At 75.3% G+C, this 55,976-nt stretch carries 53 protein-coding genes (1 of these 53 running past the window's edge); 27 read left to right on the plus strand and 26 right to left on the minus strand.

Annotation, left to right across the window (positions count from 1 at the left end):
• Positions 1-81 precede the first annotated feature (81 nt).
• Together ACRAKJ_RS30255 and ACRAKJ_RS30260 are read left to right on the plus strand one after the other, a co-directional pair.
• Positions 82-1,185, plus strand: a complete 1,104-nt coding sequence (locus ACRAKJ_RS30255) for a sigma-70 family RNA polymerase sigma factor (RefSeq protein ID WP_438926442.1) — start codon at positions 82-84, stop codon at positions 1,183-1,185.
• On the plus strand, positions 1,175-1,933 hold the full coding sequence (locus ACRAKJ_RS30260) for an isocitrate lyase/phosphoenolpyruvate mutase family protein (RefSeq protein WP_438926443.1): 759 nt from the start codon (positions 1,175-1,177) through the stop codon (positions 1,931-1,933). The genes ACRAKJ_RS30255 and ACRAKJ_RS30260 overlap by 11 nt, the downstream gene beginning before the upstream one ends.
• A gap of 78 nt (positions 1,934-2,011) precedes the next feature.
• Here ACRAKJ_RS30260 and ACRAKJ_RS30265 read toward each other — a convergent pair whose 3' ends face one another.
• Positions 2,012-2,299 carry a hypothetical protein gene (locus ACRAKJ_RS30265; protein WP_438926444.1) on the minus strand — a complete coding sequence of 96 codons (288 nt, stop codon included), beginning with the start codon at positions 2,297-2,299 and terminating at the stop codon, positions 2,012-2,014.
• A 331-nt stretch (positions 2,300-2,630) separates the two neighbouring features.
• On the opposite strand from ACRAKJ_RS30265, the gene ACRAKJ_RS30270 reads away from it, so the two are divergent.
• The 4 genes from ACRAKJ_RS30270 to ACRAKJ_RS30285 all read left to right on the plus strand — a co-directional run bounded on the left by ACRAKJ_RS30270 (position 2,631) and on the right by ACRAKJ_RS30285 (position 7,312).
• Complete coding sequence (locus ACRAKJ_RS30270) at positions 2,631-3,794, plus strand: alpha/beta fold hydrolase (RefSeq protein ID WP_438926445.1); 1,164 nt, start codon at positions 2,631-2,633, stop codon at positions 3,792-3,794.
• 85 nt (positions 3,795-3,879) lie between these two features.
• Complete coding sequence (locus ACRAKJ_RS30275; RefSeq protein ID WP_438926446.1) at positions 3,880-4,656, plus strand: DeoR family transcriptional regulator; 777 nt, start codon at positions 3,880-3,882, stop codon at positions 4,654-4,656.
• Positions 4,653-5,828, plus strand: coding sequence for an MFS transporter (locus tag ACRAKJ_RS30280; protein WP_447008755.1), 1,176 nt, complete (start codon positions 4,653-4,655; stop codon positions 5,826-5,828). The genes ACRAKJ_RS30275 and ACRAKJ_RS30280 overlap by 4 nt, the downstream gene beginning before the upstream one ends.
• A 323-nt stretch (positions 5,829-6,151) precedes the next feature.
• On the plus strand, positions 6,152-7,312 hold the full coding sequence (locus ACRAKJ_RS30285) for a hypothetical protein (protein ID WP_438926333.1): 1,161 nt from the start codon (positions 6,152-6,154) through the stop codon (positions 7,310-7,312).
• Between the two features lie 240 nt (positions 7,313-7,552).
• Here the strand turns inward: ACRAKJ_RS30285 and ACRAKJ_RS30290 are convergent, their stop codons facing one another.
• From ACRAKJ_RS30290 to ACRAKJ_RS30300, 3 genes are all read right to left on the minus strand, one after another.
• The gene (locus ACRAKJ_RS30290; RefSeq protein WP_438926332.1) at positions 7,553-10,972 is read right to left on the minus strand and encodes a BTAD domain-containing putative transcriptional regulator; all 3,420 of its coding nucleotides are present in this window, start codon (positions 10,970-10,972) and stop codon (positions 7,553-7,555) included.
• 71 nt (positions 10,973-11,043) lie between these two features.
• Positions 11,044-11,931 (minus strand): hypothetical protein, encoded by an 888-nt coding sequence (locus tag ACRAKJ_RS30295; protein ID WP_438926331.1) that lies wholly within the window; start codon positions 11,929-11,931, stop codon positions 11,044-11,046.
• A gap of 136 nt (positions 11,932-12,067) precedes the next feature.
• On the minus strand, positions 12,068-12,994 hold the full coding sequence (locus ACRAKJ_RS30300; protein ID WP_438926330.1) for a zinc-binding dehydrogenase: 927 nt from the start codon (positions 12,992-12,994) through the stop codon (positions 12,068-12,070).
• A gap of 93 nt (positions 12,995-13,087) precedes the next feature.
• On the opposite strand from ACRAKJ_RS30300, the gene ACRAKJ_RS30305 reads away from it, so the two are divergent.
• Positions 13,088-13,705 carry a TetR family transcriptional regulator gene (locus ACRAKJ_RS30305; protein ID WP_438926329.1) on the plus strand — a complete coding sequence of 206 codons (618 nt, stop codon included), beginning with the start codon at positions 13,088-13,090 and terminating at the stop codon, positions 13,703-13,705.
• Positions 13,706-13,717: 12 nt separating this feature from the next.
• Here the strand turns inward: ACRAKJ_RS30305 and ACRAKJ_RS30310 are convergent, their stop codons facing one another.
• Positions 13,718-14,521, minus strand: coding sequence for an SIP domain-containing protein (locus ACRAKJ_RS30310; RefSeq protein WP_438926328.1), 804 nt, complete (start codon positions 14,519-14,521; stop codon positions 13,718-13,720).
• A gap of 66 nt (positions 14,522-14,587) precedes the next feature.
• On the opposite strand from ACRAKJ_RS30310, the gene ACRAKJ_RS30315 reads away from it, so the two are divergent.
• Positions 14,588-14,935, plus strand: coding sequence for a BTAD domain-containing putative transcriptional regulator (locus ACRAKJ_RS30315; RefSeq protein WP_438926327.1), 348 nt, complete (start codon positions 14,588-14,590; stop codon positions 14,933-14,935).
• A 90-nt stretch (positions 14,936-15,025) separates the two neighbouring features.
• Here ACRAKJ_RS30315 and ACRAKJ_RS30320 read toward each other — a convergent pair whose 3' ends face one another.
• On the minus strand, positions 15,026-15,964 hold the full coding sequence (locus ACRAKJ_RS30320; protein WP_438926326.1) for a YVTN family beta-propeller repeat protein: 939 nt from the start codon (positions 15,962-15,964) through the stop codon (positions 15,026-15,028).
• 387 nt (positions 15,965-16,351) lie between these two features.
• On the opposite strand from ACRAKJ_RS30320, the gene ACRAKJ_RS30325 reads away from it, so the two are divergent.
• From ACRAKJ_RS30325 to ACRAKJ_RS30335, 3 genes are all read left to right on the plus strand, one after another.
• Positions 16,352-16,975: an L-threonylcarbamoyladenylate synthase gene (locus ACRAKJ_RS30325; RefSeq protein ID WP_438926325.1), complete on the plus strand. Its 624-nt coding sequence runs from the start codon at positions 16,352-16,354 to the stop codon at positions 16,973-16,975.
• A gap of 56 nt (positions 16,976-17,031) precedes the next feature.
• Complete coding sequence (locus ACRAKJ_RS30330) at positions 17,032-18,045, plus strand: anti-sigma factor RsbA family regulatory protein (protein WP_438926324.1); 1,014 nt, start codon at positions 17,032-17,034, stop codon at positions 18,043-18,045.
• 185 nt (positions 18,046-18,230) lie between these two features.
• A complete protein-coding gene (locus ACRAKJ_RS30335; RefSeq protein WP_438926323.1) occupies positions 18,231-19,001 on the plus strand; it encodes a hypothetical protein in 771 nt (256 codons plus the stop codon).
• A 69-nt stretch (positions 19,002-19,070) separates the two neighbouring features.
• Here the strand turns inward: ACRAKJ_RS30335 and ACRAKJ_RS30340 are convergent, their stop codons facing one another.
• From ACRAKJ_RS30340 to ACRAKJ_RS30355, 4 genes are all read right to left on the minus strand, one after another.
• Positions 19,071-19,862 carry a peptidoglycan DD-metalloendopeptidase family protein gene (locus ACRAKJ_RS30340; protein WP_447008756.1) on the minus strand — a complete coding sequence of 264 codons (792 nt, stop codon included), beginning with the start codon at positions 19,860-19,862 and terminating at the stop codon, positions 19,071-19,073.
• 118 nt (positions 19,863-19,980) lie between these two features.
• Positions 19,981-20,625, minus strand: coding sequence for a 3-oxoacid CoA-transferase subunit B (locus tag ACRAKJ_RS30345; protein ID WP_438924632.1), 645 nt, complete (start codon positions 20,623-20,625; stop codon positions 19,981-19,983).
• Position 20,626: 1 nt separating this feature from the next.
• Positions 20,627-21,415, minus strand: a complete 789-nt coding sequence (locus ACRAKJ_RS30350) for a 3-oxoacid CoA-transferase subunit A (protein WP_438924633.1) — start codon at positions 21,413-21,415, stop codon at positions 20,627-20,629.
• Complete coding sequence (locus ACRAKJ_RS30355; RefSeq protein WP_438924634.1) at positions 21,412-22,629, minus strand: acetyl-CoA C-acetyltransferase; 1,218 nt, start codon at positions 22,627-22,629, stop codon at positions 21,412-21,414. The genes ACRAKJ_RS30350 and ACRAKJ_RS30355 overlap by 4 nt, the downstream gene beginning before the upstream one ends.
• Positions 22,630-22,699: 70 nt before the next feature.
• On the opposite strand from ACRAKJ_RS30355, the gene ACRAKJ_RS30360 reads away from it, so the two are divergent.
• The 3 genes from ACRAKJ_RS30360 to lnt all read left to right on the plus strand — a co-directional run bounded on the left by ACRAKJ_RS30360 (position 22,700) and on the right by lnt (position 26,799).
• The gene (locus tag ACRAKJ_RS30360; protein ID WP_438924635.1) at positions 22,700-23,596 is read left to right on the plus strand and encodes a LysR substrate-binding domain-containing protein; all 897 of its coding nucleotides are present in this window, start codon (positions 22,700-22,702) and stop codon (positions 23,594-23,596) included.
• A gap of 211 nt (positions 23,597-23,807) precedes the next feature.
• Entirely contained in the window at positions 23,808-25,232 is a 1,425-nt protein-coding gene (mptB, locus tag ACRAKJ_RS30365; protein WP_438924636.1) for a polyprenol phosphomannose-dependent alpha 1,6 mannosyltransferase MptB, read from the plus strand.
• Entirely contained in the window at positions 25,225-26,799 is a 1,575-nt protein-coding gene (gene lnt / locus ACRAKJ_RS30370) for an apolipoprotein N-acyltransferase (RefSeq protein WP_438924637.1), read from the plus strand. The genes mptB and lnt overlap by 8 nt, the downstream gene beginning before the upstream one ends.
• A 60-nt stretch (positions 26,800-26,859) precedes the next feature.
• On the opposite strand, the gene ACRAKJ_RS30375 is transcribed toward lnt, so the two are convergent.
• Together ACRAKJ_RS30375 and ACRAKJ_RS30380 are read right to left on the minus strand one after the other, a co-directional pair.
• On the minus strand, positions 26,860-27,681 hold the full coding sequence (locus ACRAKJ_RS30375; RefSeq protein ID WP_438924638.1) for a hypothetical protein: 822 nt from the start codon (positions 27,679-27,681) through the stop codon (positions 26,860-26,862).
• 117 nt (positions 27,682-27,798) lie between these two features.
• Positions 27,799-29,316, minus strand: coding sequence for a cellulose binding domain-containing protein (locus tag ACRAKJ_RS30380; protein ID WP_438924639.1), 1,518 nt, complete (start codon positions 29,314-29,316; stop codon positions 27,799-27,801).
• Positions 29,317-29,459: 143 nt separating this feature from the next.
• Here ACRAKJ_RS30380 and ACRAKJ_RS30385 point away from each other — a divergent pair, with 143 nt between their 5' ends.
• Positions 29,460-29,648, plus strand: a complete 189-nt coding sequence (locus ACRAKJ_RS30385; RefSeq protein WP_438924640.1) for a DUF3072 domain-containing protein — start codon at positions 29,460-29,462, stop codon at positions 29,646-29,648.
• A gap of 43 nt (positions 29,649-29,691) precedes the next feature.
• Here the strand turns inward: ACRAKJ_RS30385 and ACRAKJ_RS30390 are convergent, their stop codons facing one another.
• On the minus strand, positions 29,692-30,405 hold the full coding sequence (locus ACRAKJ_RS30390) for a spermidine synthase (RefSeq protein WP_438924641.1): 714 nt from the start codon (positions 30,403-30,405) through the stop codon (positions 29,692-29,694).
• Between the two features lie 172 nt (positions 30,406-30,577).
• Complete coding sequence (locus ACRAKJ_RS30395; protein WP_438924642.1) at positions 30,578-32,131, minus strand: S8 family serine peptidase; 1,554 nt, start codon at positions 32,129-32,131, stop codon at positions 30,578-30,580.
• A 178-nt stretch (positions 32,132-32,309) separates the two neighbouring features.
• Between ACRAKJ_RS30395 and dacB the strand changes: the two genes are divergently transcribed.
• Complete coding sequence (gene dacB / locus ACRAKJ_RS30400) at positions 32,310-33,854, plus strand: D-alanyl-D-alanine carboxypeptidase/D-alanyl-D-alanine endopeptidase (RefSeq protein WP_438924643.1); 1,545 nt, start codon at positions 32,310-32,312, stop codon at positions 33,852-33,854.
• Between the two features lie 3 nt (positions 33,855-33,857).
• On the opposite strand, the gene ACRAKJ_RS30405 is transcribed toward dacB, so the two are convergent.
• The gene (locus ACRAKJ_RS30405) at positions 33,858-34,043 is read right to left on the minus strand and encodes a hypothetical protein (RefSeq protein WP_438924644.1); all 186 of its coding nucleotides are present in this window, start codon (positions 34,041-34,043) and stop codon (positions 33,858-33,860) included.
• A gap of 166 nt (positions 34,044-34,209) precedes the next feature.
• Between ACRAKJ_RS30405 and ACRAKJ_RS30410 the strand changes: the two genes are divergently transcribed.
• From ACRAKJ_RS30410 to ACRAKJ_RS30425, 4 genes are read left to right on the plus strand one after another with little or no spacing between them, the layout of a single operon-like run.
• Complete coding sequence (locus ACRAKJ_RS30410) at positions 34,210-36,663, plus strand: ABC transporter permease (protein ID WP_438924645.1); 2,454 nt, start codon at positions 34,210-34,212, stop codon at positions 36,661-36,663.
• Between the two features lie 58 nt (positions 36,664-36,721).
• Positions 36,722-37,375 carry an ATP-binding cassette domain-containing protein gene (locus ACRAKJ_RS30415; RefSeq protein WP_438924646.1) on the plus strand — a complete coding sequence of 218 codons (654 nt, stop codon included), beginning with the start codon at positions 36,722-36,724 and terminating at the stop codon, positions 37,373-37,375.
• Positions 37,372-38,016, plus strand: coding sequence for an ATP-binding cassette domain-containing protein (locus tag ACRAKJ_RS30420; protein WP_438924647.1), 645 nt, complete (start codon positions 37,372-37,374; stop codon positions 38,014-38,016). Before ACRAKJ_RS30415 ends, ACRAKJ_RS30420 begins: the two co-directional genes overlap by 4 nt.
• Positions 38,017-38,022: 6 nt before the next feature.
• On the plus strand, positions 38,023-39,072 hold the full coding sequence (locus tag ACRAKJ_RS30425; RefSeq protein ID WP_438924648.1) for a GDSL-type esterase/lipase family protein: 1,050 nt from the start codon (positions 38,023-38,025) through the stop codon (positions 39,070-39,072).
• A gap of 154 nt (positions 39,073-39,226) precedes the next feature.
• On the opposite strand, the gene ACRAKJ_RS30430 is transcribed toward ACRAKJ_RS30425, so the two are convergent.
• Genes ACRAKJ_RS30430 through ACRAKJ_RS30440 form a run of 3 tightly spaced genes read right to left on the minus strand, consistent with a single transcriptional unit; the run spans position 39,227 to position 40,698 of the window.
• Positions 39,227-39,847, minus strand: a complete 621-nt coding sequence (locus tag ACRAKJ_RS30430) for a histone deacetylase (RefSeq protein ID WP_438924649.1) — start codon at positions 39,845-39,847, stop codon at positions 39,227-39,229.
• A gap of 10 nt (positions 39,848-39,857) precedes the next feature.
• Positions 39,858-40,109 (minus strand): hypothetical protein, encoded by a 252-nt coding sequence (locus ACRAKJ_RS30435; protein ID WP_438924650.1) that lies wholly within the window; start codon positions 40,107-40,109, stop codon positions 39,858-39,860.
• 7 nt (positions 40,110-40,116) lie between these two features.
• On the minus strand, positions 40,117-40,698 hold the full coding sequence (locus ACRAKJ_RS30440; RefSeq protein WP_438924651.1) for a GNAT family N-acetyltransferase: 582 nt from the start codon (positions 40,696-40,698) through the stop codon (positions 40,117-40,119).
• 145 nt (positions 40,699-40,843) lie between these two features.
• Here ACRAKJ_RS30440 and ACRAKJ_RS30445 point away from each other — a divergent pair, with 145 nt between their 5' ends.
• A complete protein-coding gene (locus ACRAKJ_RS30445) occupies positions 40,844-41,338 on the plus strand; it encodes a pyridoxamine 5'-phosphate oxidase family protein (protein WP_438924652.1) in 495 nt (164 codons plus the stop codon).
• Positions 41,339-41,340: 2 nt separating this feature from the next.
• On the opposite strand, the gene ACRAKJ_RS30450 is transcribed toward ACRAKJ_RS30445, so the two are convergent.
• The 4 genes from ACRAKJ_RS30450 to ACRAKJ_RS30465 form a co-directional block, all read right to left on the minus strand.
• Positions 41,341-42,597: a cyclase family protein gene (locus ACRAKJ_RS30450; protein ID WP_438924653.1), complete on the minus strand. Its 1,257-nt coding sequence runs from the start codon at positions 42,595-42,597 to the stop codon at positions 41,341-41,343.
• Between the two features lie 107 nt (positions 42,598-42,704).
• Complete coding sequence (locus ACRAKJ_RS30455; protein WP_438924654.1) at positions 42,705-43,931, minus strand: 2-oxo acid dehydrogenase subunit E2; 1,227 nt, start codon at positions 43,929-43,931, stop codon at positions 42,705-42,707.
• On the minus strand, positions 43,924-44,919 hold the full coding sequence (locus tag ACRAKJ_RS30460; RefSeq protein ID WP_438924655.1) for a transketolase C-terminal domain-containing protein: 996 nt from the start codon (positions 44,917-44,919) through the stop codon (positions 43,924-43,926). The genes ACRAKJ_RS30455 and ACRAKJ_RS30460 overlap by 8 nt, the downstream gene beginning before the upstream one ends.
• On the minus strand, positions 44,916-45,989 hold the full coding sequence (locus tag ACRAKJ_RS30465; protein ID WP_438924656.1) for a thiamine pyrophosphate-dependent dehydrogenase E1 component subunit alpha: 1,074 nt from the start codon (positions 45,987-45,989) through the stop codon (positions 44,916-44,918). The genes ACRAKJ_RS30460 and ACRAKJ_RS30465 overlap by 4 nt, the downstream gene beginning before the upstream one ends.
• Positions 45,990-46,121: 132 nt before the next feature.
• Between ACRAKJ_RS30465 and ACRAKJ_RS30470 the strand changes: the two genes are divergently transcribed.
• Positions 46,122-46,613, plus strand: a complete 492-nt coding sequence (locus ACRAKJ_RS30470) for an Lrp/AsnC ligand binding domain-containing protein (RefSeq protein WP_438924657.1) — start codon at positions 46,122-46,124, stop codon at positions 46,611-46,613.
• Here ACRAKJ_RS30470 and ACRAKJ_RS30475 read toward each other — a convergent pair.
• From ACRAKJ_RS30475 to ACRAKJ_RS30490, 4 genes are all read right to left on the minus strand, one after another.
• Positions 46,586-47,314 carry a CAP domain-containing protein gene (locus ACRAKJ_RS30475; protein ID WP_438924658.1) on the minus strand — a complete coding sequence of 243 codons (729 nt, stop codon included), beginning with the start codon at positions 47,312-47,314 and terminating at the stop codon, positions 46,586-46,588. The two genes, ACRAKJ_RS30470 and ACRAKJ_RS30475, sit on opposite strands and share 28 nt — an antisense overlap.
• 277 nt (positions 47,315-47,591) lie before the next feature.
• Positions 47,592-48,875 (minus strand): sensor histidine kinase, encoded by a 1,284-nt coding sequence (locus tag ACRAKJ_RS30480; protein ID WP_447008757.1) that lies wholly within the window; start codon positions 48,873-48,875, stop codon positions 47,592-47,594.
• Positions 48,872-49,570 carry a response regulator gene (locus tag ACRAKJ_RS30485; RefSeq protein WP_438926571.1) on the minus strand — a complete coding sequence of 233 codons (699 nt, stop codon included), beginning with the start codon at positions 49,568-49,570 and terminating at the stop codon, positions 48,872-48,874. The genes ACRAKJ_RS30480 and ACRAKJ_RS30485 overlap by 4 nt, the downstream gene beginning before the upstream one ends.
• Before the next feature lie 158 nt (positions 49,571-49,728).
• Positions 49,729-50,460, minus strand: a complete 732-nt coding sequence (locus ACRAKJ_RS30490) for an SDR family oxidoreductase (RefSeq protein ID WP_438926572.1) — start codon at positions 50,458-50,460, stop codon at positions 49,729-49,731.
• 97 nt (positions 50,461-50,557) lie between these two features.
• Between ACRAKJ_RS30490 and ACRAKJ_RS30495 the strand changes: the two genes are divergently transcribed.
• The 5 genes from ACRAKJ_RS30495 to gltB all read left to right on the plus strand — a co-directional run.
• Entirely contained in the window at positions 50,558-50,968 is a 411-nt protein-coding gene (locus ACRAKJ_RS30495) for an ArsR family transcriptional regulator (protein WP_438926573.1), read from the plus strand.
• A 2-nt stretch (positions 50,969-50,970) separates the two neighbouring features.
• On the plus strand, positions 50,971-51,525 hold the full coding sequence (locus ACRAKJ_RS30500) for a hypothetical protein (RefSeq protein ID WP_438926574.1): 555 nt from the start codon (positions 50,971-50,973) through the stop codon (positions 51,523-51,525).
• Between the two features lie 135 nt (positions 51,526-51,660).
• Positions 51,661-52,365, plus strand: coding sequence for a VIT1/CCC1 transporter family protein (locus ACRAKJ_RS30505; protein WP_438926575.1), 705 nt, complete (start codon positions 51,661-51,663; stop codon positions 52,363-52,365).
• A 138-nt stretch (positions 52,366-52,503) separates the two neighbouring features.
• On the plus strand, positions 52,504-52,716 hold the full coding sequence (locus ACRAKJ_RS30510; RefSeq protein WP_438926576.1) for a hypothetical protein: 213 nt from the start codon (positions 52,504-52,506) through the stop codon (positions 52,714-52,716).
• Between the two features lie 402 nt (positions 52,717-53,118).
• On the plus strand, positions 53,119-55,976 hold the 5' portion of the coding sequence (gene gltB / locus ACRAKJ_RS30515; protein WP_438926577.1) for a glutamate synthase large subunit. Its footprint extends 1,645 nt past the window's final position; 2,858 of the gene's 4,503 nt are visible here — the first part of the coding sequence; it begins with the start codon at positions 53,119-53,121; its stop codon lies off the right edge, out of view.

A 55,976-nucleotide genomic window follows, 5' to 3' on the forward strand; every position in this document is an offset into this window, starting at 1 on the left:
AGACGGGCGGGGAGCGACCACTTCCCGGCGTCGGCGGTGTCCACCCCTCCGAGGGGACCACCGGAGAGGGGGAGGACCACCATGCGAGGAGTCCCGCAGGTCGACGACCTGCTGGTACGGGCGCGGCAGGGGGACGGCGAGGCGTTCCGCGACCTCGTCGAGCCGTACCGGCACGAGCTCCAGGTGCACTGCTACCGCGTCCTCGGTTCAGCGCAGGACGCCGAGGACCTGCTCCAGGAGACGCTGCTGGCGGCGTGGCGCGGCATCGGCGGGTTCGAGGGCCGCGCGTCGGTGCGGACCTGGCTCTACCGGATCGCGACCAACCGCTGCCTCAACGCCCTGCGCGACGCCTCCCGCCGCCCGTCCGCGGACGCGGCACCCGTGCCGGAGGTGCCGTTGCCGGAGCCGTCGCGCCGCCGGGCCGAACCGAGCTGGCTCACGCCCTACCCCGACGCGCTGCTCGACGAGGTCGCCGACCGGGCGCCCGGCCCGGAGGCGCGGTACGAGGCCCGGGAGTCGGTGTCGCTGGCGTTCCTGGCGGCGTTGCAGCAGCTGCCGCCGAGGCAGCGGGTCGTGCTGGTGCTGCGGGACGTGCTCGGGTTCCGGGCCGCCGAGGTGGCGGACCTGCTCGACGCGACCGAGGACGCGGTGAACGGCGCGCTGAAGCGGGCCCGGGGCACGCTGGCGCGGGAGCTGCCCGCCGACCGGGAGAGCGCGCCGCTGCCGGGCTCGCCCCGGGAACGCCGGCTCGTGGCCGACTTCGCGCGCGCGTTCGAGGCCGGCGACGTGGACGCGGTCGTGGCCCTGCTGACGGACGACGCGTCGCTGACCATGCCACCGCTGCCGCTGGAGTACCTCGGCCGGGAGGCCGTCCGGCGGTTCCTGACCGAGGCCGCGCTGAGGGGTTGCCGCGGCCACGTGCTGATCCCGACCCGGGCGAACGGCCGGCCCGCGTTCGGCTGCTACCTGCGCGACCCGAGGACGCCGTTCCTGCACGCGCACGGCCTGCTGGTGCTGGACCTGGCCGGGGACCGGGTGTCCGGGATGACCCGCTTCCTGGACAACTCGCTGATGGCGTCGTTCGGTCTCCCGCGCTCGCTGCGCGTCCGGGACCGCGCGTGGAGTCCCCACGGGCGGCGAACGCCGCACCACGAAGAGAAGAAGGAGGACGTCGATGTCCGCTGACCTGGCGGAACTGAAGGCCCGCGCCGAACGGCTCCGCGAGCTGCACCGCGGCGAGCTGCTCGTGCTGCCCAACGCCTGGGACGCGGCCAGCGCGGCGATCGTCGCCGGGGCGGGGTTCCCCGCCGTCGCCACCGCCAGCGCCGCCGTCTCCGCGGTGCTCGGTCACCCCGACGGCGAGGGCGCGCCGTGGCAGGAGATGTTCGCCGCGGCCGGCCGGGTCGTCCGGGCGGTGGACGTCCCGGTCACGGTGGACGCCGAGGCCGGGTACGGCATGGCGCCGCGCGAGCTGGTGGACCGGCTGCTGGAGATCGGCGCGGTCGGCTGCAACCTGGAGGACACCGACCACCGGGCGGGTGGCCTGGTCGAGGCCGGCGCGCACGCCCGGTGGCTGGCGGACGTCCGCGCGGCGGCGGACGACGCCGGGGTCCCGATCGTCGTCAACGCCCGCGTGGACGCGTTCCTGCCCGGCGCCGGGGTGCCCGGACCGGACCGGCTCGCGGAAGCCGTGCGGCGGGGGCGGCTCTACCTGGAGGCCGGGGCCGACTGCGTCTACCCGATCGGCGTGCGCCGCCGCGAGGACGTCGTCGCCCTCGTCGCCGGGCTGCCCGGCCCGGTCAACGGCAACACCGGCGACGAGCTGGACCTGGCCGCGCTGCGGGAGATCGGCGTGGCGCGGGTGTCCTACGGCCCCCGCTTCCACCGCGCCGCCATGGCCGACCTGAAGGCCGCGGTGGAGAAGCTGCGCTGACCTCCGGGACGGCGCGGTCCCGGTCCCCGGGCGGGGGTCGGGCGTCACCGGGCGGGGGTCAGGCGTCACCGGGGGGAGTCAGGCCGGGACGAGCCGCAGGCGGAACCGGGTGCGGGTCTCCTCGGCCCGGTGCCCCTCGCCGCACGCCAGCGGCGCGTCCGCGGGGGCGTCCGCGAAGCGGTAGACCGACCTCGGGCAGGCGGGGTCGGGGCAGCGCCCGAGGTACGTGCTGTGGCCCACCGCGGCCTTCGCGTTCCCCGGCGCCCCCGCGCCCCAGTCCGCCACGCCGGCCGCCGTGCCCAACGGCACGGGACTGACCACCGGCGGGCGCTGCGCGCCGAGGTCGGTTGCCGGTTCAGCCGTCATGCGATCGCCCTCCGAACGATTCAACTGAATGCGCGCATCTTAAGTGGATTACGCGCGGCAAAGGCAACCGAACGCCATCGATGCAGGTAGAAGGCGGGATTTTTCGCGACACAGGATGACCGGAGCCGCAGTGGTGCGGACCGCCAAGTCGGTGAAATACCGATTCAACTTAATTCGACAACTCTCCTGATACTTCTCACCGACCTGCGGACCGGCGATCCGGGCGGCCGACCGCGCCGCGACCGGCGGAAAGCGTGATCGAGTACCGATCGGGGTACCTGATGTCCACCGTGAGGGTCACGGTGGAGGTGAGAGGCCCGGCAGGTGAGCGATGGCACTCGGTGAGGTCAGGTCCGCCGGGATCGGCGTGGGATCGGTGGTGGACGCGGTCGGCTCCGCCGTGACCGCCGTGGTGGGCCTCCCCGCCGCGATCGTCTCCGGCGCCGCCGCGCTGTGCTCGCCGACCGCGCTCGTGCGGACGCCCGCCGGGCAGCGGGTGCTCGGGTTCGCCCACGGCGCCTTCGGCGAACTCCCCGCACCGCGCCGCGACGCCTCCTGCCCGGACACCCTCCCGGCGGCGATGTCGGTGCGGTCGGACCACCGCCGCGTCCGCCTCGACCCGGCGTCGCTGGCCGCGGCGTTCCCGGCGGCGACCGGCCGGCTCGTGCTGTTCCTGCACGGCCTGGTGGACACCGAGCGCTCGTGGTTCCCCGCCGGGCGGCCCGGTCGGCGGCGGGCGGGCACCGACTTCGGGCGCGGGTTCGCCGCCGAACTCGGGTGCACGCCCCTGCACCTGCGCTACAACTCCGGCCGCCACGTCTCCGACAACGGCCGCGAGCTGGTCGACCTGCTCGACGAGCTGGTCGCCGCCTGGCCGGTCGAGGTCACCGACGTCGTCCTCGTCGGGCACTCGATGGGCGGCCTGGTCGCGCGCAGCGCCGCGCACCGCGCCCACGAGCGGGCCGCGCCGTGGGCGTCCCGGCTGACCCGGGTGGTGTGCCTGGGCTCGCCGCACACCGGCGCGCCCCTGGAGCGGGCCGTCGCCCGCACCGCGGAGGTGCTCGACGGGCTGTGGCCGGCCGCGCCGCTGTGCCGGCTGCTGGCGCTGCGCAGCGACGGCATCAAGGACCTGGCCGAGGGCTACCTGCACGAGCACCAGTGGCGCGGCGTCGACGACGGCGCCCCGCCGCCGAGCACCGCGCTCCCGCCCGGCGTGCGGCAGCTGTTCGTGGCGGCGACCCTGACGTCCTCGCCGGACAGCGCGCTGGGCCGCCTCGTCGGCGACCTGGTGGTGGACCCGGAGAGCGCCGCCGCCCCCGACCAGGAGGCCGACCGCTGCCGGGTGGGCGGGGTGAGCCACTTCGCCCTCCAGACCCACGACGACGTCTACCGGGCCGTCCTGGACTGGCTGCGCGAGACCGACCCGGCCCCCGTCCCCGCCGAGCGGACCCCGGAGTGCACCGACCCGGCCCCCGCGAGCACCAGGTGCGCGTAGGTCTCCTGGGGCGCGTCACGTCCCGGGAATGACCGAAACAACATTTCACTTGTTCGAACGCACATGATTTGCGACCATCCCTCACGTGAAGAGCCCCGACCGGCACCGCGAGATCATCAGCAGGCTCCGCACCGACACCCAGGTGTCGGTCGCCGAGCTGGCGGCGGTCACCGGCGCGTCGGAGATGACGATCCGCCGCGACCTCGACCTGCTCGCGGCGTCCGGCGTGCTGCGCCGGGTGCACGGCGGGGCGGTCCTGGTCAGCCCGGCGGGCGTCGAGCCGCCGTTCACCGCGCGCACCGCCACCGCCACCGCCGCCAAGCGCGCCATCGCCGCCGCCGCCGTCGGGCTGATCCGCGACGGCGAGACGATCGTCCTCGACAGCGGCACGACGGCGCTGGAGGTCGCGAAGCTGCTGCGCGACCGCACGGTCACCGTGATGCCCCTGTCCCTGCACGCCGCCCGCGAGCTGCTCGACGCGCCCGACGTGCGGCTGCTGCTGCCCGGCGGCGAACCGAGGCCCGGCGAGCTGGCGATGGTCGGCCCGCTGGCCCTGGCGTCGCTGCGCGCGCTGCGCTTCGACGTGGCCGTGCTGTCGCCGTGCGCGCTGGGGCTGGACTCGGGGCTCACCGCGCACGACCTCGCCGACGCCGAGGTCAAGCAGCAGGCGATGGCGGTGTCCGGGCGCACGGTCGTGCTGGCCGACGGCACGAAGTTCGACCGCACCGCGCTCGCGCACATCTGCCCCGCCGACCGGCCGGACGTGCTGGTCACCGATCCCGGAGCCCCCGAGGGGGCGCGGCGCGAACTGGCCGCGCGCGGGGTGCTCGTGCACGTAGCCGAACGACTGGAGAACCCGTGACGACCCCCCTGCCGCGCGCCGCGCGCGTCGCGACCTGGATCTACTTCACCCTCAACGGGTTCGCCATGGGGCTGTGGGTGGTGCACATCCCCAACGTGGAGGACGCGGCCGGCATCTCGCACAGCACCCTGGGCGGGCTGCTGCTGGTGCTGGGCGCGGCGGCGTTCGCGGGCATGCAGGTCGCCGGGCCGCTGGCCGACCGGGTGGGGCAGCGCAAGCTCCTGCCCGCGGCGGGCGTGCTGCTCGGCGTCGCGCTGTTCTTCCCCGGCCTGGCGGACTCGTGGTGGACGCTCGGGCTGGCCCTGGTGTGCTTCGGCTTCGGCAACGGCACCATCGACGTCGCGATGAACTCGCACGCCGTCGTCGTCGAACGCGCCTACCCGAGGCCGATCATGGCCTCGTTCCACGCCATGTGGTCGATCGGCGGCGCGTTCGCGGCGCTCGTCGGCGCGGCCACCCTCGGCGCGGGCGTGCCCACGGCGGTGACGCTGAGCGCGTGCGGCGCGTTCACGATCGTGGTGTCGCTGGTGACCGGGCGGTTCCTGGTGGACGGCCGCCCCGAGCCGGAGGAGGCCGCGTCGACGGTGCCCACCGCGAAGCCGTCGCCGAAGCTGGTGTGGCTGCTCGGCGCGATCGCGTTCGCGATGATGCTCGCCGAGGGCGTGGCCAACGACTGGGCCGCCCTGCACGCCGAGGACGTCCTGGGCACGTCGACCAGCACGGCGGCGTTCGCGTACGGCTCGTTCGCCGTGGCGATGACCATCGGCCGCTTCGCCACCGACCGGGTGTCCGCGCTGGTGGGGCCGGTCGCGATCGTGCGCTACGGCGCGGCGCTGGCGGCGTTCGGCCTGGTGCTGGTCATGCTCGTCCCGTGGCTGCCGGCGGTGCTCGCGGGGTGGGCGCTGTTCGGCCTGGGCCTGTCCGGCAGCGTGCCGCAGCTGTTCAGCGCGGCGGGCAACCTGGACACGCGCTCGTCCGGCGCGCTGATGGCCCGCGTCGTGGGCCTGGGCTACGTGGGCCTGCTGGCGGGCCCGGCGGTGATCGGCGGCCTGGCCCACTGGGTCCCGCTGAACCTGGCGTTCGCGGTGCCGGTGGTGCTGTGCGGGCTGGCGGTGGCGTTCGCGGGCGTCCTGGCCCCGCGCCCGGCCGCGGTCGAGGAGCCCGTCGCCTGACCCGGCGGCGGGCGGGGACCGGGCCCCGCCCGCCGCCCTCGCCCGCCACCCCGCCCGCCGCCCGTGCGGAACGCCGCTGGTCAGGGCCCGCGGCGAAATGTGAGACCCTGGTACCACACGGCCCTCACCGGGGCTGTTCGCCCACGGTTCCCCAGGATTCGCCTGTGGCCACCGGCCCGAGCCCGGCAGTGGACGCCTCCTCGTGCTCCCGCTCGTTCCACCGCTCCCGGTGCGACCCGCACCGCACGGCCGGCTCCACTGACCTCACGGGGGACCCCATCAGCGTTTTCACCACGATGCCGCACCCGGTCCACTCCCCCCGCGTGCTCGCGGACGTGTACGGACCCGGCGTCGCCGTCGCCTCGCGCCCCGCCCTGGAGCCCGACGCGCCGGTGGGCGAGCACCGCACCACCCGCGACTCGCTCTCCGCCAGGCCCGTCGCGGTCGCCGCGGACACCCCGCTGATCTCCAGCGCCGGCGGCACGGGCCCCGAACTGCTGGCACTGCTGCGCGACGGCGGCCTGCCGGTCGGCACGGACCTGCGCGAGTTCCGCAGCGAGGCCGGGTTCGCGGCCCGCGTGGCCGAGGCGCTGTCCGACGGCCTGCTGATCGCGATGGAGTACCCGCAGCCGGTCGCGCTGTGCCCGGACGACCGCGCGGTGAAGACCGCGCGGCTCGTCGGCAGCCTGAACAACAAGGCCGGCATCGACACCCTGGTCGACGCGCGCTTCCGCGCGCGGCGCACCGTCGTGCCGCGCGGTCACCTGGCCGGGGCGACGCCGGTCGCCGAGTCGTGGGTGCTCAAGGCCGCCACCGACGACGCGCACGGCGCCAGCCTCGACGTCTACCTCCACGAGGCGGGCGAGCGGGTCGCGCTGCCGGCGTTCGCGGGCCTGGTCGACCGGTTCGTGGTCGAGGAGTACCTGCACATCCGGCGCAACTGGGGCATCCAGCTCTACGTGGGCCCGGACGCGGTGGCGCGGCTGCTGGCCGTCACCGAGCAGCGGGTCGACGAGGCGGGCGTCTACGTCGGCGGGCGGTTCGGCGGCGTCGCACCGCCGCCGGCCGAGCTGCTCGCCGAGTGCCTGGCGGTCACCCGGCGCGCGGCCGAGGCCGGGTACCGGGGGCTGTGCAGCCTGGACTGCGCCCAGACCCGGGACGGCCGGCTCGTCCTGCTGGACCTGAACTTCCGGATCACGGGCGGGTCGATCCCGTTGCTGGCGCTGCGGTCCGTCCGGCCCGACGCGCTGGACGGGTACGCCGAGTCGGTGAAGCTCGCGGTCACCGCGCCGATGGCCGACCTGCTGGCCGAGCTGCGCCCGGCGCTGGCGGCCGGCGGCCTGCTGGTCACCTCGGGCCACGACACCACCCGCACCGACAGCCGCGTGCGGCAGAGCACCGTGCAGCTGCTGGTCCACGGCGACGACCCGGACGACGTGGCCGCGCGCCGCCGCGCCCTGGAAGCCACCACCACCCCCTCCTGACCCGCCACCCCCGAGAGTCCAACCCCCAGACCCCGAGAGTCCAACGCTCAGGACCCGCGAGTCCTACGCTCGCGACCCGCGAGTCCTACGTTCGCGACCCCTGAGTTCTACGCTCGCGAACGGAGAGCCCAGGGGCGCGAACGCAGAACTCAGAGGCCCTGAACGTAGAACTCGGAGGTCCTGAGCGTTGGACTCTCGGGGCTTGAGCGTTGGACTCTCGCGGGTCAGGCGGTCAGGCGGTCAGGCGGTCAGGCGGTTGGCGGCGGCACGGGTGGCCGCCCGCCGCACGTCCCAGAGCGCGCCCATCCGCCGGTACAGCCCGACGGCCTCGTCCAGCGCGACCGCCGCCTCCTCCGCACGACCGGCGCGACCCAGCAGCACGGCGTGGTCCTCCCCCGCCTGCGCCAGCTCGAACAGCCGGCCGACCGAGCGGTAGCGGGCGACGACCCGCGCCATGCCGTCCGGGTCGTCCTCCAGCAGCGCCCGGCACCGCAGGGCGGCGGTGGCCGCGCGCAGCGGACGGGTCTCCCGCGCCGCCTCGACCTCGCACGCCTCGACGGCGGCGCGGGCGGTGGCGCGGTCGCCCTCGTCCAGGGCGAGCCGCACCAGGTCAGGCAGCCACTGGTGGCGCAGCATCATCTGCGCGTACTTCGCGTCCAGCATCCCGCCCAGCACGGCCATCGCCGCGACCGCGTCACCGCGCCGCGCGCACGCCATCGCCTGCGCCGCCACGAGGAAGTCGCAGTTCTCCCGGTCGGCGGCGGTGGCCAGGGGCAGGTTCAGGCCGGCGTCGAGGTGCCGGGTCAGGGCGGCCTCGTCGTCGCGGTGCGCGGCGACCAGCGCGCCGACGCCGTGCAGCAGCAGCACGGGCCCGCCCTCGCGCAAACCGAACCCGGTGAACTCGGGGTCGGCCAGCACACCGTCCACACGCGACACCGCGGCGTCCCACCGCCCCAGCCAGAAGTCCTGCACGGCGCTCGCCACCTGCACACCCGCCGCGGGCGCGCCCAGGCCCGCGATCTCGGCGGCCAGGGCGAGGTCGGCGTCGGCGTCGGCGAGCCGGTCCAGGCACTGGAGCGTGAACGAGCGGTTGTCCAGCAGCACCAGCCGCAGGTCCGACAGCGACAGGTCGGTGCCGACCAGCGCCAGCGCACGGTCCAGGTGGACGACCGCGCCCGAGTAGTCCCGGCGCACCGCGTCGACCTGCCACAGCACCTCCAGCGCCTGGCCGATCGCGAACCGGTCGCCGGACGCCTCCCCCAGCGCGACGGCCTCGCGCGCGCTGTCCGCCGCCCGCTCCAGCTCGCCGATCCCGGCCCGCTGCACCAGCGCGACCAGCGACACCAGCCGCGCCCGCCACACCGGCGGCAGCGCGTCGTCGGCGAGCGCGTCGGCCAGGATCGCCAACGACTCCTCGGCGCGCGACGCCCGGTACGGCACGTACGCCAGCACCCACCGCGCCTGCGCGGCCAGGTCCGGGTCGCGCAGCAGCGGCAACGCGCGCCGGGCGTGCGCCTCGGCCTCGGCGTCCCGGCCGATCCGGAACAGCACGCCGGCCAGGTGCGCGGTCAGCACCGCGCTCCGCGCGCGGTCGCCGGGGTCCACGGCCGGGTCGACCTCGCGGCGCAGCAGCTCGACCGCGACCAGCGGTGCGCGGGCGGCCAGCACCGGGGCCGCGCCGACGAGCCAGTCCGCCACCCACGGCCCGGCCGGTCCCCCGACCGCGAGCAGTTGGCCCGCGACGTGCTCGACGGACGCCCCGGTCCCGGCCAGCGCCTTCGCCGCCTGCTGGTGCAGCGCGACCCGCAGCGCCAGCGGCGTGCCCTCGTACAGCGCCTGCCTGATCACCGGGTGCCGGAACGCCAGCCGCACGCCCGCGTCGCGCAGCACGCCCGCCGTGATCGCCTCCTCCACCGGCCGCACGACGTCGGTGACCGGCCTGCCCCACACCGCGGCCACGTCGCCGACGGTGAACTCGCCGCCGAGCAGGGCGGCCCAGCGCAGCACCTCCCGGGTCGGGTCGGCCAGGTAGTGCAGGCGGCCGGTGACGGCGGAGACCAGCGAGCCGGGTGCCCGGTCGAACGACCCGGCGGGCACGTCGGCCGTCCCCGAGTCCACCCGCACCACCGCGTCGCGCACCAGGGCGTCGGCGATCTCCCGCACGTACAGCGGGTTCCCCGAGGCGCGTTCCACGACGCGGCGCAGCCCCGGCCCGGCGGGCGCGCCGACCAGGTGCCCGGTCATGGCGGCCACGGCGTGCTCGTCCAGCGGCGCGAGGTCGACCAGCACGCCGGACGGCGGGTGCACGTCCTGGCGCAGCCGCCGCACGTCCGCCCGGTGCGGCACCGGGCGGGCCGCGCCGACCAGCAGCAGGGGCAGGCGCGCGGTGAGCCGGCACAGCCGGTGCCACAGCACGACGCTCGCCTCGTCGGCCCAGTGCAGGTCGTCGAACGCGACCACGACCGGCCCTTCCGCGCACCACGACGTCACCAGGGACACCAGCTCGTCCAGGGCGGCGGACACGTGGTCCGCGCCGCCCGGCACGGCCTGGCCGGCGTGCGGCGTCGCCCGGATCGTCGCGCGCCGCGGGTCCGCCGAGTCCGGGGTGACGTCCAGGCAGTCCATCGCCAGGCCCAGCGGGAAGCCGCGGCCCAGCTCCTCGGCGGCGGCGTGGGCGACCCGGTGGCCGGCCCGCCCGGCGCGCGCCAGGACGGCGGCGACCAGGGCGGACTTGCCGATGCCCATCTCGCCCTCGACCCACAGCTGCCCGCCGCGCCCCTCGCCGAGGGCGTCGACCAGCGCCTCGGCCGCCGCCAGCTCGGCGGTCCGGCCCACGAGGACGGGCGGGGCGGCGACGGCCTGGCGGGTGGCGACCGGCACGGCCAGCGCGGGGTCGTCGGCGAGGATGCGGTCCCGCAGCCGGCGCAGCCGGGGGCTCGGCTCGATGCCCAGGTCGTCGACGAGGACCCGCCGCACGTCGCGGTAGACGTCCAGCGCGTCGGCGTTGCGCCCGCACCCGACGAGCGCGCGCATCAGCAGCCCGCGCGGCCCCTCGCGCAGCGGGAACTCGGCCACCAGCGCGGTCAGCCCGGCGATCAGGTCGGCGTGCCGGCCCAGCACCAGGCCGGCCTCGGCGCGCAGTTCGACGGCCGCCACCCGCAGCTCGCGCCACCGCGTCCGCTGCGCGTGCGCGAACGGCCCGGTCAGGCCGGCCAGCGGCTCGCCGCGCCACAGGGCCAGCGCCGAGTCCGCGGCGTGCAGCGCGCCGTCCGCGTCGTCGGCGGCGAACCGCTCGCGCGCCAGGTCGACGTGCCGCTCGAAGAGCACCGCGTCGACGGCCCCGGGCTCGACGTGCAGCCGGTAGGCCGACCCGGTCGAGGTCAGCACCCGCCAGGCCGCGCCGCGGGCGCGCCCCGGTTCCAGCGCCCTGCGCAGCGCCGAGATGTGGGTGTGCAGGTTGCCGACGGCGCTGCCCGGCGCGTCGGCGCCCCAGACGCCGGCGACCAGCGCGTCCCGCGGGACGACGGTGTCGGGCGTCGAGGCGAGCACCGCCAGCACCGCGCGCGGCCGTGCCGACCCGAGGTCCAGCTCGGCGGCACCCGACCAGGCCCGCACCGGCCCGAGCAGTTCGACGCGGACCTCGTTCTGCTGAGCCGACATGCGCGACGCTGCCCCCTCCACCGTTCCCGCCGCCCCCAACCGTAGCGGTGGGGGCGGCGCGGTGGACGGACCTACTCGCAGCCGACGCCGTCGCCGTTGGCGTCCAGGTCGTACACGTCGGGGCCGATGACGGTCACCGGGCCGGTCACGTACGCCGGGCCGTTCCCCTTGCCGGGCCGGCAGTCCACGTCCGCGGCGATCGGCACGCACGGCGTGTAGCTGGCGTGGCAGCCCTGCTGCGGGGCGACCGGGGCCGGGGCCGGGGCCGGCTGGGGGTTCGGCTGCGGCTGCGGCTGCGGCTGCGGCGCGACCGTCGTGGTGGTGGTCGTGGTGGTGGTCGTCGTCGTGGTGGTCGAGGCGGTCGTGGTCGTCGTGGTGGTGGGCGCGGTCGTCGTCGTGGCGCGGGTAGCGGTGGTGAGGTCGGCCGCGCCGGTGGGCGTCGACTCCTTGTCCGCCAACGCCCCGATGAGCACGAACACGAACACCACGGCCGCCGCCGCGATCCACACGGGCCGGCGCGAGAGGCGGGTCCGCGCGGCCACCGGGACGGCCGGGGCCGCGAACACCGCGGTCGGCGGTTCGAGCGGCACGACACCGGTCGTGTCGCGCGGCAGGCGGAGCACGACCTCCAGCCCGCGCACCCCCGCCTTCACGACGGCCTCGCACCCCGGCCGCGCGCCCCGCCCGGTCACCTGGGCGACCAGCCCGGCGTAGCGCTGCGACATCAGGTGCGTCAGCTCCCCGACCCGCCGCCCGTCCAGCCGCACCTCGACGGCCCGCTCCCCCCGGTGCCTGCCGGACTCGACGGCGCACCACGCCAGTTCGGCGACCACCCGCCGCTCCCGGCCGGGCGCCACGGCGTAGCGGGCCAACGCGTCCTGGTGGTGCTCCTCGCGAGTCACCGTCACGGTCACCTCGGCCTGGAGCACGACCAGGCCGTCCGACGAGTTTTCGATCACTGCGCGCTCCCGGGAACGACTGAACGGGTGTAGGCCGTTCATCGCAACGTGCGACACCGCGTTACCGGCGACTACAGCGCGCAGCGGACCTGTGACCGCCGGATGAACTGCATCACCGGATGATGCGAACGGGTCGTCACACCACCCGGAGCACGTGCTTGCCGCGGACGCCACCGGCTTCCATCGCCCGGTGCGCGGCCGCGGCGCCGGACAGCGGGTGGACGGTGTCGATGACGGGGGCGATCGAGCCGTCCTCCACCAGCGCGGCCAGGTCGGTGAACAGGTCGGTGCGCGGGTTGCCGCTGAAGAAGCGCACCCGGCGCGGGCCGAGGGCCGCGGACGCGAGCAGGTAGGCGACGTCGGCGGCCGAGCGGAACGCGATGGCGACCATGCGACCGCCGGGGCGCAGCAGGCGGCGGTAGGCGCGGGCGCCGCCGCCGTGGGTGTCCAGGACGACGTCGAACGTGCCCAGCTCGGCCGGGTCGGTGCGGTAGTCCACGGCGGCGTCGGCGCCCAGGGAGCGGGCGAAGTCCAGGGCGGACGCGGACGCCAGGGCGGTGACGTGCGCGCCGTACGCGCGCCCCAGCTGCACGGCGACGTGCCCGACGCCGCCGGTCGCGCCGCGCACGAGGAGGCGTTCGCCCTCGCGCAGCCGGGCCGCGTCGCGCAGCGCGGTGATCACCGTGGTGCCGACGCCGGGCAGGGCGGCGGCCCGCACGAGGTCCAGGCCGGCGGGGCTGGGCGCGAGCTGCCGGGGGCGGACGGCGACGTACTCGGCCGCGCTGCCGAACGTGCCGCGCGGCAGGGCGCCCCAGACGGGCGTGCCGGGGTCGAAGCCGGGGCCGGAGACGACCTCGCCGGCGAAGTCGACGCCCGTGCGCTTGGGGAAGCGCGGCCCCAGCACGAGCTTCAGCCCGCCGGCGCGGGCGGTCGCCTCGCCGCCGTTGACGCTGGCCGCGTGCACGCGCACCAGCACGTGACCGGGTTCCACCACCGGGTCGGGCGCGGTGCCCTCGTAGAGGACCTCCGGTGGTCCGTACCGGTCGAACAGCACTGCCCTCATCCGCCACGCCTCCGGGTCAAGTGGAAAGCACCTTCCACTTGACGCTAACACGGTAACCGGAGAGGGCCTTCCACTTGCCGTAAAGTGAGAAGCATGGACGGTCGGACCACTCGGTTGCGCGTGGACGCGCAGCACAACCGCGACCGCGTCGTGGCCGCCGCGCGGGAGGCGTTCGCGGAGCAGGGCCTGGACGCGTCGATGTCCGGCATCGCCCGCCGCGCGGGGGTGGGCGTCGCGACCCTCTACCGGCGCTTCCCGACCAGGCGGGCCCTGGTCACGGAGGTGTTCGCGGAGCAGTTCCACGGCTGCACGTCCGTCGTGCACGACGCGCTGGACGACCCCGACCCGTGGCGCGGGTTCTGCCGCGTCGTCGCGGAGCTGTGCGAGATGCAGGCCCGGGACCGGGGGTTCAGCGCGGCGTTCCTCAGCGCGTTCCCCGACGCCGTACCGGTGGACGAGCAGCGCGCGCGGGCCTGGGAGGCGCTCGCCGCGCTGGTGGCCCGGGCCAAGGCGGCGGGCGACCTGCGCCCGGACTTCACGCCCGACGACCTCATCATGGTGCTGATGGCCAACAACGGCCTGGTCACCGGCTCGGTCGAGGCGGCGGTGGCCGCGTCGCGGCGCCTGGTCGCCTACTTCCTCCAGGCGTTCCGCGCGCGCGGCCCGCTGCCGCCGCCGACCCCGCTCGGCCTGCGCGACGTCCTGGGGTGACCCCCGGGCGCCTCAGCCCTGTTCCTGCTCCACCTGCCGGTTCCACTCGCCCTTGGACGACTGCCAGCCGTCCTCGTCCGCGCCGAGCCGCCAGTAGCCGGAGATCGACATCCGCTCCTTCGCCACGCCGCGCTCCAGCTTCAGGTGCCCGCGCAGCTCCTTGACCATGGTCGCCTCGCCGTGCACGAAGACCTGCACGGCCCCCTCGGGGAACTCCAGCGCCCGCACCGCCTCCACGACCAGCCGACCCCGCGGGCCGCCGGCGCGGTGCAGCCACCTCAGGTCCACCTCGCCCGCGCTGCGCACGACCTGCTCGTCGTCCGGCCCCTCGACCTCGACGAGCACCGTCGCGCGGGCGCCCGGCGGCAGCGCCTCCACGGCCGCCGCGATGGCGGGCCACGCGCTCTCGTCGCCCGCGAGCAGGTGCCAGGACGCCTCGGCGGACGGCGCGTACCCGCCGCCGGGACCGGCGAAGTGCAGCACGTCCCCGGGCTGGGCCTTCGCGGCCCACGGGCCGGCGATCCCCTCGTCGCCGTGCACGACGAAGTCGATCGTCAGCTCGCGCGCCGCCGGGTCCCACGCCCGCACGGTGTAGGTGCGGGTGCGCGGCCACCGCTCGCGCGGGAACGACGCGCGCACCTCGCGCAGGTCGAACGGCTCGGGGTAGACCACGTCGGGCAGCGGGAAGACCAGCTTCACGTAGCTGTCGGTGAACGGCCCGGTCGCGAACCCGTCCAGCCCCTCGCCGCCGAGCACCACGCGGACCATCTCCCGGGCGAGCCGCTCGGTGCGCACCACCCGTCCGTACAACGCCATGTCCTGTGCTCCACTCGCTCCGCTCGATCGGTCACCCCAACCGTACGCGCGGCCGGGATCGATTCGGTGGCGACGGAATCCCTGGTCCTCGGCCCGCTGGAGGTCCGGCACGGCGGGCGGGCGGTCGCGGTGCCCGCGGGCGAGGCCCGGGTGCTGCTCGCGACGCTGCTGCTGCGCGCCGGCGGGGTGGTCGCGGTCGACGCCGAGGACCTCGACCTGCGCCGCTTCCGCGCCCTGGCCGGCGAGGGCGGGCACGCCGAGCTGCGGGCGCTGACCCGCGAGCACCCGTTCGACGAGCGGTTCTGGGCCCTGCTGGTGCGGGCGCCGCACCGCTCGGGGCGCACCTCGCGGCCGGCGACCCGGCGGCGGCCCGCGCGGCGTGGCACGGGTCCCCGGCCGTCCTCGACGCCCTGACCCACCCCCGGGGCGGGGCGGGTGCGGGCCAAGCTCTGACGCCGTACCGCCGTACCGCCGTACCGCCGCGCCGCCGGGCCCGTCGCGGCGTCACGAGGTGACGGCCAGGCCCTCCGGTTGCGTGCCCACGGGCACGGTCGCCAGGACGGTCGCGGACGTGGGGTCGAGCAGGGTCATCACGCCCGCGCCGGAGTTGGTCAGGTAGACGTGGCTGCCGTCGGGGTTGGCGGCCATGCCCTCGGGCAGGCGGGCGACCGGGACGGACGGGCCCACCGGCTCGCCGGAGGGGCTCAGGACGGAGACGGTGCCCGCGCCCGTGTTGGCCACGTGCACCCGGCCGCGCGGGGTGACCGCCACGCCCAGCGGCGCGTTGCCGACCGGCGTGGTCCTGGCGGGGCTGTTGTCGTCGGCGTCGATGACGGTCACCGAGTTCGACCCGGTGTTCGCCACGTACACCCGCTCGCCGTCCGGGCTCACCGCGACGCCCGCCGGGTACAGGCCCACGGGGATGGTCGCGATCGGCTTGTGGTTGCCGGTGTCCAGGACGGTGACGCTGCGATCGCCGTTGTTGGTCACGTAGACGCGCTTGCCGTTCGGGCTCACCGCGGCGGAGTGCGGGAAGCGGCCCACCGGGACCTCGCGGACGGGCTTGTTGGTCGCGACGTCCACGACGGTGACCGAGTTGGAGCCGAAGTTGGTCACGTAGGCGTGGGTCGGGGTGACGGCCACGCCGTACGGGTTGCGGCCGACCGGCACCGTGGCGACCACCGCGTGACCGCGGACGTCGAGCACGGAGAGGGTGTCGGCCTGCTCGTTGGTCACGTACACCCGCTCGCCGCCGGGGGCGGTGCCCACGCCGACCGGGTACCGGCCGACCGGCACGGTGGCGACCACCTCGTTCAGGCGCGTGTCGAAGACCGTCACCGAGTCGGAGCCGCTGTTGGCGACGAACACCTTGACGCGTGACGGGTAGAAGCCCGCCGACGCCTGGCAGGGTGTCAGCAGCGCGGTGACGACGAGCAGTACCACCCCCGTTCGAGTGAACCACTCTCGGGGAAAAACCAACCTGGAGTAGAAAATGATCTTGGACGACACCCTGCTCATGACTTTCCTCGTCTAGGGACTTGTAGCGGTCAGCGCCGCGGCCTAACGCGAAAGAACCTCTACGAGCTGGCTTTTAGCCCTCCACTCGCGAGTGCCGGCAAGCGTGGGTCTTCGGGTGGGACCCAACCGCCGCCGACCGGACACCTGACACTATTGGCCTAGTGGATGGTTCCGCAGAGTGAGGAACGCACGATTGCCTCGTCGGGGTGAGAAACCCCGCTGACAGGGTGACCACCACCGCCCGCCGGCCACCGGCCCGGGCCGGCGGGGTGCACGCGAGCACCCCCGACCGGAGCGCACTACGCTCCCCGCATGGCGAGGTACTTCGACGTGCACCCGGTGAACCCGCAGCGCAGGACCATCGACCAGGCGGTCGCGCTGATCAAGGCGGACGGGCTGATCGCCTACCCCACGGACTCCTGCTACGCGCTCGGGTGCCGGCTGGGCAACAAGGACGGCCTGGACCGCATCCGGCAGATCCGCCACCTCGACGACCGCCACCACTTCACGCTCATGTGCCGCGACTTCGCCCAGCTCGGCCAGTTCGTGCACGTGGACAACTCGGTGTTCCGGGCGATCAAGGCGGCCACGCCGGGCAGCTACACGTTCATCCTCCCGGCGACCACCGAGGTGCCGCGCCGCCTGATGCACCCGAAGAAGAAGACGGTGGGCGCGCGCATCCCGGACCACCCGGTGGCGCAGGCGCTGCTGGCCGAGCTCGGCGAACCGCTGCTGTCGAGCACGCTGCTGCTGCCCGACCAGGAGGAGCCGCTGGTGCAGGGCTGGGAGATCAAGGAGCGCCTGGACCACGTGGTCGACGCGGTGATCGACTCCGGCGACTGCGGCACCGAGCCCACCACGGTGGTCGACTTCTCGCAGGGCGAGCCCGAACTCCTCCGCGTGGGCGCGGGCGACCCGTCCCGCTTCGGCGGCTGAACCCGGGGCGCGGACCGGGCACGACAGCGGTCCGCCACGTCGCATACTGTTTTCCGGTGCAGTCGCCCACGCCGCCGGACCGGCCGCCCGCGCACGCCGCGCGCGGCCCGTGGACCGACGCCCGCGGACGGGGGTACGACCACTCCGCCGCCTACTACGCCTCCGACGACGAGCTGCTGTCCGCCGCCGTGCCCTTCCTGCTCGACGGGCTGGCCCTGGGCGAACCCGTCGTGGTGTCGCTCGCGCCGGAGCGGGCCGGGTTGGTGCGCGCGGAGCTCCCCCGAACGGCCGGGGTCGTGTTCACCGAGACCGACGACCTCTACGCCCGCCCCGCCTCCGCGATCAAGTCCTACCGGGAGCTGATGGCCCGGTTCGTGGCGGGCGGCGCGCGCGGCATCCGCATCGTCGGCGAGATCCCGCCGGCGGCGCTCACCACCTCGTGGGACTGGTGGGCCCGCTACGAGTCGGCGGTCAACCACGCCTACGACGACTTCCCGCTGCGCAGCATGTGCGCCTACGACACCCGGACCACGCCCCGGCGCGTGCTCGACGACGTCGCCCGCACCCACCCCCTCACGGCCGCCCCCGGCGGCGGGCGGCGGGTCGACGACCGCTACGTCCCGCCGCCCTCCTTCCTCGCCGAACCGCGACCGCCGGCGCCCCTCCCGATCCAGTCCGCGGCGCCGCTGGCCTCCCTGGTCGTCACCACGTCCGCAGGCGCCCGCCAGGCGGTGCTGGACGTCGGCGGGCCGGGACTGCCCGAGGCGGAGTGGGAGGACCTGCTGCTGTCGGTCAGCGAGGTGGTGACCAACGCGCTGCGGCACGGCCGGCCGCCGGTCCGGCTGGAGGTGTGGGCCGACCGCGACCAGGTGGTCGTCAGCGTCCACGACACCGGCGACGGGCCCGCCGACCCGTTCGCGGGCCTGGTGCCCGCCCCGGGCCGCGACCTCGGCGGCCTGGGCCTGTGGCTGGTCCACCAGCTGTGCGCGCACGTCGCGCTCCACCGCGACGGGACCGGCTTCACCGTCCGCCTGGCCGCCGGCGACCCGCACGGCCTGCGCCGCTCCTGACGCCCGGCGGGCAGGCCGACCCCCGACACGCGGCGAGCACCCTGCCACGACGCCCGACAGGCAGCCCGATCCGGACGCCCGGCGGGCACCCAGGTCCAACGCCGTTGCCGCCGATCAGAGGTATGGGAGCGTTCCCAGAGCCGTTAGCTTCCCCTTCTGCCCCCTCAGCGCAGAAGGAGCCCCACGTGCGGAAGCGGTTGTCATCGGCGGCGCTCGCCGTCCTGTTCTCAATCATCGCCCTGCCGGCCGCCGCGGCCGGGCCCGCCGACCACCGGGTCGGCACGTGCGACCGGCCCGGCCTGCTGTTCTGCGAGGACTTCCAGCGCGTGCCCACCGGCGCGGGCACCAGCCTGCGGTGGGGGGTCGACACGAGGAACGGCTCGCTGGAGGTCGAGCGCGACCGGCGCGGCCAGAAGGTGCTGCACGTGCGAGCCGAGGGCAACGGCCGCGCGTTCCTCAAGGTCGACGACTTCAGCGCGCCCGGCAACAGCTACTGGGGCCGCGTGCGGGTCAAGGTCGAGGAGTTCCCGGCCCGGCCCGACTGGGCGCACTACACGCTGGTCGAGACCACCGGCGACGGCCCGGAGGTCGTGCGCCCGCTCGGCGGCCAGTACGTGCCCACGCTCGACCGGGCGCTGTGGGGCGTCGGCGCGGACGGCGGCCCGACCGGCGACTGGACGAACTGGCGCGAGTCGGCCCCCTCCGAGGCGGGCCGCTGGCAGTGCGTCGAGTGGCGCGCGGACGCGTCCGACAACCGGGTCGAGCTGTGGTTCGACGGCGTGGCGAAGCCCGACCTCACCGTCTCCACCCGCGAGCACGGCGGCAACCAGGTCGACTTCCTGTTCCCGCGCTTCGACACGGTGAAGATCGGCTGGCAGCTGTACCAGCCGAACGAGGGCTCCTACGACCTCTGGTACGACGACATCGCCCTCGGCTCGCGCCGGATCGGCTGCTGAGGGCGGGAGGTGCGGCCGGACCGGGGTCCGGCCGCACCTCGTCGGGTCAGGGCCCGGCCGCGCCCGCGGTCAGGTCTCGTACCCCATGCCCGCGAGCACCTGGCCGCCGAAGCACCTCGCGGTGGACGTCTGGCCCGCCGCCACGCGCGGCCCGTAGTGGGTGGTGACGGGGACCTCCGGCTTGGCCGGGATGCGGCAGTCCACCACGGCCCTCATGCCCGCGCCCTGCTCGCAGGTGGCGTTGGCCGCGTGCCCGACCGGTGCGCGCTGCACGGTGCAGCCGGCCGCGCAGTTGGCGCTGGTCAGGTTCTGCGTCGGGTAGTTGCCCGCCGCGTCCTTCGGCGCGCCCTTGTGCACGGCGATGGCCGTGCCGTTGAACGTGATCCGCGCCGTGGTGCCGTTGAGCAGCTGGGTGTAGTGCACGTGCGGCGCCATGTCCCAGTACTTGCCGATGACGCCCAGCCGCTGTCCCCGCGACACGAGCGCGCCGACCGTCAACGACGTCTCGATGTGCAGGTAGCGGGTCTCCCAGCCGCCGACGTGCGCGATGCGCACCTCCTCGCCGTAGTTGTCCCCCTCGGGGCTGGTCACCTCGCCGACGAACGACACGGTGCCCGACGCCGAGGCGACGACCGGCACGCCCTCGGCGGACGTGCCGTCGACCCGCAGCAGGTCGATGCTGTTCTGGTCCGGGAAGTGCCCGTCGTAGGTCGAGGCGCGCCAGCTCTCGCCGCAGAAGAACGGCAGCTGGAACCGCGGCACGTCCGCCGCACCGGCGGGTGAGCCGATGCTGATCAGGCCGGCCAGCAGCACCAGCACTGGGAGCGCTCCCCACCGGCCGCAGAATCGCAGCGTGTTCATGATCCCCCTCAGTGATCCATGGATGCCCCCGATCGGGGGGCATTAGGCGGATCACCGAGCACAGCGCGTGATTTCGGCCGTTCGGAGCAATTTCCGCTACCGTCACCCGGCCGCCCCGTCACCCGAGCGCCGTCGCGTCCTCCACCGGCGCGTCGGTCCGGGCCGCCACCTCGTCGAACTCCGTGCCGGGCGCCAGGTCCACCACCCGGAACGCGTCGCCGACGACGTCCAGCACGGCCAGGTCGGTGATCACCCGCGAGACGACGCCGCGACCGGTCAGGGGCAGCGTGCACGACCGGAGCAGCTTGGGTTCGCCGCGCCGCGTGGTGTGCTCCATCAGCACGACCACCCGCCGCGCGCCGGACACCAGGTCCATCGCGCCGCCCATGCCCTTGACCACCGAGCCGGGCACCACCCAGTTCGCCAGGTCGCCGGACGCGGACACCTGCATCCCGCCGAGGACGGCCGTGTCGACGTGCCCGCCGCGGATCATGGCGAAGCTCGTCGAGGAGTCGAAGTACGACGCGCCGGGCAGCACGGTCACGGTCTGCTTGCCCGCGTTGACGAGGTCCGGGTCGACCTCGTCCTCGTAGGGGAAGGGGCCGACGCCGAGGACGCCGTTCTCCGCGTGCAGGGTGATCGACGACCCGGCGGGCAGGTGGTCGGGGATCAGCGTGGGCAGGCCGATGCCGAGGTTGACGTACTCGCCGTCGGTCAGCTCGCGGGCGGCGCGGGCCGCCATCCCGTCCCGGGTCCAGGGCACGTCAGACCTCGTCTCCGCCGGCGGGGCGCGCGCCCCGGGTGGTCCGCTTCTCGATGCCCTTGCGGGCCGCCTGCTCGGGGGTCAGCGCGACCACGCGCTGGACGAACACGCCGGGCAGGTGCACCTCGTCCGGGCCGATCCCCCCCACCTCCACGACCCGCTCTGCCTCCACGACGGTCAGCCGGCCGGCCATCGCCGCCGCCGGGTTGAAGTTGCGGGCCGCCGCGTGGAACAGGCAGTTGCCCGCCCGGTCGGCCACCGCGGCGCGCACCAGCGCCACGTCCGTGACGATCGACTCCTCCAGCACCATCTCCCGGCCGCGGAAGGCGCGCACCTCCTTGGGCGGCGAGGCGACGGCCACCGTGCCGTCCGGGTGGTAGCGCCACGGCAGGCCGCCCTCCGCGACGAGCGTGCCGACCCCGGTCGGGGTGTAGAACGCGCCCACCCCCGCGCCGCCCGCCCGCAGCCGCTCGGCGAGCGTGCCCTGCGGGGTCAGCTCGACGGTCAGCTCGCCCGCGAGGTACTGGCGGGCGAACTCCTTGTTCTCCCCGACGTACGAGGCGACGACCCGGCTGATCCGCCGCCGCTCCAGCAGCAGCCCGAGCCCGGCGCCGTCCACGCCGCAGTTGTTCGACACGACCGTGAGGTCGCCCGCGCCCTGCTCCAGCAGCGCCTCGATCAGGAACCACGGGATGCCCGCGAGGCCGAAGCCGCCGACCGCCACGCTCGCCCCGTGCGGGACGTCGGCGACCGCCTCGGCCGCGCTGCCGACCACCTTGTCCCGGCTCACGGCGCGACCCGCTCGAAGACCGCCGCGAGCCCCTGGCCGCCGCCGATGCACATCGTCTCCAGGCCGTAGCGCGCCTCCCGCCGCCCCACCTCGCGCGCCAGCGTGGCCAGGACGCGGGCGCCAGTCGCGCCCAGCGGGTGCCCGAGCGAGATGCCCGACCCGTTGGGGTTGAGCCGGTCGTCGGCCGGGTCGAGGCCCCACTCGCGCAGGCAGGCCAGCACCTGGGCGGCGAACGCCTCGTTCAGCTCGATGACGCCGACGTCGTCGAGGGTGAGGCCGGCGCGGTCGAGCGCGGCCCTCGTCGCGGGCACGGGGCCGAGCCCCATCACCTCCGGGCCGACGCCCGCCACCGCCCACGACCGCAGCGCGAGCAGGGGGCGCAGGCCGCGACGCTCCGCCTCGTCGCGGGTCGTGACGACGCACGCGGCGGCACCGTCGTTCTGGCCGCTCGCGTTGCCGGCGGTGACCGTGGCCCCCTCGTCCAGCTTGAGCCGCAGGGGTTTCAGGGCGGCCAGGGACTCCGCCGTGGTGTCCGCGCGGGGGTGCTCGTCGCGGTCCACCACGACGTCGGGCGCGCCGCGCCGGCCGGGGACGGTGACCGGCACCAGCTCGTCGGCGAACCTGCCCTCCTCGTGCGCGGCGACGGCCCGCCGGTGGGAGCGGGCGGCCAGCTCGTCCTGCTCCTCGCGGGGGATGCCGTACTCGCGCCGGAGGTTCTCCGCCGTCTCCACCATCCCGCCGGGCACCGGGTGGTGCCGGCCGCCGGCGGTCACCCTGGCGCGGTCGAGGCGGTCCAGCAGCTGCACGCCGCCTTGCTTCACGCCGGTCCGCAGGCCCAGCGCGTAGTGCTCGACCTGCGACATCGACTCCACTCCCCCGGCGACGACCACCCGGGCCGCACCGGTCGCGACCTGCCCCGCCGCGTACAGGACCGCCTGGAGCCCGGACCCGCAGCGGCGGTCCACCTGCACGCCGGGCACCCCCGTGCCCAGGCCCGCGTCGAGCGCCGCCACCCGGCCGACGGCGGGCGACTCGCCGTTGGGGTGGCACTGGCCGAGCACGACGTCGTCCACGTCGCCCTCGCCGAGCCCGGTGCGGCGGACCAGCTCGACCAGGACGGCCCTGGCCAGCTCGGTGGCGCCCAGCGCGGCGAGCGCGCCGCCGAACCGGCCGACCGGGGTGCGGATCGGCTCGCAGATCACGACATCGCTCATGCGCCGACCGTAGGCGACGGGCACTGAGACGCGGAAATACTCTTTTCGTCGCCTCTGAGACGCTGGGCGTATGACCGAGCTGCGTCACCTGCGCTACTTCCTCGCGGTCGCCGAGGAGCGGCACTTCACCCGGGCCGCCGCCCGGCTGCACATGGCCCAGCCGCCGCTGTCCCAGCAGATCCGGCGGCTGGAGGAGGAGCTGGGCGTGCGGCTGTTCGACCGGACCAGGCGACGGGTCGAGCTGACCGACGCCGGCACCGCCTACCTGCGGCGGGTGCGGGCGATCCTGGCGGAGGTGGACGACGCGGCGGACGAGGCGCGCCGCGTGGCGTCGGGCGTGCAGGGGCGGCTGGTGGTCGGCTGCGTCGGGTCGGCGACCTACAGCCTGCTGCCCGCGTTCGCCCGCGCCCTGCGCGAGGGCTTCCCCGGCGTCGACGTGGCGTTCCGCGGCGAGATGCTCGTGCCCGACCAGGTGTCGGCGCTGCTCGGGCACGAGATCGACCTGGCGCTGCTGCGCCCGCCGGTCGCCGACCCGGCGCTGCGGCTGGAGACCCTGCGCACCGACCGGCTGATCGCGGCGCTGCCCGACCGGCACCCGCTGGCCGCGCGCACCCGCCTGCGGGTCGCCGACCTGCGCGGCGAGGACCTTGTCGTGCACGCCTCCGGCGGGTCGGTGATGCACGGCGCCGTGCTGGCGCTGTGCCGGGGCGCGGGCTTCGAACCGCTGGTGCGGCACGAGGTCGCGGAGACGTCCACGCTGGTCACCTTCGTCGCCGCGGGCCTCGGTGTCGCGGTGGTGCCCGAACCCGTGGCGGAACTGGGCGTGCCGGGCGTCGCCTACCGCCCGCTCACCGGTCGCGGGGCGCGCATCGACCTGGTGGCCGCGGTCCGGGCCGACGACCGGTCCCCCGCGCTGGCCCGCGCCACGACCGTCCTCGGCGGACTGGTCGGCGGCCCGGCCCGCTGACGACCGCCGCCGGCGACCGTCGCTGACGACCGCTGTCGGGTGCCGGCCCGTCGGGTGCCGGACAGTCCGGCGCTGGACAGTGCGGCGCTGGACAGTGCGGCGCGGACCCGTCCGGCGCGGGACCGTGCCGGGTGGATCATCCTGCGGTCGTACGCGACGTGCGACCCCGGTCCGATCCCCGATGACCCGCCCGCCGCGAGGATCATCCGGGATGAACCCACCTCTCGTGCCCCCGGACCGGTTGCGCTGGACCGGTTTCGGCGGCGTCGTCCTGCTCACCGCGTCCGCGTGGGCGGGTGCGGCGGCGCCCACGTCCGCGACGGCCCTCGCCGCCGGGGTGGCCGGGGTCGGCCTGCTGGTGCTGTCCTGGGTGCTCCTCGGCCGCGCCGTGCCCGGCACGTCCTGGCTGCTGTGGACGCTCGTGCTCTGGTGCGGGCCGCTGCTGCTCGCACCGCCCCTGTTCAGCGGGGACGTGTTCAGCTACCTGGCGCAGGGTGAGATCGCCGCGCGCGGGCTGGACCCGAACGCGGTCGGCCCGGTGGGCGGGCTGGGCGCGGCGTCGGAGGTCGTGGGGCGGGTGGGTTCCTACTGGCGCGACGCGCCGTCGCCCTACGGCCCGGTGTTCGGCGCGGTCGAACGGGCGGTCGCGCGGCTCTCGGCCGGCGACCCGGTGGCGGGCGTCCTGCTGCACCGCCTGGGCGGGGTGCTCGGGCTGGTGCTGGTCGCGTGGGCGGTCCCCCGGCTCGCGGCGGTCGCGGGCGCGCCGCGGCGCACCGCGCTGTGGCTCGGCGTGCTCAACCCGCTGGTGCTCTGGCACCTGGTGGGCGGGGCCCACAACGACTCCCTCATGCTGGGCCTCATGCTGGCGGGCACGGCGGTCGCGGTGGGCGCGCTGCGGGAACGGGTCGAGTGGTGGCCCCTGGGGTTCGGCGTCGCGCTCATCTCCCTGGGGGCGCTGGTGAAGCTGCCCGCCCTGGTCGCGTTGGCGGTGGTCGGGACCGCGCTCGCGCGCCGGCGGGGCGGGTCGGTCCGCGACCTCGCGCTCGTCGGGCTCGGCGCGGTGGCGGTCTTCGCCGCGGTGTGCGTCGCCGTCTCGCTCCTGACCGGGTTCGGGTTCGGCTGGGTGCGGGCGCTGGGCACGCCGGGGCAGGTGAACAGCTGGCTGGCGCCCACGAACTGGTTCGGCTTCCTCACGGGCGGGGTCGGCGCGCTGGTCGGCGCGCAGGTCACCCAGGTGATGATCGGGGTCGGCCGGCTCGTGGGCGGCGTGCTGACGGTGTGCGGGGTCGCGGTGGTGCTGGGCCGGCAGCTGCGCGGGCGGGTCGGCGAGGTCACGTCCCTGGGCGCGGTGCTGGGCCTGGTCGTGGTCCTCGGGCCGGTGGTGCAGCCCTGGTACCTGCTGTGGGCGGTGGTCCCCCTCGCCGCGTGCCGGCTGCCGGGGCGCGCCGCGGCCGGGGTGACCGGGCTCGTCGCGGTCGTCGCCGTGCTCGTGCCGCCGTCGGCCGGGAACTTCACCGGCCGGGTCGGCGCGCTGGTCGGCGGCTACGCGGTCGCGGCGCTCGTGGTCGGGGCGGCGTTCCTGCTGCTGCGCGGGACCGCCGCCCCGGTGCGGGTGGAGGTGGGGGCGCGTGCCTGACCCCGCGCGGTTCGCCGCCGCGGCGGCGGGCGGGGCGCTGCTGCACGCCGCGTTCCCGCCCCGGTCGCCGTGGTGGGCGGCGGTGCTCGCGTTCGCCCTGCTGTGGTTCGCGCTGGACGGGGTGCGCGCCCGCCGGGCGGCACTGGCGGGCCTCGTGTTCGGCCTGGCGTTCTTCCTGCCGCACCTGCGGTGGGTCGACGACTTCCTGGGACGCGACTTCGGGCCCGCGCCGTGGCTCGGGCTGGCCGCGCTGATGGCCCTGTTCACGGCCGCCGCGTGCGCGCTCGTGCCACTCGTGGCGCGGCTGCCCGGCGCGCCGGTCTGGGCGGCGCTGCTGTTCGTGCTCCAGGAGGCGGTGCGCGGCCGGGTGCCGTTCGGCGGCTTCCCGTGGGGGCGGGTCGCGTTCGGGCAGGTCGAAGGGCCGTACCTGGCGCTGGCCGCGGTCGGTGGCGCGCCGCTGGTGTCGTTCGCGGTGGTGGCGACCGGCTTCGGCGCGGCGGCCTGGGCGGCCCGGCCGCGCGACCCCCGGCGGGCGTGGCCGGTGCTGCCGCTGGTCGCGGCGCTGGCGGTGGCGCCCCTGGTGGGCGTGGACGCGCGGGACGGCGTGCGCACCGTGGCCGTCGTGCAGGGCAACGCGCCGGACGTCGGGCTCGGCCTGCTCGACGAGCGGGGGACGTTGCGCCGCAACCACCTGCGGGCCACGGCCGAGCTGGCCGAGGCGGTGCGCGCGGGCGAGGTGCCCGTGCCCGACCTCGTGGTGTGGCCGGAGAGCGCGACCGCGACCGGCGACCGCGACCCGGTGCTGGACCGGGCCGTAGCGGACCTCGGCGTGCCCGCGCTGGTCGGCGTGCTGCGGCGGGTCGACGGGCAGGAGGAGAACGCGGTCGTCGCGTGGGACCCGCGGACCGGCGCGGGCGGGTCGTACGCGAAGCGGGAGCTGGTGCCGTTCGCCGAGCGCATCCCGCTGCGGCCCCTGGCGAGCCTGGTCACGCCGTTCGCCGACGCGCCCGACCTGCGCGCGGGCACCGGGCCGGGCGCGCTGGACGTCGCGGGGACCCGGGTGGGCGTGGGGATCTGCTACGAGGTGGCCTACGACGCGGTGCTGCGCGAGAGCGCCGCCGCCGGCGCGCGGCTGTTCGTGGTGCCGACGAACAACGCCTGGTACGGGCGCGGCGAGATGAGCCACCAGCAGCTCGCCATGGCCAGGCTGCGCGCGGTGGAGCACGGGCGGGCCGTGGTCGTGGCGGCGGTCAGCGGGGTGAGCGCGGTCGTGCGGCCGGACGGGAGCGTGGCGCGGTCCACCGGGCTGTTCACCGCGGAGACCGTCGTCGAGACCGTGCCGCTGAGGTCGGTCACGACGCCCGCGACCCGCTGGGGTGGGCCGCTGGAGGCGTTGTTGGCGGTCGCCGCGCTCGCCGCGTGCGCGGTCGGCGGGTGGCGGTCCCGCCGGGCACGCGCGGCCCGGCAGGCGGCCGACCCGCAGGCAGCCGAGCCGCAGGCGGCCGGCGCGGCGCACACCGGTGCGGCGGCCACCGCTCAGCCGGTGGCCGGGGTGCGGGTCCCGTAGCGAACCGGCGCGAGGTGCCGCCCGCCCGCGCCGCCGGCTCCCGAGGGGCGCTCCACCTCCTCAGTCGGGCAGGCCGGCCGCCACCGTGATCCACAGCAGCCCGCCCGCCGAGCACACCAGCCCGGCGACCAGGGCGACGGCGGTCTGCCCGAGCCTGCCCCACCAGCGACCGCCGTGCGGGCCGGCGGCGAGGTACTGCCACACCCCCGCGGTCACGGCGAACACGGCCAGCACGGGGCTGACCATGCCCAGGAACGCGGTGCCGAGCCGGTCCCACGGGACCAGCACCAGGCCGGTCAGGGGCGGGAACAGCCAGCACACGCCCCCGAGCAGCAGCGCCCGCCGACCCCGGTCCGCCGGGGCGCGGCGCGGTCCGCGGTAGAGCAGGCACGCGAGCAGGGCGGAGAGCACCGCCAGCGACGGCACGGCGAAGACGTACACCCGGTCGTGGTACCGGTCGAGCCAGTCCCGCCACACCGGGAAGAACGGGGCGGCCTCCCGGGGCAGGCCGGTCGAGGAGACCCGCACCCACGGCGCGCCCAGGCCGTACTGCATCTCGGGCGCGCAGGTCAGGTCCCGGCCGTCGTAGGAGGCCGCGCACTGCTCGAAGTTGTGCGCCCCCGCCGTGAGCAGGACGGTGAACGGCCGGTCGGCGAGCGTGACCGTGCAGGCGACCCGCTCACCGGAGGGCACGCAGTCGAAGTCGCCGCCGGTGACGGAGAACTCGGGCGTGTCGACGCGGTACACGCCCTCGGCCCGCCCGGGCGCCACGGGGGCCAGCAGCACGGCCACCGCCAGGAGGAAACCGACCAGTGCCGCCGGGAGCAGGCGCAGCGGACCGGTGACGGGCAGTGCCTCGGCGGGGCTCTCGGTGGCGGTCACACCCGCCACATCGGCGGTGGCGCGACACCGTTATCGATCCCGCCGCCCCGTCACCCCGATGGACGGACCCGCCGGGCGGGCCCGTCCGCCGTTCGCGCCGACGGGGCGGCGTTCGCCCTAGCGGGGCAGGTAGGCCCGGTGGGAGCGGGAGAACTCGAACCCGTTGTGCCGGTCCCAGTTGATCGACCACGTCATCAGGCCGCGCAGGTCCGGGTAGACCGCCTTCGGCTTGTAGGTGCCGCAGTTCACGCCCTTCGCGAGGCAGTCGAACGACTTGTGCACCTCGGCGACGGGGGTGAACCCGTTGCCCGCGTTGGTGCTCGCGGGCAGGCCGATCGCCACCTGGTCCTGCCGCAGGCCGGGGAACACCTTCGTGGCGTCGCCGCGCACCGGGAACCCGGCCAGCACCATGTCGGCCATGCTGACGTGGAAGTCGTGGCCGCCCATGAAGTGGTACTGGTTGTCCAGGCCCATGATCGGGCCGGAGTTGTAGTGCTGGACGTGCAGCAGCGTCAGGTCGTCGCGCAGCGCGTGGATGACCGGCAGGTACGCGCCGGCCCTCGGGTCCGCGCCGCCCGCGCCGCCGTAGAACTGGTAGCCGACCTGCACGAAGAACGTCTCGGGCGCCATCGTGAGCACGAACCCCGCGCCGTAGCGCGCCTTCAGGGCCTTGAGCGCCGAGATCAGGTTGACGACGACCGGCGTGGTCGGCGACCGGAAGTCGGTGTCGTTCGCGTCCAGCGACAGCGAGTGGCCCTCGAAGTCGACGTCCAGCCCGTCGAGGCCGTACCGGTCGATGATCGCGGACGCGCTGCGGACGAACGCGTCCCGCGCCGCCGCGGTCGCCAGCTGCACCTGGCCGTTCGCGCCGCCGATGGAGATCAGCACCTTCTTGCCCTTGGCCTGCTTCTCCCGGATGCCCGCGACGAACTCGGCCTCGGACTCGACGTTCGGGCACTCGGCGACGGGGCACAGCGCGAACCGCAGGTCGCCGGACGTGGCGGAGGTGGGTTCGGCGAAGGACAGGTTGACGACGTCCCACTCGTCGGGGACGTCCTTCATCCGGATGTAGCCGGAGCCGTTGGCGAAGCTCGCGTGCAGGTAGCCGACCAGCACCTTCTTCGGCAACCCGGTGACGGGCGGCGGCGTGGTGGTGGTCGTGGTCGTCGGACGGGTCGTCGTGGTCGTGCTGCTGGTGGTGGTGGTCGTGCTGGTGGTCGTGGTGGTCGTGGTGGGTGCCCCGGCGCACGACGCGCCGTTGACCTTGCAGCCGACCGGCGCCGCCGTCCCCGAGGCGTTGAACCCGAACGTCACCGTCGCGCCGGGCGCGACCGTCCCGTTGTACTCCCGGTGCGTGAACGAGTGGTGCCCGCCCGAGCTGGTCCGCAGGGCGTCCCAGTGGGCGCCGACCGACGTGCCGGCGGGCAGGTCGAACTCGACCTTCCACCCGGAGATCGCCGAGCTGGTGTCGTTCCTGATGGAGAACTGGGCGGTGTAGCCGGTCTCCCAGCTCGACGTCTTGGCGAACGTCGCCGTCACCGACGCGGCGTAGGCGGGGGCGAACCCCACCGCGGCCGCCCCGACGGCCAACGCCGCCACCGCCGCCACCCGGGCGAACAGGACCCTGCGCGACATGGAACCTCCTGTGGTGGCGGCCTCCAGGTGATGAAATTGGACTAGACCAACTCCGTGCTGTCAAGGGCCGTCCCCGGCCGCCGGGGTTAGGGGGCCGCGCCGGCGGGTACCTCGAACGCGCGTTCGAGGAAGAGGAGAAGCACGTGGACCGCAACCCCGAGAAGGACCCCGCCGACTGGACGACCGGCGACGAGCCGATGACCGGCCCGCAGGAGTCCTACCTGAACACGCTGGCCCAGGAGGCCGGCGAGGAGGTTCCGGGCGGGCTGACCAAGGTCGAGGCGTCGCGGATGATCGACCGGCTCCAGGAGGAGACCGGGCGCGGGCGCTAGGGCGGAGGGGCGGCGACGACCGGTCGCCGCCCGCGCCCGGCGGTCAGCCGGCCGTCGTCGCCAGGTAGACGGTGGCGGTCGCCTCCCGCTGCTGGAGGGGGTTGGGGAACCGCACGACCTCGGCCCTGACCTCCGCGAACACGTCCGCGAGCACGGCGGTGTAGTCGTCGTCCGGCGGGTCGTTCGACCACAGCGCGAACACCCCGCCGGGGTGCAGCCGCGCGGCCACGCGGGCGACGCCCCCGGGCTGGTAGAAGTCGGCGTTGTCGGGGTGCAGCAGGTGGCGCGGCGAGTGGTCGATGTCGACGACGACCGCGTGGAAGAGGCGGTCCGGCACCTCCGGGTCGAACCCGTCGCCGCGCGACAGGGCGAAGAAGTCGCCGTGGAGCAGGGTGCAGCGGGGGTCGCCGGCCAGTTCCCGGCCGCCCGGCAGCAGTCCCCCGCGGTGCCAGTCGATGACCTCGCCCAGGGCGTCGACGACCAGCAGGGAGCGCACGGCCGGGTTCTCCAGCACGGTGCGCGCCGTGTAGCCGAGGCCGAGGCCGCCGACGACCACGTCGAGCGGCGCGGACCGGCCCTCCAGCGCCAGGCGCGCCAGCTCGACCTCGGAGACGGTGAACAGGCTCGACATCAGGAACTCGTCGTCGAGCTTGATCTCGTGGACCTCGCGGTCGAAGGTCGGGTCCCAGCGGCGGCGCAGGACGAGGTCGCCCAGGGGCGTCCGCCGGAAGTCGAGTTCTCGGAAACGCGCGCTCATGGGACTGCCTCCGGATCGGTTCGCGCCCCGGCCGCCCTCGCCCTCGGCGGGCGACCGCGGACGTCGGGCGGTCCCCGATGATCCCAGCAGGCCGCACCGGCACCGCGCCTCGGGTGCCGTGACGGGGGCGGCGCCCCGCCGGGGTCCACCCGGCGGGGCTCGTCCGGCGGGGTCAGTCCAGGAAGTAGCCGAGGCCGCCCTCGGTGAACTGGCCCTCGCAGTTCGGGTCGGGGGACTCCATGTGGTCGCCGCTGCCGCGCACGACGCAGCGGTAGACGGGGTGCGCGCCCGCGGTCGGGGCGTCGTGCGCGTAGCCGAGCAGGCCGACCCTGGCCTGGCCCTCGCAGTTGGGGTCGTACGAGGTGAAGTTGTCCCAGCCGCCCGCGACGCACCGGTACAGCGGGTGGGTGCCGGGCGCCTGGGCGGTGAGGAGCCTGCCCAGCGAGCCCTCCACCCCGTACCCGGCGGGTGCGCCCGTCGTGGACGTCAGGTGGTCGGACGCGCGCAGGTAGCGCACCGCGACGACGGTGGACGGGCCGCCGGTGGCCGTGCCGGTGTGGAGCAGGCGGTTCGGGGAGCCCGCGCCCGCGTCGGCGACCTTGTCCGGCGTGGCGGCGTCCACCAGCGCGGCCTGCACGGCGGCGGGGGTGTCGCCGGGTCGGCCGGCCAGGTGCAGGGCGGCGGCGCCCGCGACGTGCGGGGCGGCCATCGACGTGCCGCTGATGGTGTTCGTGGCCGAGTCGCCGGTGTGCCAGGACGAGGTGATGCCCTGGCCCGGGGCGAACAGGTCGGTGCACGTGCCGTAGTTCGAGAACGTGGCGCGGGCGTCGCCGCTGGTGGAGGCGTTGACCGTGATCGCCTCGCCGACCAGCGCGGGGCTGAAGCCGCAGGCGTCGGAGGCGGAGTTGCCCGAGGCGAGGGCGTAGGTGACGCCCGAGGCGATGGAGCCGCGGACGGCGGCCTCCAGCGGCGCGGTGGCGGCGGACGCCGGCGCGCCCAGGCTCATGTTGGCCACCGCGGGCTTGACGGCGTTCGCGGTCACCCAGTCGACCCCGCTGATGACCTGGGCGAACGTGCCGGACCCCGCGCAGTTGAGCACCCGCACGGCGACCAGTCGCACGCCCTTGGCCACGCCGTGCTCGCTGCCGCCGATGGTGCCCGCCACGTGCGTCCCGTGGCCGTTGCAGTCGGTGTTGGTGCCGTCCACGGCGTCGAGGCCCCACGTGGCGCGACCGCCGAACGTCGCGTGCGTGGTGCGGATGCCGGTGTCCAGGACGTAGGCGCGCACGCCGGAGGCGGTCGTGCCGTAGCTGTAGGAGGAGTCCAGCGGCAGGTCGCGCTGGTCGATCCGGTCCAGGCCCCACGACGGCGGGTTGGGCTGGGTGTCGACGGCGCGCACCAGGGCGTCCTGGCTCACCGACGCCACGGCGGGATCGGCCGCCAGGCGCCTGGCCTCGGTCTCGCTCGCGCTGACCGCGAACCCGCGCAGCGCGTGCCGCCAGGTGGCGGTGACCGTGCCGCCGTGCTTCGCGGTCAGGTCGGCCGCCTGCGCCGCCACGTCGCCCTTGAGCACCACGACGTACCGACCGGGAACGGCGGTGCCGGCGGCGGCGAGGGCGACGTCCGCCTCCGCCGCGACCGCCTGCGGCGCGGTCGCCACCAGGCCGGCCGCGAGCACGACGACACCCATCAAGCCCTTCGCGCCGACGACCGCGCGTGCACCCACGACTGTGCGCTCCACCAAACCTCCAGGGTCGGGTTCCGGCCCCCGAGCGTGGCAGCGCCGGGCACCGGGGTGTGCTGCGGCAGCCCGAACCCCGACCGGCGGTCGTCAAATCTTCACAGCGCGTGAACATGTGTGGAGAATCCTTGGCGACCGGTCCCCGCGTCCGTCAGGAGCCGCCATGCCCAGACCACGGTCGTTCGCGCTCGCGCTGACCGCAGCCCTGCTCGCCGCGGTCCCCGCCGCGGACCTCGCCGCCTCCGCCCAGGACGGGGACCCGCTCGGCCGGGACCTCGGCGCGATCCTCGCCGACCCGGCGTTGCGGGGCGCGGACGTGGGGCTCGTGGTCCGCCGCGCCGACACCGGCGAGCTGGTGTTCGGCAGCGGCAACGGGAGGCGGGGCCAGCCCGCGTCCAACGGGAAGCTGGTCAGCTCCGCCGCGGTGCTCGACGTGCTCGGCCCCGACCACCGGTTCAGCACGAGCGCGGCGGTCAGCGGTCCCCTGCGCGGCGGGGTGCTGGCGGGCGACCTGCACCTGCGCGGGACCGGCGACCCGACCGTGCTCGCCGCCGACTACGACGCGCTGGCCGGACGGGTCGCGGGCGCCGGGGTCCGGGTCGTGCTCGGCAGGCTGGTCGGCGACGACACCTGGTTCGACTCCGTGCGGCTGGGCACCGGCTGGGCCTGGGACGACGAGCCGTACTACTACAACGCCCAGATCTCGGCGCTGACCGTCTCCCCCGACACCGACTACGACGCCGGGTCGGTCATCGTCCGCGTCGCGCCCGGCGCCGCCGGCGCGCCCGCCACCGTCACCACCGAACCGCCGACGGACTACGTCACGGTCGAGAACGCGGCCGTGACGGGTCCGGCGGGCTCGGCGTCGAGCGTGTCCGTCGAGCGGCGGCACGGCACCAACGTCGTCGACGTGCGCGGCAGCGTGCCGGCGGGCGGCGCGGCCGAGGCCGAGTGGAGCACCGTGCTGGAGCCGACCGGCCTGGTCACGTCGCTGTTCCGGGACGCGCTGGCCCGGCACGGCGTCCGCGTGCTCGGCGGCACGACCACCGGCGCGACCCCGGCCGGCGCGCGGGTGGTCGGCGAGCACCTGTCGATGCCGCTCTCGCAGCTGCTGGTGCCGTTCATGAAGCTCAGCAACAACGTGCACGCCGAGGTCCTGGTGAAGACCGCCGGCCGGGCCGCGTTCGGCGAGGGGAGCTGGGACGCGGGCCTGCGCGCGATCTCGGCGAAGCTCGGCGGGCTGGGCGTGGACCCGGCGGCGCTGTCGCTGCGGGACGGCTCGGGGCTGTCCCGGATGAGCCACGTCTCCCCCGACCAGCTGGCCTCGCTGCTGCTCGCGGCGCGCGGCAAGCCGTGGTTCCGGGTCTGGTACGACTCGCTGCCGGTGGCCGGGGTGGCGGACCGGATGGTCGGCGGCACGCTGCGCAACCGGATGCGCGGCACCCCCGCCGAGGGCAACGTGCGCGCCAAGACGGGGACGCTGACCGGGGTCAGCGCGCTGTCCGGCTACGTGACCACCGCGGCGGGCGAGGAGCTGGTGTTCTCGATGGTCAGCAACAACACCCTGACGTCGGCGAAGCCGGTGGAGGACGCGGTCGCGGTGCGGCTGGCGGGCGACCGGGGTGGGCAGCCGCCGACCGCACCCGCCGCGACCGCGCGGGCCGAGGGGCCGGTCGACGTGGAGTGCAGCTGGGTCAAGAGCTGCTGATCCTCAGTTGTCGCCGTCCTGGTCGCCGCCTTCGTCGCCGCCCTCGTCGCCGTCCTGGTCGCCGCCGTCGTTCTGCTCGACGCCCGGGTTGCCGTCGTCGTTGCCGCCCTCGTTCTCGCAGCCCGCGCCCAGGGTCAGGAACAGGGCGGCGGCGGCGACCAGGGCGGCGAGGGGCTTCTTCACGGTCATGGTCTGCCGGTACCCGCTCGGGCACCGGACAAAACGGACCGGCCGTTGTCCGCTTCACCAGCGGTGACCCGGACAACACGATCGGTTGTCAGGTCGTTGTCCGGACGGTGACGGGTGTTCACCGGAGCTCTCCTGCGCCGCCCGGTCACGGGCTACCGTTCGGCTGGTGCAGATCCCGTGGAGAGCCGCCCCCCGCGCTGCGCTGTCGAGCCCGCTGACCCTGCTGGTCAGCGTGGTCACGGCGCTGCTGCTCGGTTTCGTCGTCGCCGCCGCCGTCCTCCACCCCGCCGCCTCGGGCAGCGCCGCGGTCTCCTACCAGGAGCGGCAGCTGTGCCGGGACGCGCTGCACCCGTCGCTGGAGGCGAAGGTGCCGCACGCGCGGGTCGCGGCGTTCGCGGACCACGTCGCCGCGACCGCCCGCGACCACCCGACGCTGATCGCCGCCTACACGACGGAGAAGCGCGCGGACTTCGGCGGGCCGCAGACCTACGCGAAGTTCGGCTACCGGCCCGGTGCGGTGGAGCACCTGACGGTGCTGGAGGGCGGCGCGAAGGACGGGCTGTGGGTGCCCAAGAGCATCGCCGACACCACCGGCGTGCGGATCGGCGACCGCGGGCTGGGCGGGCGGCTGCCCCCGGTGACGGCGGTCTACGCCGACGTGCGCGACCCGCTGCCGGACTGGTGGTGCTCGGAGCGGCAGTTCGTGGTGCCCAACGTGCTCGACCGCGACGAGCTGGCCACGTCCGTGGTGTGGATGCCCTCGTTCGAGTCGTTCACCGCGCTGCCCGAGGAGCTGGCCACGACGACCTCGGTGACCGTGCACTTCCCCTCGGAGGTGCCGACGACGGTCGCCGAGGCGGAGGCCCTGCTGACCGGCGGCACGGCCCGCGTCGCGCCGCTGGCCGACCTGGGGCGGGTGGTGTCACCGCTGGTGCTGCCGGTGGAGAACGCCCGGCAGACCGTGGTGAACGTGCGCTCGGCGATCCTGCCGCTCACGCTGATCAGCCTGCTCATCGGCCTGGCGGGCGTCGCCACGGTGACCGCGCAGTGGGCGCAGCGCCGGCACGGCGAGCTGCGGCTGCTGTGGGTGCGCGGTTCCGGGCCGTTCGCGCTCGGCGGGCGCGCCGTCCTGGAGCTGGGGCTCCCGCTCGTGGTCGGCGGCGCGGCCGGGCTGGGCGTGGCGCACCTGCTGCTGCCCCTCTACTCCCCCTCCACCGCGCTGCCGCCCGGCACCGGCGCGGCGGCGCTGCGGGCGGTGCTCGTCGCGGTGGCGCTGAGCCTGCTGGTCGTGTTCGGCACGGCGGCGCTGCGCGCGCACCGGGCGTTCCAGGTCGCCGGGCGCGGCAACCGGCTGCGGCGGGTGCTGACCGCGCTGCCGTGGGAGCCGGCCACGGCGGGCGTCGCGGTGCTCGCCTGGAACCGGGTCGCCGACAGCGGCCTGGCGACCACGGAGAAGATCGGCGGCCTGCCCCGCATCGACGCGACCGCGCTGGCGTTCCCGCTGCTCGTCGTGCTGACCGCGGCGCTGCTCGCGGCACGGGCGGCGCGGTGGGGGCTGGCCGCCTCGCACCGCGCCCGGTTCTGGTCCAGGCCCGCGGCGCAGCTGGCGCTGCGCAGGCTGGCCGCCGCCGCCGGACCGGTCACCGGCGTGCTGCTGGTCGGCGTGCTGGCTGTCGGCACGATCGCGGTGGGCAGCGCCGTCTCCGGCTCGCAGCGGACCGCCCTGGACACCAAGTCCGGCATGTTCGCCGGCGCGACCAGCACCGCGCAGGTCAAGCCGGACCTGACCGAGCTGCCGGAGGCGCTGCGCGGCAACTCCACCATCGTCGGGCTCGTCGAGCAGTACGACCGCAGCGCGCTGGTGGTCGACCCGGCGACGTTCCGCGACGGCGCGCAGCCGGTCGACCTGGACCCGGCGCTGCTGTCGGCGCCGCTGCGGGTGGGCGACGCGCCGCGCCGCGAGGTGACCCTGCCGGGGCTGCCACCGCTCGACCCGCCGGCGTGGGTCCCGGCGTTCCCGAAGCTGGGCACGTCCGGCTGGGTCGTGCCGGTGGGCGGGATCGCCGACCGCGACGACGTCGGCTCCTGGTACGTGTGGTCGTCCAAACCGCTGGGCGAGCTGACCGCGGCGCTGACGGCGGCGGGGGTGAAATACCGCAACGTCGGCGAGAAGTCCAAGGCCGTGCAGGGCCTGCCGTTCCTGACGATCCAGTGGACGTTCGGTTTCGTCACGGCGCTCGGCGCGGTGCTCGCGGTGGTCGCGGCCATCGCGCTGCTGCTGGCGGTGGAGGTGCGGCGGCGGCAGAACGCGCTGTCCGGCGCGTTCAGCACCCGGATGGGCCTGCGGCCGGCCGAGCTGCTGCGCAGCCACCTGCTCGAACTGGGCGCGGTGGCGGCGGTGGCGCTGGTGGCCGGGTCGGCGGCGAGCGCGGTGAGCAGCGGGATCACCGTGCCCCGGCTGGACCCCGCGCCCCGGCTCGCGCCGGTGCCGGAGGTGCCGGACGCGCTGCCGGTGCTGGTGACGACGGCGGCGGGCAGCGCGCTGGTGGTGGCGGTGGCGGCGTGGGTCGCGGTGCGCGCGGTCCGCTCGGCGAAGGTGGGTGAGCTGATCCGTGGCTGAACGGGGTTCCGGCGCTGAACGGGTTTCTGGCGCTGAACGGGTTTCCGGCGCCGAACGGGTGTTGCGGTTGACCGACGTGGGCGTGGAGTACCGCACGCCCGCGGGGGTGGTGACGGCGGTGTCGGGCGTGTCGCTGGACGTGCCCGCGGCGGGCGTCACGGTGCTGGCCGGGCCGTCCGGGTCGGGCAAGTCGACGCTGCTGCGGGTGCTGAGCCTGGTGGAGCGGCCCACCTCGGGCGGGGTGGAGCTGCGCGGCCGGGGCACCGCCCGGCTGTCGAACCGGGCGCGGCGGGCGCTGCGCCGCCGCGAGGTCGCGCTGGTGTTCCAGAACCCGGGCGACAACCTGATCGGGCACCTCGACGTGGGCGACAACCTGCGCGCGGCGGCCCGCGCGGCCGGGCACGACGTGGACGTGGACGGCCTGCTGGCGCAGCTGGGGCTGCCCGGCACGGCCGGCTGGAAGGTGCCCGCGCTGTCGGGCGGGCAGCAGCAGCGGCTGGCGTTCGGGTGCGCGCTGGCGCGGCGCGCGACCGTGGTGCTCGCCGACGAGCCGACCTCGCAGCTGGACGCGGCGTCGGCGGACCTGGTGCTGGAGACGCTGGCCGACCTGGCGCGGCGCGGGGTGCCGGTGGTGGTGGCCTCGCACGACCCGCGGCTGATCGCGCTGGCCGACGTGCGGTTCGACCTGCGGAACGGGGTGTTGGCGGCATGACGGCGTTGCGCGCGGTGGGGGTCGGGCGGACGTTCCGGCACGCGGGCGGTCCGGTGCACGTGCTGCGCGGCGTGGACCTGGAGGTGGCGGCCGGCGAGCTGGTGACGCTGTCCGGCCCGTCCGGGTCGGGCAAGAGCGCGCTGCTGGCCGTGCTCGGCGGGTTCGACCGGGCCGACACCGGGACGGTGGAGCTGGCGGGCGAGGTGCTGACGGGGCCGCCGCCGTGGAAGGTGTGCGCCCTGCTGCCGCAGGCGCTGGGCCTGGCGACCGAGCTGACGCTGGCCGAGAACGTCGCCCTGCCGATCAGGCTGGGCCGGGCCGGCGGGTCGCTCGACCGGGTGATGGAGCTGCTGGTGGAGCTGGGTGTCGGCGAGCTGGCCGACCGCTACCCCGGCGAGGTGTCGTTCGGGCAGCAGCAGCGGGCCGCGCTGGCCCGCGCGGTGATCGGCTCGCCCGCGGTGCTGCTGGCCGACGAACCCACCGCGCACCTGGACGGGGTGAGCGCGCCGGTCGCGGTGGGCGTGCTGCGCCGGGCCGCCGACGCGGGCGCCGCCGTGCTGGTCGCCACGCACCACGACGAGGTGCACCGGGCGGCGGACCGCACGCTCGTCCTCGCCGGCGGCGTGGTGACCGTAGGATAGGTCCCGATGTCGCGCCGAGCCGTTGCCGTTGTCCTGGTGTTCCCGCTGCTGGCCCTGCTGCTGGTGGTCAGCGACTCCCCGTACCCGGCGCTGCCGGGACCGTCGCGGGACGCGCCGCGCGCGATCGTGGCGATGGGCGACAGCACCATGTCCGGCGAGGGCGCGGGCGACTACGAGCCGGGCACGGACGGCGAGGGCGACAACTGGTGCCACCGCTCGCGCGCCGCGTCGGTGTGGAAGACGCGCGTGGCCGGTGTGGACGAGGCGTTCAACCTGGCCTGCTCGGGGGCGAACTCCGAGCAGGTGGGCATCACCGACCAGGTCCGCAACACCGAGGGCTCGCAGGCGCGGCGGCTGGCGGAGATCGCCCGGCGGTACCGCGTGTCGGTGGTCGTGGTGGCGGTGGGCGCGAACGACGACCCGAGGTTCGCCGACGTGCTGGGCACGTGCCTGCGGGCGTGGGTCGAGCGCCGCGCCGACTGCTCGGGCGCCATGGCCGGGGAGTGGAAGGCCCGCGTCGACCGCATGGTGCCCAAGGTGGAGCGGGCGCTGCGCGACGTCCGCCGCGTGCTCCAGGACGAGGGCTACACGCCCCGCTCCTACACGCTGGTGCTCCAGTCCTACGCCGCGCCGGTCGGCCCCGACCTGCCGCTGGACCTCCAGAACCTGGCCGGTTGCCCGCTGCGCACCGGCGACCTGGACTGGGTCGGCGAGCGGGCGGTGCCCGAGCTGTCGGCGGGCCTGCGCGAGGCCGCCTCGGCGGTGGGCGCCCGGTTCCTCGACCTGGCGGACGCGGGCGAGGGCCGCGAGGCGTGCGCGGGCGGCGAGCGGCCCGAGGACGAGTGGTTCACCCGGCTGACCGTGGACTTCGACGGCCTGCGGGACGAGGCGCGGGCCCGCCACGCGTTGCAGGAGTCGTTCCACCCCAACGCGCGCGGCCACGAGCAGTTCGCCCGCTGCATGACGGAGTTCCTGGCCACGTCGGCGCGGTCGGCGTCCTGCGTGGCCGGTGACGACGGCAACCTGCGCGCCGTGGCCGACGACGACCGGCCCTGACGAGGACCGACGCCGGCGCCCGGCCACAGCGGTTCGACCGGCGGCGGGCACGACCGGTCCGGCCGCAGGTCGACGGTCTCCTCCAGCGGCCGGGTGCGCCGACGGGGGGGAACCGGGGCGCGGTCGGCGCGGGGTACGGTCGGCGCGGGGCTCGTCACAACCCGGCCCCGGCGCAGAGCGCCTCGACCTCCCGGGCGCTCCAGAACGGCGTGGCGGCGGCCAGGTGGGCGGCGGTCCGCGCCCGGTCCCACCCGTGCGCCTCGCGCAGGCCGGCGGCCAGCACGACCAGGTAGGCGGCGGACGGCCTGGTGTGCTCCACGTCGTGCGCGCCCCACGGCGCGGTGAACGTGAGCGCCGGGTGGCCGTCGTGCTCGCCGAGGTGGACGAGCGTCTCGTAGCGCCCCTCCCCCAGGGCGTGCCGGCGCGCGGACAGCACCCCGGTCAGGTCGAGGTCGACGCCGGGGTCGCGGTACATCTCCTGCGCGGCGACGTCGGAGAACTGGCCGGCGGTGATCAGGTAGGCGCGCACGGCCGCCGTGCCGGGCAGGTCGGGGTCGTAGAACGCCCGGCCGCCGCGCCAGACCGGGGACCTGGTGGCGAAGTAGATCCCGCCGGGCACCTCCAGCCCGCGCGTCGCCGACGCCCCGGCCGTGTCGCGGCACCCCGGGTAGCCGCGCGCCGCGCCGACCGGCGTCCCGCCGCGCAGGTAGCAGGCGAACCGGTCGGCGTGCATGTTCGACCCGTAGCTCACGTACCAGACCAGGCGCGGCCCCACTCCCGGCTCCTCAGAGGCAGAGCCGGCACGGGCGGGTCGTCGGGTAGCCCGACTCCAGCTCGGCGCGCGTGCCGACGACCTTCACGTAGCCGCCCACCCAGGTGGCGTCGCGGGCCGGGGTGCCGTTGACGGTGCGGCAACTGGCCCTGTGCAGCACGAGGTTCTCCGGGTTCAGGCTCCGCTCCGCGTTGATGACGTACTGGTCCTGGTTGTCCGCCAACCAGTGCTCGTAGGCGCCGCTGTCCACGGTGTACGTGTGCATCGCGCCATCATGCGCCGGTCGGGCGCGGGTGGTGTTCCGCCATCCGGTGCCACTCCTCGTCGAGGATGGCGTAGACCAACCCGTCGGCCCACGCGCCCTTGAAGACCTCGTGGTGGCGGTAGTGGGCCTCGCGGCGCATGCCGAGGCGTTCCATGACGCGCCACGAGGGCTCGTTGCGGGCGTGGCAGCAGGCGACCACGCGGTGCAGGCCCAGGTTGGCGAACGCGAGGTGCAGCAGCGCGGCGGCGGCCTCGGTCGCGTAGCCGTGCCCGTGGTGGTCGGGGTGCAGGAGGTAGCCGACCTCGCCCTGCCGGTGGACCGCGCTCACCCACTTCAGGCTGACCTCGCCGATGACCCGCCCGTCCGCGACGACCGCGAGCGTCAGGTGGTCGCCCTCCTTCTCGGGCCAGGTGAGGGCCATCTTGCGGGCGAGGCTCTCGGCGGTCTGGGCGGGCGTCCTGGTCGTGTCGTAGAGGTAGCGCACGACGTCGGGGCGCGACTGCCACGAGTGCAGCGCGGCGTGGTCGGCCCCGGTGAACGGCCGCAGCGCCAGGCGGCGGGTCCGCACGGGGTAGTGGGGCTTGTGCACGGCGGCCAATCTACGAGCCGGGACGCACACGTGGGATGTGACGCCGGGTACACGTCCGGTGACCCACCGTTCGAGCGCGGAGGTGTGCGGGACGCGGCGCCGGGTACACGACACCCACCCCGTCGTCCCACCCGAGGAGCGCGCCATGACCGACCAGCCGAGCCACGCCGACCGCGTCCGCCGGGTCGCCGACCTCGCGAAGGGCATCCGGGTCGGCATGCTGACCACGCGGGGCGCGGACGGCCGCCCGGTCAGCCGGCCGATGGCGCAGCAGGAGGTCGAGTTCGACGGCGACCTGTGGTTCTTCGCCGAACGCGACTCGCGCAAGGTCGCCCACGTGCGGGCCGACCCGGAGGTGAACGTCACGCTGACCTCGTCCGACACCTGGGTCTCGGTCTCCGGCACGGCCGAGGTCGTCGAGGACCGGGCGAAGGCGCGCGAGCTGTGGAACCAGTGGGTCGAGGCGTGGCTGCCGCAGGGCCCGGAGGACCCGTCGGTGGTGCTGCTCAAGGTGACCGCCCGGGGCGCCGAGTACTGGGACACCCCGGGCGGCCGGATCGCCTCGGTGATCAGCTTCGTCAAGGCCAAGGTGACCGGTGAGCGCTACGACGGCGGCGAGCACGGCACCGCGGAGATGTGACGTCAGCGCCGCCGGGGTTGGCCGAGGGCGGCGGGCGGGGTGTTGCCGGCGGTGGCGCCCCGGGCGTACTGCGGGGTCACGACGAACACGAACTCGTGCACGCGGTCGGCGGCGAGGCGGTCCACGACGTAGGACTCGCCGATGCGGATGCCGTGCCGCATGAGCAGCTCCTGGTGGACTGGGAACGCGGTGCCGTCGTCGTTGGCCGGGCTGCCCAGCACCTCCAGCGCCCACGTGTCGCTGGCGACGATCGCGGGCCGGGAGCGGGCCAGCCAGCGGGCCTCGCGCAGGTAGATGCCGGGCAGGCCCCGCGCGCCCTCCCAGCGGGCGACGTCGGCCGGGTCGCGGCGGGTCAGCAGCCGGCTCCAGCCGGTGTGGAACAGCACGGCGTCGCCCGGCTCCAGGCGGTCGACGCCGCCGAACGCCATCGCGTCGCGGATGTCCTCGACGGTGACGCGGTAGTTCTCGCGCAGCAGCGGCCGGCCGTCGGACGCGGGTTCGGCCAGGTCCTCGTCCCGGCCGCGGGCGAGGACGACGCCGAGCACGTCCAGCAGCACGCCGCGGGTGACGACCGGGCCCGCGTGCTCGGCGCCGAGCCGGGTGGTGCCGTGGCCGCGGGCGATGTCGGGGCCGCGCAGCCCGTTGTAGAAGAACTCGGCCGCGCCGATGTGGTTGAGGTGGTCCAGCTGGCTGCCGATCTGGTAGGTCGTGGCGAGCGGTGTCGGGTGCCGGGACGAGAACTCCGCCTCGAACCGCTCCTCGTGCACGCTGACCTTGTTGGGCCCCAGCGGTTCCGGCGAGACCAGGACGCCGCCCTCCTCGGCGAACCCGGGCGGCGGCGGGTACCCCTGGATGGTGAGCCGCTGCTCGTAGGTGCGGCGCGGGTCGGTGGCGAACGCGGGGAAGCCGTTCCACATCAGCTCGCCGAGGTTGTAGGTGGTGACGTCGCGGCGGGGGCGCAACAGCCCGAGTGCGGCGGCGGTCTTGGCCGGGGTGACCTCGTTGAGCGTGCCGCGCTGGTCGTCGGGCCCGTACCGGCTGGGCGCCCAGTCGGCCAGGTTCGCCGGGTCCGCGTAGTCGAACGGCACGTCGTCGAGCCGGTCGGGCGCGGCACCGGCGGTCGCGGGTGCCGCACCGGCGGTCGCGGCGCCGGCGGTGCCCACGAGCCCGGCGGCCCCGGCCGCGCCGGCCAGCCTGAGCACGTCGCGGCGCCCGACGTGGTGCCGGGCGAGGTAGTTGCGCAGCAGGTCGGGGTTCACGCGGCGGCTCCCGGGTCACGACGGCAGGAAACCCATGAGCAGTACCGGACGCGCACCGGCGGGCGCAATGGAGGTCACCTCAAGGGCGGCAGCCGGCGCGCGTCCCCCTACATCCCGGCCAGCGCGGTGACCGGGGACTCCACGCAGTCGGCCACGAAGCGCAGGAAGCCACCCGCCGTGCCGCCGTCGCACACCCGGTGGTCGAACGCCAGGGTCAGCTGCGCCACCTTGCGCACGGCCAGCTGCCCGTCCACCGCCCACGGCCGGTCGATGATGCGGCCGATGCCCAGGATCGCCGCCTCCGGGTGGTTGATGATCGCCGCCGAGCCGTCCACGCCGAACACGCCGTAGTTGTTGACCGTGAACGTGCCGCCGGTCAGCGCGGCGGGCGGCAGGGAGCCCTCGCGGGCCGCGCCGGCGTGCGCGGTGATCGCGGTGGCCAGCTCGGCGGTGGTGAGGGTGTGGGCGTCGCGCACGACGGGCACGACCAGGCCGCGGTCGGTCTGGGCGGCGAAGCCGAGGTGCACCTCGTCGAGCACGACGACCTCGTCGCCCTCCACGCGCGAGTTCAGCTCGGGGAACTTCTTCAGCCCCAGCACGGTGAAGCGGGACAGCAGCGCGAGCAGCGACACGGACGGCAGCGCGGCGCGGGCGGCCAGGAAGCCGGTCGCGTCCACGTCGACCCACACGGTGGCCTCGGGGATCTCGCGCCGCGAGGTGGCCAGCTTCCGCGCCACCGCGCCCCGCAGGCCCTTCAGCGGGATGCGCCGACCCGCGGCCGGCGCGGTGCGGGCGGCCAGGGCGCGTTCCACGTCGGCGCGGCGGATGACGCCGTTCGGGCCGGTCGCCTCGACCCGGTCCAGCGGCAGGCCGTTCTCCCGGGCCAGTTGCCGCACGATCGGCGAGATGACGGCGGGGGCGGTCGGGAGGGCGGCGGGAGCGGTCGGGAGGGCGGCCTCCTCGGGTGCCGTGCGCGCCGCGGGGACGGCGGGCGCGGCGGGGGTGCGGGACGTGCGGCGGCGTCGGCGGGGCGCGTCGGACGTGCCGTAGCCGATCAGCACGTTGCCCGAGTACTCCGACGACTCGGGCGCCCCGTCCGACGGGGCACCCACGGACAGCAGCACGGAGCCGACGGCCAGCTTCTCCCCCGGCTCGCCGTACCGGGCGCTGACCACGCCCTCGAACGGGCACGGCACCTCGACGACGGCCTTGGCGGTCTCGACCTCGACCACGGGCTGGTCCACGGCCACCCGGTCGCCCACGGACACCAGCCAGGTGACGATCTCGCCCTCGGTCAGGCCCTCGCCGAGGTCGGGCAGGCGGAAGTCAGGCACGGGCGCTCCCCACGACCTCGTCGTCCCACTGGAGGCGGGCGATCGCGTCCAGCACGCGGTCCACCGACGGCAGGTGGTGCTCCTCCAGCTTCGGCGGCGGGTAGGGGATGTCGAACCCGGTGACCCGCAGCACGGGCGCGTGCAGGTGGTGGAAGCAGCGCTCGGTGACCCTGGCGACGACCTCCGCGCCGTACCCGCCGAACCCGGCCGCCTCGTGCACGACCACCGCCCGGCCGGTCTTGCGCACCGACGCGCACACCGTCTCGTCGTCGAACGGCGCCAGCGACCGCAGGTCGACGACCTCGACGTCCCAGCCCTCCTCGGCGGCGGCGTCGGCGGTCTCCAGCGCGGTGACCACCATGGGGCCGTAGGCGATGAGCGTGACGTCGCGGCCGGGCCGCCGCACGAGCGCCCGGTCGAACCCCACCGCGGTCGACGTCAGCTCCCCCTTGGCCCAGTAGCGGCGCTTGGGCTCCAGGAAGATCACCGGGTCGGGCGAGTCGATGGCGTCGCGCAGCAGCCGGTAGGCGTCGTCGGGGGTGCCGGGCGTGACGACGCGCAGCCCCGGCGTGTGCGTGTAGTACGCCTCGGACGAGTCGCAGTGGTGCTCGACGCCGCCGATGCCGCCGCCGTAGGGCACGCGGATCACGACGGGCAGCCCCACCCGGCCGCGGGTGCGGTTGCGCATCTTCGCCAGGTGGCTGGTGATCTGCTCGAACGCCGGGTAGGCGAACGCGTCGAACTGCATCTCCACCACGGGCCGCAGCCCGTTCATGGCCATGCCGATGGCGGTGCCGACGATGCCGGACTCGGCCAGGGGCGTGTCGAACACCCGCGTGTCGCCGAACCGCGCGGCCAGCCCGTCGGTCACCCGGAACACGCCGCCGAGCGCGCCGACGTCCTCGCCGAACACCAGCACGCCGGGGTCGGCGTCGAGGGCGTCGGCGAGGGCCTTGTTCAGCGCGCCCGCCATGGACAGGGCGGTCATGCCAATTCCTCCCGCAGCGCGGCGGCCTGCTCGCGCAGGTGCGCGGGCGTGGTCGCGTAGACGTGCTCGAACAGCTCCGCCGGGTCGTGGGCAACGTCGGCGTTCATCACCGCGCGGGTGTGCGCGGCGAACTCCTCGGCCTCGGCGGCGACGGCCTCGCGGCGGGCGTCGTCGAGCAGGCCCCGCGAGGTCAGGTACGCCTCGATCCGGTCGACCGGGTCGCGGGCGAGCCACGCGGCGACCTCGGCGGGGTCGCGGTAGCGGGAGGCGTCGTCGGCGTTGGTGTGCGCCTCGATCCGGTAGGTGACCGCCTCGATCCACGTCGGCCCGCCGGACGCGAGGGCGTCGCGCACCACCGCGTACACGGCGGCCACGTCGTTGCCGTCGACCAGCACGGACGGCACGCCGTACCCGACGCCCTTGTGCGCCAGCGACGGCGCGGCGTTCTGCTTGGACAGGGGCACGCTGATCGCGTAGCCGTTGTTCTGCACCAGGAACACCACGGGCGCGTTCCACACGCCGGCGAAGTTCAGCGCCTCGTGCGTGTCGCCCTCGCTGGTGGCGCCGTCGCCGAGCATCACCAGCGCGGCGGTGTCCTCGCCCTTGACGCGGGCGGCGTGCGCGAAGCCCACGGCGTGCAGCGTGTTGGTGGCCAGCGGCGTGCACTGGGGGCCGACGCGGTGCTCGTAGGGGTCGTAGCCGAGGTGCCAGCCGCCCTGGAGCAGGGTGAGGGTGCCCAGCGGGCTGACGCCCCGGGTGACCAGGGCGACCGAGTCGCGGTAGGTGGGGAACAGCCAGTCCCGCTCGCGCAGCGCCAGCACCGCGCCGACCTCGCACGCCTCCTGCCCGCGCGACGACGGGTACACGGCCAGCCGGCCCTGCCTGGTCAGCGCGGTGGCCTGGGTGTCGAAGCGGCGGCCGACGACCATCCGCCGGTGCAGTTCCACGAGCACGTCGTCGTCGGGCATCGCCAGCGGCGGGTCCCCGACCGGCGAGCCGTCCTCGCGCAGCAGCGACAGCGGTTCCTCGCTGGGCAGCAACGTCCGCTCGGGCGCGCGGGTGCGGGCCATGGGCTCCTCCGGTGTCTCACGGTGTCTCGGGTTGCGAGATGGAGGGCATGGTCCGCGTCACACCGGCCAATGATCCAGGTCCGGGCGGTTTTCCTGGACGAACGGCCGCGCGGGCGGGTTATCGTCGACCGCATGACGGCCAGGGCTGGACATTCGGCACCGCTCGACGCGCTCGACCGGCGCATCGTGGAGGCGCTGCGCGCGGACGGGCGGATGTCGATGCGCGCGCTGGCCGAGAAGCTGCACATCTCGCGCGCCAGCGCGTACTCGCGGGTGGAGCGGCTGCACCGGGACGGCGTCGTCACCGGGTACGCGGCGGTGGTCGACCCGGAGCGCTACGGCTTCGGCATCTCGGCCTACGTCTACCTCAAGATCAGCCAGCACTCGTGGAAGGCCGTGCGGCAGCGGGTGATGGAGATCCCCGAGGTGTGGCACGGCGCGCTGGTGTCGGGCGACTACGACCTGGTGCTGCTGGTGCGCGCCCCGGACGCGCACAGCCTGCGCGACCTGGTGCTGTCGCGGCTCCAGACGATGCCGGACGTGACCTCCAGCCACACGGTGCTGGTGCTGGACGAGCTGCCCGCCGGGGGCGACGGTCACCAGCCGAAGTTCTGGGTCCAGTAGGTGCCGTAGGAACCGCCGCGCGCCATGCCCGCGCCGAGGGTCTTGAGCTCGCAGTTGAGGATGTTCGCCCGGTGGCCGGGTGACTCCATCCAGCCCTTGACGACGGCCTCGGCGGTGCGCTGGCCGGCGGCGATGTTCTCCGCGCCGGGACCGGGGTGGCCGGCGGCCTTGACCCGGTCGACGAACGAGCGGCCGTCGAGCGAGGTGTGCGAGAAGTAGTTCCGCGCGGCCATGTCGGCGCTGTGCGCGCGGGCGGCCCGGCCGAGCCGGTCGTCGGCGGTCAGGGCGGGGCAGCCGTTGGCGGCGCGCTCGGCGTTGGTCAGCTCCACGACCTTCGCCTCGGCCGGCTCGACCTCGGTCCGGACCGGCGCGGCCGGTTCGGGCGCGGGTGCCGGCGCCTCGGGCCGGGGCGCCGGGGGCCGGGTGGTCGTGGGCCGGGTGGTCGTGGGCGGCTGCCCGGTCGTCGAGGTCGCGGTCTCGGTCGTGGTGGTCGTCGTCGGGGCGGCGTCGGACGCCGGCACCGACGTCGCGGAGGGCGTCGGGGTGGTGGGCTGCGCGAAGCCGTCGGTGCGCGGGGCGGCGCTCACCCCGACGCTCGCGCTCGCCGCGACCAGGGCCAGCCCGTCGGGGTGCTCGCACCCGGTCAGGCCCAGTCCGGCGACGACGGCGAGCAGGGGCAGAACTCGACTCTTGCGCGACACGCGGCAACCTCGATCTGCATTCGACGGCATTTCGGGCGCGACGACCGCATGGACGCTTTGTGCAGGGTAACGCCCTGCGGTCGTCGCACCGAACAGGGAACCGAGCGGGACCAGGCAGGTTGGGAGCGCTGCGGTCGACCTCAATTCCAAAATAAGCCTATCGAGTTCCCGAGAATTGTCAACGAATCATTTTTTAAGGAATATTTAAACCTCGCACAAGGTGCGCGCAAGCCGGGTGGGCGGACACTGCGGCGCCCGGCGCGGGGGCACGCGGGGATCAGGCCCCGTCGACCCGGCCGAGCCGCAGCTGCACGCGGGTGCCGCCGAGCGGGCCCCGGTCCACGACCAGCGAGCCGCCGGTGGCCTCGGCGGCGCGGCGGGCGATGTCCAGGCCCAGCCCGGTGGAGCCCGCGCCGCTGCTGCCGCGCCGCAGCGCCGACTCCAGGTCGTCGATGCCGGGCCCGGCGTCCTCGACGACGACCACCACCAGGTCGGACCGGTGGAACAGGGCGACGACGAACCCGGTGCCCTCGGGGGTGTGCCGGAAGACGTTGCCCAGCAGGGCGTCCATGGCCGCGGCGAGGTCGCTGCGGGTCAGCGGGACCAGCGCGCTGCGCTCGGTGCCGCGCAGGTTCCACAGCCGCTGCTGGTCGTCGGCCAGCGCCGACCAGAACACCAGGCGGTCGCGCACGACCTCCGCGGCGTCGCAGCGGCTGCCGCCGGGGTCGTCGAGCTGGCGGCGGGCGGCCCGGATGAGCTCGTCGACCTCGCGTTCGAGGGCGTGCACGGCCTGGCGCACGCGGTTGGCGTTGCTGTCCGCGCCGAGCGTCTCGGAGTCCAGCCGCAGCGCGGTGAGCGGGGTGCGCAGCCGGTGCGACAGGTCGGCGAGGACCTCGCGCTCGGCGGCGACGAGCTGGCCGATGCGGTCGGCCATGCGGTTGAACGCGCCGCCCGCGTCGTGCAGCTCGGGCGGCCCGCTGGGCGTGACGCGGGTGGCGAGGTCGCCCCGCCCCATGCCGCGGGCGCCCTCGGCGAGGGCCTTGGCGGCCTTGACGACGCGCGCCCCGAGGCGGTCGGCGACGAGCACGGAGGCCAGCACCAGGGACACGGCCACGCCGCTGAGCGCGAACAGCGCCTGGTCCACGCCGCGCGACAGCTCGGCCTCGGGCACGAACGCCTCGACGACGGCGACCCGGTCGCGGTCCAGCAGCACCGGTTGCAGGTGCACGCGGCCCGCCGGGATCGCCTCGGTGAACGCCCGCCCCTGCCCGCGCGCCGAGGTGAGCTGCTCGTCGGTGGCCACCGGCACGCCGACCACCTCGCCGGACGGCAGGTGCACCGCGACCCGGCCGCCGGTGCCGGCGCTGGCCAGCGCCTGCCCGACCGCCACCGGGTCGACCGTGATCACCAGCACCGGGGTGAGCGCGCCCGCCTGCCGCTCGGCGTCGGCCAGCGCCCGGTCCTCGGCGAGCTGCCGCACGACCAGGGCGAGCGGGATGAGGAACGCCAGCGCCACCATCGAGGTGACCGCCAGCGACACCAGGGCCAGCGACTTCCTCACTCGGCCGCCGCGGTCAGCTTGAACCCGACACCGCGCACGGTGTGCAGGTAGCGCGGCTGGGCGGCGCGCTCGCCGAGCTTGCGGCGCAGCCACGACAGGTGCACGTCGAGCGTCTGGTCGTCGTGCCTGCCCGGACCGGCCCTCCCGGCGAGGTTCCACAGGTTCGCCAGCAGCTCGCCGCGCGGCACGACCTTGCCCTCGCGGGCGGCGAGGTAGGCGAGCAGGTCGAACTCCTTGCGGGTCAGGTTCAGCTCGCGGCCGTCCAGCCGCGCCTCGCGCCGGTCCAGGTCGACGGTGAGGCTGCCGATGCGCAGCGGTTCGGGCGCGGTGTCCTTGCGGGCGCGGCGCAGCACGGCGGCGAGCCGCGCGGCGAGGTGCTCGCTGGAGAACGGCTTGACGAGGTAGTCGTCCGCGCCCGCGTTGAGCAGCCGCACGATCTCGTTCTCGTCGTCGCGCGCGGTGGCCACGATCACGGGCACGTCGCACACGCCGCGCATCATCTTCAGCGCGTCCGCGCCGTCCATGTCGGGCAGGCCGAGGTCGAGCACCACGAGGTCGAACGACGAGCCGGTGATCTCGCGCAGCGCCTCCAGCGCCGTGCCCACCGGCAGCACCGCGTGCCCGAGCCCGGTGAGGGCGCGGCTCACCGCGGACCGCACGACCGGGTCGTCCTCCACGAGCAGCACCGAGACCATGGCGCGCACGGTAACGCGTGGAATCCGGGCGACCGACCGCAGCCGGGCGCCGGGGGTCGCGCGGTCGGCGTCGGCGAGGCTCCGCGCGGGGCGGGGACGCCGACGACGTCCTCGCCCCGCGCCGGGGACCCGCACCGGTCCGCCCGGGTGGCCCGCGCTCAGGAGATGGTCTGGCCGCCGTCCGCGAACAGGGTCGCCCCGTGCACGTACGACGCCCGCTCCGAGGCCAGGAACACGATCGTCTCGGCGATCTCGCGGGACGAGGCGAGGCGCCGCAGCGGCACGCCCGCCACCATCGCCGCCGCCCCGTCGCCGAGCAGGGCCAGCGCGTTGTCGGTGCCGGTGGGGCCCGGGGAGACGGTGTTGACCCGCACGCCGGTGCCCGCGTACTCGACGGCCCACGTGCGGGTCAGCGACTCCAGGGCGCCCTTGGTGGCGGCGTAGGCGGCGGCGCCGGGGAAGCCCTTGGCGGTGGCCGAGGTCGAGACGGTGACGACCGCGCCGCGCCCCCGCTCGGCCATGCCGGGCAGCAGGGCGGCGGTGAGGAAGAACGGCGCGCGCACGTTGACGTCGAACAGCTCCTGGTAGCCCTCCGGGTCCTGCTCGGCGGTGGGCGTGAACGGGAAGATGCCCGCGTTGTTGACCAGCACGTCGACCTCGCCCGCCGCCTCGGCCAGGGCGCGCACGGACCCGAGGTCGCCCATATCGGTCCGGACGAACTCCGCCCGCCCGCCGTCGGCCTCGATCGCGGCGACGGTGGCCGCGCCGCGGGCCTCGTCCCGCCCGGTCACGACGACGGCGGCGCCGGCCGCGGCGAGCAGCGAGGCGACCTCGCGCCCGATGCCCGCGGTGCTGCCGGTGACGAGCGCGACCCGATCGGTGAACTCCATGACTGCCCCACTCGGTCGTTTGACGTTCTACGAACAACGAACAACCTACGCGCATCGGAGCAACGTTCGCAAACTGTCGAACAACTAGACTGTGCCGGTGCGCCACACCGACTTCAACCCCGACGTCGACCGGCTGCGCCTGACCGACGTCCTCGCGGCGCTCAGCGACCCCCTCCGCGTCGGCCTGGTGCGCCTGCTCGCCGACGGCGAGGAGCGCAACTTCGGCGAGTTCACCGCCCCCGTGGCCAAGTCCACCCTCAGCCACCACCTCAAGGTCCTCAACACCGCCGGCCTCACCTGGCGGCGCGAGGAGGGCACCCGCTGCTACTTCCGGCTGCGCCGCGAGGACCTCGACGCCCGCTTCCCCCGCCTGCTCGACACCGTCCTCGACGCCGCCGACCACGACGACGTCGGCCACCACGTCACCGACGGCGCCCGGCCGACCGCCGACCAGGACGTCCGGCCGACCGCCGACCAGGGCGCCCGACCGACCGCCGACCGGGGCTGACCGTGCCCCGCGGCCTCCAGTACCTCGCCGCCTGGTCGGCCTCCACCGCCGTCGCGGTCGCGCTGTCCTGGCTCGGCATCCGGTTCGTGCTCGACGCGGGCGTGCCCGAGCGCCCCCGCGTGGTCGCCGGCCCGGTCGACCAGTCCTCGCAGGTCACCACCACCGCGACGACCACGACGACGACCGCCGCCACCACGACCACCACCGCCGCCCCCGTCGTCACCACCCAGCCCACCACCACGACCACCACCACGACGACCACGACCGCGACCGCGGCGCAGCAGCAGCAACTGCCCTCCGAGGAGGGCACCTGGACCGAGCAGGACGGCCGCCCCGTCTACCTGCGCAGCTTCACGCTCCAGGGCGGCGTAGCGGCCGTCCGCTTCTCCGCCGGCGGCATCGACCCCCTCTCCGCCACCCCGCGCCAGGGCTTCGCGGCCACCGTCGAGCAGCCCGCCGACGCCGTGGTCGTCGAGTTCACCGGCGCCGGCCACCGCTCCCGCCTGGAGGCCACCTGGGTCGGCGGACCCCAGTGGCGCATCATCGAGTCCGGCTGACCCGCAGCACCGCGCCGCGCGTCGATTCGTCAGGAACGGGAGCGGACCGCGCCGCCGCGCCGCCGCCGTCCAGCCCCTCACCCGTTCGCGACCCGCGCTCCACCCGGTGGCCGAGCCGGTGGTTCGATCACCGTCATGACCCACGCAGGCGAACCGCACCACGACTCCCTCGCCGGCCGCCTCAACCGGCTGCGCGCCGGCGTGCTCGGCGCCAACGACGGGATCGTGTCCACCGCGGGGCTCGTCGTCGGCGTCGCGGGCGCCACCCCCGACCGCACCGCCGTCCTCGCCGCGGGTCTCGCGGGGCTCGTCGCGGGCTCGCTGTCGATGGCGGGCGGCGAGTACGTCTCGGTCAGCACCCAGCGCGACACCGAGCGCGCCGCGCTGCTCCTGGAGGCCCGGGAGCTGCGCGAGACGCCCGAGGCGGAGGAGCGCGAGCTCGCCGGGATCTACCACGACAAGGGCCTGCCCGAGGACCTCGCCGCGCAGGTCGCCCACGAGCTGACCGAGCGGGACGCCCTGCGCGCGCACGCCGAGGCCGAGCTGCACATCGACCCCGACGACCTCACCAACCCGTGGCACGCGGCGTGGACGTCGTTCGCGGCCTTCGCCGCGGGCGCGCTCGTCCCGCTGGTGGCGATCGTGCTGCCGCCGACGGCGTGGCGGGTGTGGGCGTGCGCGGCGGCCGTCCTGGTCGGACTGGCCCTGACGGGCGTCGTCAGCGCCCGCCTGGGCGCGAGCCGGGTGGGGCGCGCGGTGCGCCGCAACGTCGTCGTCGGGTCACTGACGATGCTCGTCACCTACTACGTGGGTGTCCTGTTCGGAGTAACGATCGGCTGATCCGATCACGCTCCGCACCCACCTCCCCGGTCGCCTGAAAAAAGTCTTCACACCGAGGTGTGAGGTACGCAAAGTGCGGGTACACGAACCCGACTTGTCGCCGTCGAGCGCGACAGGACCCGACTGGAGGTGCTCGCCGTGACCCACCCGCCCACCCCGCTCCTGGTGCCGCGCGGCGAGAAGTCCGAGCGCCGGCTGTGGACGCTCCTCGCCGCCCTGTTCACGCTGGTCGCCGGGGTGAACGTGATCCTCGCCGTCGACGAGTCCGCCTGGTGGCAGGCCGGCGTCGCGACCCTGCTGCTGCTGGGCGCGGGCGCGTGCCTGAGGGCCGCCCGCCGCGCCGGCGCCTGATCTCACCATGCACTGAAGCGATAGACGTGAAGGGATTTCTGGTCCGACCGGGCGTACCCCGCTGGTAGGAACGGCGTCAAGTAGGGGTGGGATTCACCACGACGCCCTGTCGGACTAGAGCCATAACCGCGAATTCACACTATCGTCACAAGACCCCGGCAACCCCGGTGCACCGCTCGGCACGTCCCCCTCGGCCCCATCCGGCCGCGGAGCACGCGCACAAGGAAGTGCAGTTGTCCCGCACAACGGAGTGCGGTCCCCACGCCGACGATCTCCCGGCGTGGACCCCCAGCCAGTACATGCAGGCCGACCCGTCCGCGTAAAGCCGCGCGCGGGCGATCGGCCGTCTCCGTCTGCCCGGAACACAGGGCCGACTGAACTGACGCCACGGGAGGGCCCGTCGTGACCCACCACCTCCAGCCGCCAAGCGGCCTCTACGACCCGCAGCACGAGCACGACGCCTGCGGCGTCGCCTTCGTCGCCGACCTGGCCGGGCGCAGGAACCACGCGATCGTGCGCCAAGCCCTGGTCGCCCTGCGCAACCTCGAACACCGCGGCGCGCGGGGCGCCGAACCCGACACCGGCGACGGCGCGGGCATCCTGATCCAGGTGCCCGACGCCTTCTACCGCGAGGTCGTCGGCTTCCCCCTGCCCGAGCCGGGGACCTACGCCGTCGGCACCGCGTTCCTCCCGCACGAGGACCAGGACGCCGTCCGCGCCGAGGTCGAGCGCATCGCCGCCGAGGAGGGCGCCACCGTCCTCGGCTGGCGCGACCTGCCGGTGGACACCGACCACGTCGGCCCCACCGCGAAGACCACCATGCCCGCCTTCAGCCAGCTCTTCCTCGCCGGTCCGGGCGGGATCGGCGGCCTGGAGCTGGAACGCCTGGCCTTCGTGGTGCGCAAGCGCGCCGAGCACGCCGCCGACGTGTACTTCCCGAGCCTGTCCGGGCGCACCGTCGTCTACAAGGGCATGCTCACCGAACCCCAGGTGGAGCGGTTCTTCCCCGACCTCACCGACGAGCGGGTCACCAGCTCCATCGGCCTCGTGCACTCCCGGTTCTCCACCAACACGTTCCCGTCGTGGCCGCTGGCCCACCCGTACCGGTACGTGGCGCACAACGGCGAGATCAACACCCTGCGCGGCAACCGCAACTGGATGGACGCCCGCGAGTCCGTGCTCGCCACCGACCTCGTCCCCGGCGACCTGTCCCGGGTCTTCCCGGTCATCACCCGCGGCGCGAGCGACTCGGCGACCTTCGACGAGGTGCTGGAACTGCTGCACCTGGGCGGGCGCAGCCTGCCGCACGCGGTGCTCATGATGATCCCCGAGGCGTGGGAGAACCACACCGAGATGGACCCCGCGCGGCGGGCGTTCTACGAGTTCCACTCCACGCTCATGGAACCCTGGGACGGCCCCGCGCTCGTGTCGTTCACCGACGGCACCCTCATCGGCGCCGTCCTCGACCGCAACGGCCTGCGCCCCGCCCGCTACTGGGTCACCGAGGACGGCCTCGTCGTCCTCGGCAGCGAAGCCGGCGTGCTGGAGTTCGACCCCGCCACCATCGTGCGCAAGGGCCGGCTGGAACCCGGGCGCATGTTCCTCGTCGACACCGCCCAGGGGCGGATCATCGACGACGAGGAGATCAAGGGGCAGCTCGCCGCCGAGCACCCCTACGAGCAGTGGGTCGCCGACGGCGTCCTGCACCTGTCCGACCTGCCCGACCGCGAGCGCGAGGTACCCACCCACTCCTCGCTCGTGCGGCGGCAGCAGGCGTTCGGCTACACCGAGGAGGAGCTGGCGCTCCTGCTCGAACCCATGGCCCGCACCGGCGCCGAACCCATCGGCTCGATGGGCAACGACGCCCCGTTCGCGCCGCTCTCGGACCTGCCGCGCCAGCTGTTCGACTACTTCACGCAACTGTTCGCGCAGGTCACCAACCCGCCGCTGGACGCGATCCGCGAGGAGCTGGTGACCTCGCTGCACGCCACCCTCGGCGCGGAACCCAACCTGCTCGCCGCCGACGCCACCTCCTGCCGGCGCATCTCGCTGCCGTTCCCGGTGCTCGACAACGACGAGCTGGCCAAGCTCGTCCACGTCGACGACGACGGCACCCTCCCCGAGTTCCGCACGTTCACCGTGCGCGGCCTCTACGACGTCGCGGGCGGCGGCGAGGCCCTCGTGCGGCGGCTCGACGAGATCCGCTCCGAGGTGTCCCGGGCCATCCGGGACGGCGCGCGGCTCGTCGTGCTGTCCGACCGGGGCGTGGACGCCGAGCACGCGCCCATCCCGTCGCTGCTGCTCACCGGCGCGGTGCACCACCACCTCGTGCGGGAGAAGACCCGCACCCAGGTCGACCTCATCGTCGAGGCGGGCGACGCCCGCGAGGTGCACCACATCGCGCTGCTCATCGGCTACGGCGCCAAGGCCGTCAACCCCTACCTGGCCATGGCCTCCGTGGAGGAGCTGCCCGGCGTCGACCCCGCCGTCGCCACCCGCAACCTGATCAAGGCGCTCGGCAAGGGCGTCCGCAAGACCATGTCCAAGATGGGCGTCTCCACCGTCGCCTCCTACACCGGCGCGCAGATCTTCGAGGCCATCGGCCTCGGCGCCGAGGTCGTCGACACCTGCTTCACCGGCACCACCTCCCGGCTCGGCGGCGTCGGCTTCGACGTCCTCGCCGAAGAGGTCGCCCGGCGGCACCGCACCGCGTTCCCGGCCGACGGCGTCCGGGCGCACCACCGCGAACTGCCCACCGGCGGCGACTACCAGTGGCGCCGCGAGGGCGAGGCGCACCTGTTCAACCCCACCACCGTGTTCAAGCTCCAGCACTCCACCCGTTCCGGCCGGTACGACATCTTCAAGGAGTACACGCGGGCCGTCGACGAGCAGTCCAAGCGGCTCATGACGCTGCGCGGGCTGTTCGCGTTCAAGGAGGGCGTGCGACCGCCCGTGCCGATCGACGAGGTCGAACCGGTCTCGTCCATCGTCACGCGGTTCGCCACCGGCGCCATGTCCTACGGGTCCATCTCGCAGGAGATGCACGAGGTGCTGGCCATCGCCATGAACCGGCTGGGCGCGCGGTCCAACACCGGTGAGGGCGGCGAGGACGCCGAGCGGTTCACCCCCGACGCCAACGGCGACTCGCGGCGCAGCGCCATCAAGCAGGTCGCCTCCGGCCGGTTCGGCGTCACCTCCGAGTACCTCGTCAACGCCGACGACATCCAGATCAAGATGGCGCAGGGCGCGAAGCCCGGCGA

This window comes from Saccharothrix sp. DSM 118769 (assembly GCF_052936295.1).

Excerpts from the sequence above, each read along its gene's own strand:
- ACRAKJ_RS30255 (WP_438926442.1), top strand. The coding sequence starts at position 82 with ATGCGAGGAGTCCCGCAGGTCGACGACCTGCTGGTACGGGCGCGGCAG.
- ACRAKJ_RS30260 (WP_438926443.1), top strand. The coding sequence starts at position 1,175 with ATGTCCGCTGACCTGGCGGAACTGAAGGCCCGCGCCGAACGGCTCCGC.
- ACRAKJ_RS30265 (WP_438926444.1), bottom strand. The coding sequence starts at position 2,299 with ATGACGGCTGAACCGGCAACCGACCTCGGCGCGCAGCGCCCGCCGGTG.
- ACRAKJ_RS30270 (WP_438926445.1), top strand. The coding sequence starts at position 2,631 with ATGGCACTCGGTGAGGTCAGGTCCGCCGGGATCGGCGTGGGATCGGTG.
- ACRAKJ_RS30290 (WP_438926332.1), bottom strand. The coding sequence starts at position 10,972 with ATGTCGGCTCAGCAGAACGAGGTCCGCGTCGAACTGCTCGGGCCGGTG.
- ACRAKJ_RS30300 (WP_438926330.1), bottom strand. The coding sequence starts at position 12,994 with ATGAGGGCAGTGCTGTTCGACCGGTACGGACCACCGGAGGTCCTCTAC.
- ACRAKJ_RS30305 (WP_438926329.1), top strand. The coding sequence starts at position 13,088 with ATGGACGGTCGGACCACTCGGTTGCGCGTGGACGCGCAGCACAACCGC.
- ACRAKJ_RS30310 (WP_438926328.1), bottom strand. The coding sequence starts at position 14,521 with ATGGCGTTGTACGGACGGGTGGTGCGCACCGAGCGGCTCGCCCGGGAG.
- ACRAKJ_RS30325 (WP_438926325.1), top strand. The coding sequence starts at position 16,352 with ATGGCGAGGTACTTCGACGTGCACCCGGTGAACCCGCAGCGCAGGACC.
- ACRAKJ_RS30340 (WP_447008756.1), bottom strand. The coding sequence starts at position 19,862 with ATGAACACGCTGCGATTCTGCGGCCGGTGGGGAGCGCTCCCAGTGCTG.
- ACRAKJ_RS30355 (WP_438924634.1), bottom strand. The coding sequence starts at position 22,629 with ATGAGCGATGTCGTGATCTGCGAGCCGATCCGCACCCCGGTCGGCCGG.
- ACRAKJ_RS30360 (WP_438924635.1), top strand. The coding sequence starts at position 22,700 with ATGACCGAGCTGCGTCACCTGCGCTACTTCCTCGCGGTCGCCGAGGAG.
- mptB (WP_438924636.1), top strand. The coding sequence starts at position 23,808 with ATGAACCCACCTCTCGTGCCCCCGGACCGGTTGCGCTGGACCGGTTTC.
- ACRAKJ_RS30380 (WP_438924639.1), bottom strand. The coding sequence starts at position 29,316 with ATGTCGCGCAGGGTCCTGTTCGCCCGGGTGGCGGCGGTGGCGGCGTTG.
- ACRAKJ_RS30390 (WP_438924641.1), bottom strand. The coding sequence starts at position 30,405 with ATGAGCGCGCGTTTCCGAGAACTCGACTTCCGGCGGACGCCCCTGGGC.
- dacB (WP_438924643.1), top strand. The coding sequence starts at position 32,310 with ATGCCCAGACCACGGTCGTTCGCGCTCGCGCTGACCGCAGCCCTGCTC.
- ACRAKJ_RS30405 (WP_438924644.1), bottom strand. The coding sequence starts at position 34,043 with ATGACCGTGAAGAAGCCCCTCGCCGCCCTGGTCGCCGCCGCCGCCCTG.
- ACRAKJ_RS30420 (WP_438924647.1), top strand. The coding sequence starts at position 37,372 with ATGACGGCGTTGCGCGCGGTGGGGGTCGGGCGGACGTTCCGGCACGCG.
- ACRAKJ_RS30425 (WP_438924648.1), top strand. The coding sequence starts at position 38,023 with ATGTCGCGCCGAGCCGTTGCCGTTGTCCTGGTGTTCCCGCTGCTGGCC.
- ACRAKJ_RS30435 (WP_438924650.1), bottom strand. The coding sequence starts at position 40,109 with ATGCACACGTACACCGTGGACAGCGGCGCCTACGAGCACTGGTTGGCG.
- ACRAKJ_RS30445 (WP_438924652.1), top strand. The coding sequence starts at position 40,844 with ATGACCGACCAGCCGAGCCACGCCGACCGCGTCCGCCGGGTCGCCGAC.
- ACRAKJ_RS30460 (WP_438924655.1), bottom strand. The coding sequence starts at position 44,919 with ATGACCGCCCTGTCCATGGCGGGCGCGCTGAACAAGGCCCTCGCCGAC.
- ACRAKJ_RS30465 (WP_438924656.1), bottom strand. The coding sequence starts at position 45,989 with ATGGCCCGCACCCGCGCGCCCGAGCGGACGTTGCTGCCCAGCGAGGAA.
- ACRAKJ_RS30470 (WP_438924657.1), top strand. The coding sequence starts at position 46,122 with ATGACGGCCAGGGCTGGACATTCGGCACCGCTCGACGCGCTCGACCGG.
- ACRAKJ_RS30485 (WP_438926571.1), bottom strand. The coding sequence starts at position 49,570 with ATGGTCTCGGTGCTGCTCGTGGAGGACGACCCGGTCGTGCGGTCCGCG.
- ACRAKJ_RS30490 (WP_438926572.1), bottom strand. The coding sequence starts at position 50,460 with ATGGAGTTCACCGATCGGGTCGCGCTCGTCACCGGCAGCACCGCGGGC.
- ACRAKJ_RS30505 (WP_438926575.1), top strand. The coding sequence starts at position 51,661 with ATGACCCACGCAGGCGAACCGCACCACGACTCCCTCGCCGGCCGCCTC.